We start from the raw sequence: 57,671 nt of genomic DNA on the forward strand, positions 1-57,671 counted from the left end.
GACCAGGTCGATGTCGCCGGCCGCGGCCAGCTCCTCGTAGGAAGGATAGGCGGCAGCGGCGCCGAATTCGGCGGCGAAGGCCTCGGCCTTGTCGCGGCTGCGCGAAGCGACCGCCGCCAGTTGCGCATCGGGCACGTCGCGCAGGGCGGTGGCAAAGGCGCGTGCGATCTTGCCGGTGCCGAGAATGCCCCAGCGAACCTGTTTGGTCATCATTCTTTTACTCTTTTCGGACGGAACACGCTTGTGTCGGCGTAGAAGGCGGCGTCCTGGTGCGGCCACCAGCCCGGCACGCCCAGCACCGGCAGGGGCGTGAAGCCGGAGGTGGTCAGTTCGCTGCCTGCCAGGTCGGCCGCCACCCGTTCGTCGATCCAGGCGCGCTGCCCATCCAGGGGCAGTTCGAAATAGGCGTCATCGGCGAACACCACGCGGGTATGCGCGGTGATCGCCTTGCGCGGTGCGACCAGCTTTTCCATCAGCGCGTGGCCGAACAACCACACGCGGGCGTCGCGGCCGAACATGGCGCGCTTCTCGAACAGGGCGGCGTCCCAGCAGTGGGCGCGCAGTTCGTCGACCAGCGCGCGGCCCGCGCTCGAGGCGCGCACCACCAGCAGGGCCGCGTTTTCGTCGAAGATGGTGGCGGCGTCGCGCGCCGGACCGCGCGACTGCCCTACTCCGCCGGCGGCCTCGATCTGCGCCGCCTGCAGGGCATTCAACTGGCGCTTGATGAGCGGGAAGGTCTGCCACACCAGGCCGTTGAAGAAGTCGTGCAGGTTGTCGCGCGTGGGCACGCCGCCGGTGGCGCTGATGAAGGCCTCGTAGGCCGTCCCCTCGGGCAGCGATTCCTGCGGCACGAAGGTGATGGGTAGATCACGGTGGTTGCGCAGGGCGAGGCTGGCAGCGTTGCGGTTGAAGGCGCCGATGAACGCGTCGCCCTCGAATTGCATGCGCTCGAAGGCGGGACGCACCGCGTCATACCAGGGGCGGGACCAGTCGATCTGCGCAAGCATCGGCCAGCCTTAGACCATCTTCCAGTGGATCTGCTCGCCGGCGTTCAGCGGCACCAGGCGGGCGCTCCCCATCGGCACGGTCTCGGGCAGGGTCCAGGTTTCGCGCGTGAGGGTGATCGTGCCTTCGTTGCGCGGCAGGCCGTAGAAGGCCGGGCCGTTGAAGCTGGCAAATGCTTCCAGTTTGTCGAGCGCGCCGGCGTCGGCAAAGGCTTGGGTGTACAGCTCCATCGCGTGCAGCGCGGTGTAGCAGCCGGCGCAGCCGCAGCTCGATTCCTTGGCGTTGATGGCGTGCGGGGCCGAGTCGGTGCCGAGGAAGAAGCGTTCGTCGCCGCTGGTGGCGGCCGTCACCAGCGCCAGGCGGTGTTCTTCGCGCTTCAGGACCGGCAGGCAGTAGTAATGCGGGCGGATGCCGCCGCGGAAGATCTCGTTGCGGTTGTACAGCAGGTGGTGCGCGGTGATGGTCGCCGCGATCGGGCCTTCGGCCTCGGCCACATACTGGGCCGCGTCCTTGGTGGTGATGTGCTCGAACACGATGTTCAGGGCCGGCAGATCGCGGCGCAGCGGGCGCATCACGCGCTCGATGAAGACGGCCTCGCGGTCGAACAGGTCGATGTCGTTGTCGGTCACTTCGCCGTGCACCAGCAGCGGCATGCCGACTTCCTGCATCACTTCCAGGGTCTTGTAGCACTTTTTCAGGTCGGTGACGCCGGCCGCCGAATTGGTGGTGGCGCCTGCCGGGTAGAGCTTCACGGCGTGGATGAAGCCGGTGTCCTGGGCGCGCCGGATCTCGTCCGGATCGGTGTTGTCGGTCAGGTACAGGGTCATCAGCGGTTCGAACTGCATTCCTTCCGGCAGCGCGGCCAGGATGCGGTCGCGGTAGGCGGCGGCATCTAGAGCGGTGGTGACCGGGGGTTTCAGGTTCGGCATCACGATCGCGCGCGCGAACTGCTGGGCGGTATGCGGCAGCACGCTGGCCAGCGCCGCGCCGTCGCGCAGGTGCAGGTGCCAATCGTCGGGGCGGGTGATGGTGATGGATTGCGGGGTCTCGATGGTGGACATGGCGGCTCTCGAATTGCGGACGGCGTCATTTTACCCGCATAGGGAATGCGCAGCGCGCCCTGCTCCACGCTTGCGCATTCCCGTCCGTTCAATCCCGCCTGACGCCGCGGCGCCGGCCCGGGTTTCTTGCATCATTGGCATCCCGGGCCACTGCCTTACTTCGCGCCGCCCTCCAGCTTCAATGCCCTGGCAATGTCCTCCCAGGCCACGGCCTTGAAGTTCTGCGGCCCGTCCGGCAGGCGCTTGAAGCCGTCCTGCACCACCAGCATGCCGCGCGCATACGGACCGCCGAGATTGGCCGACGTCACTTCCAGGCCATCGGTTTCGGATGCCCCGTCGATGCCGCCTTCCGCATCGATACCGATGCGGAAGGCGCCGCGTACGGCGAACGGCGGCGCCGCATCGAGCACCACGTAGCTGTTGTTGCCCTGGCTCGACACCACCAGGTAGCTCCGCTCGGCGCCATGGTAGATGCCCATGCCTTCGACGTCCGCATGCAGCACCGCGCCCACCGGCAGCACCATCTTCAGCGTCGCCGGCTGGTCGGCGCGGGCCGAGGTCACCCACAGGCCGCGCTTTTCCTCGCCGACGAACAGCAGGCCGCTGCGGTCGTCGGCGACGCAGCCTTCGGGCTGGGTCGCGACGCGGAAGCGGCGCGCCAGGCTGGCCCCGAAACGTCCGCCGCTGCGCGTGATGCGATAGTGCTCGTAGCGTCCGTCCTTGTCGTTGACAAAGGCATCCAGGCCGCCCTCGGGAGTGCGCAGCACGCAGGTGCCGTAGATGTCCTTCAATCCGGTCGGCAGGCGCGCCGCTTCGGCCAGCACGCCTTGCGCGTCGATGGTGAACAGCACCATCGCATTTTCGTCGCGCTGGGTGGCCAGCGCCAGGTCGAAGCGTTCGTCGCCGAAGCGCAGGTCCTGGCGCAGGTCGACGTTGTTCAGGCGGCCCGCTTCCAGCAACTGCGTCTGGCGGCCCTGCAGGTCGTACACCAGCAAGCCCTGCTTCTTGTTGGTGCCCAGGATGCGCGAGCGGCCCGGATCGCCCGGATGGACCCAGATCGCCGGATCGTCGGCGGCGTCGCCCAGGCGTGCGACCGGTGCGGTCTGCATGCGCGGCAGCACGACCGGCAGTTGCGCCGGAGGTGCGCTGCCGGCTTTCCACGCCAGCGCCGGCGCCTGCCAGCCCTTGCCGGTCCGGACCATCAGGCGCGCCGACGACGGCTCGAGCGCGAGCAGCTGTTTCACGCCCAGCGCCCGGGCCGGCAGCGCCTGCCACTTCGCACCGTCGCGGCGCCAGGCGTGCAGCGCCCCCTTGTCGTCGAGCGCGGCCACGCCGCCCGGCAGCACGGCAAGCGCGCCGATCTCGCCATCGAGCTTGCCGAGCGGGGCCCGCAGCCCCACCGCGGCACGCGCCGACGGGCCTTCGGCTTCGGCGCCATACGCCCACAGCCCGAACCCCTCCTCCGCGACGAACAGGGTGGCATGCGCGTCGTCGACGCGGCACAGTTCGACCGCGGTCGGCAGCGCCAGGCGGCGCACCATCCGGTAGCCGCCGTCCAGCAGCCACTGCTGCGCCTGGCCATCCTTGCCGACGACGAATACGTGGTCGAGGTTCTGGACATCGCGGTACATGCAGGCGGCCTCGATGCCGAAGCCGGCTTCCGGCAGGGGCGGCAGCGCGGTCAGTGCGCCCTGGCGCAGGTCGACGCGCACCGGCTGCACGCGCTCGGCGTTGGAATCGATCACCACGGCCAGCGCGCCGCCCTCGCTCAGGCGCAGGTCGAGCTGCTCGGCGCGCATGGCCAGGCTGGCGCGCTCGCGGCCATCGGCGCCGACCAGGCGCAGGGCGTGCTTGTCCAGGGCCAGCCAGGCGCCGCCGGGCAGCGCGGCCAGTTGTTCGGCATCGGCCACGAGGGCCGGTACGGCAGGGGCAGTGAGGGAGGCCGGCGCGGCCAGCGCCGCCGGGGATGCCGGCGCGGCCGGCACGCCAGCGTGCACTGCTGCCAGCAAAGCAAGGAAAAGAGATTTTTTCATCAGAAGATGCTCGCTTTCAGGCCGATCCTGTAGGTGCGGCCATATTGTTCGTATTGCGCGTTGCGCGCCTTGTCGCCCTGGTAGACGTAGTACTTCTCGTTGTTCAGGTTGCTGGCGTCGAAGGTCAGCTGCCAGCGCTTGTCCAGCTTCCACGACATCGAGAAGTCCAGCTGCTTCTGGCTGTCGACGTAGCGGTCCTGGCCGGCGTCGAGCACGTCCTCGCCCAGTTCCAGCAGATAGGGTGACTTGTAGTTCAGCGCCAGGCGCGCGCTGAACGGGCCGGCTTCGTAGCCGACCATCGCGTTGCCGGTGCGCCTGGATTGCCCCGGCATGCGGATGCTGCGCGCGGCGCGGATGCCGCCTCCGGCCGCGCTATCGATGCTGGCGCGCGACTGGGTGAGGCTGCCGTTGATGCCGACCAGCAGGCCGTTCCAGGGCGCCGGCAGCATCCGCAGCGGCTGTTGCCAGGCCAGCTCGATGCCGCGCACCCGGGCCTTGCCGCCGTTGGCGTACGAGACCGCGCTGGAATAATCGGCCCAGGCGCCGCTGCCGGCCAGGTTGGTGGCGTAGGTGAAGTCGCGGATCTCCTTGTTGAACACATAGGCCGACACCACGCCCTCCCTGCCGATGACGCGCTCGAGACCAAAGTCCAGGTTGTGCGAACGCAGCGGCGCCAGCTCCGGGTTGCCGATGGTGGCTTCGTCCTCGCCGTCCAGGCTGATGCCCGGCGCCAGCTGGCTGAAGTTGGCGCGCACCACCGAGTTGCTCCACGCGGCGCGCAGGCTGGTGGCCCTGTCGATGTCGTAGCGCAGGTGCATGCCCGGCAGCCAGTTGGTGTAGGAGCGGCTGGCCGAACGCGGCGTGATCTCGTCTTCCGACACCTGCGAACCCAGGGCCCGGAAGCGCGTGCGCTCGGCACGCACGCCGGCCAGCAGCGACCAGGCGCCGCGGCGCAGGCTGGCCTGCAGGTAGGCGGCATCGATGTCTTCCGCCATGGCGAAATCGTCCAGCGCGGACTCGTCGGCCACGCGCGCCGGATCGCGGGCCAGGCCGGCCAGGCGCGCACGCACCAGGGCGGGATCGATCGCATAACCGATGCTGCCCAGCTTGTAGTCCAGCTGGCGGGGGCCGACGAAGGCGCTCATCGAGGTCGGACCGGCGCCGAAGTAGTCGCCGTCTTCCGGGTCGTCGCTGCCGTACTCCCATGCATCGGTGTCGTTGTCCTTGTCGCGCCGCGTCGCCTTGGCGCCGAACTTGACGGCAGCACCCCAGTCGCCCAGCTCGAAGTCGCGTTGCAGGTCCAGGCGCAACTGGCGGGTGGTGTCGCTGGCGTGGCTGCGTTCCAGCGCCAGCGTGTGCAGCCCGTAGCTGGCCGGATCGAACACGGCGGCCGGCGCGACCAGGCGCGGCTTGCGGCCATTCGTGAAGCCGATCCCCTCGAAGTCGTCCTCGCCGCGAAAACGCGCATCGCTGATCGCATCCGGCGTGTCGTCGGTGGCGCGGCTGTGCGCCGCCTCCAGATGCAGTCGCCAGGCATTCCCGAATCGGTGGTCGAGCGACCCGGTGAGCGAACGGATCTCCTGCGTGTACTTGCGCTGGCGCAGGCGGCGCTCGACGCGCGCGCTGTCGGTGTCGCCCTCGGCGACGTCGTCGCCGTCAAAGTTGCTCACGGTGAGACGGTCGCGCACCTCGTCGTCCGAGAAGCGGCTGACGAAGCCGCGCAGGGCGACGCTGGTCGCCGCGTCCGGACGGTAGTCGAGGTTCACGGCGGCGGCGCGGCGCTCGCGCTGGGGCAGGTAGTCGCGCAGCTCGAAACCGGACAGGCGCCGGCCATCCCAGGCGCCGCCGGTTTCGACGTTGTCGGAGCCGAACTTGCGCTTTTCGCCCGACACCCCGGCCGCGACGCCGAGTTTCCCATCCAGGAAGCGCTGGGCCCAGAGCAGGTTGGCGCTCGGGCTGTTCTGGCCGGTGTTGCTGTCGCGGCTGACGGCCGTGCCGGCGCTGAGCAGGCTGCCCGGGAGGTCAAAGGCGGACAGGGTCTTGACCTCGACGCTGCCGCCCAGCGAGTTCGCATCCTGGTCCGGCGTGAGCGACTTCGACACTTCCAGCGAGCGCACCAGGCCCGCCGGCAGCACGTCGAGCGCCACCGCACGGCGCGTCGCTTCCGGCGAGGGCACCAGCGCGCCGTTGATGGTCACGCTGTTGTAGTCGGCGTCCAGGCCGCGCACCACGACGTAGCGGCCTTCGCCCTGGTCGCGCTGGACCGACACGCCGGGCACCCGCGCCAGCGCTTCGGCGGCGTTCTTGTCGGGCAGGTGGCCGATGTCGTCGCTGCTGACGACGCTGACGATATGGTCGGCCTGTTCCTGGACGGCGATGGCGCGCGCGAGGCTGGCGCGCTGTCCGGTAACGATCACGCTCGCCGGTTCGGCGGCATGGACGCCGGCGGCGGCCAGCAGGCTGGCGGTCACGGCGGGTAGGGCTAGATGGCGCATGGGAGCACAGGGTTGGTTGATGTGGGGCGGATTGTCGTGGGCGAATGTGACGTATCGGTGACCGCTTCCGGTGCCGGCCCGGCCGCAAGCCTTGTAGCGGCGTCGAATGAGCCGAATTGACCCGGCCTCGCCGGGGAACCGCGCGCAAAGCCGGTGCGGCAGGCACGCTGGCGCACGCTGAGGTGAGCCGTTTGGACCCCGGGCCGGGATGCAACGGCTTGTCATCCTGTCATCCTGCGGTCACATGCCTGCGCTATGTTCGGCGATCCGTCTCCTGCCATCGGTTCCTATGCACGCCCTGATCCGCCCTGCCCTCCTGGTCGCCAGCCTGGTTGGCGCCTGTACCTTGCTGTTCGCCGCAACCGGACAAGCCATTCCGGTCGCCCAGTGGAACTGGATGGATATCGCCGGCGAGGGCGGCACCGCCCTGCTGGCGGCCCTGTGGTGCCAGCTCGTCCTGAGCAGCCGGCCGGACGGCCGCGTCACGCGCCTGCTGGCGGGCGGCCTGGCCTGCATCATGCTGGGTTCCTGGGCCGATTGCCTGGACGAGATGATCGATATCGAGCGCGGCGTCCTGTGGGATAACGCGCTGGAATCCCTGCTGCCGCTCGGGATGCTGGTCCTGACCGCAGGACTGGTGTACTGGCGCCATGAGCAGGCCACACTGTCCGACCACATGCGCAAGCGCGAGCGGCTGTTCCGCAGCCATCGCCCTTTCGACGGCATCACCCAGTTGGCCGATGCCGCCTACCTGCGCCAGCAGCTCGCCCTGGAAGCCCGCCGCGAGGACAAGGCCGGCTGCGCGCTGGTGCTGTTCGATATCGATGCCTTCCACCGGATCAACCGCGAGCATGGCCATGCCGAGGGCGACCGCGTACTGCAGGCGGTGGCGCACATGCTCCTGCTGAACCTGCGCAACGAGGACCTGCTGTGCCGCTATGCCGGCGACCGCTTCGCCGTGCTGATGCCGGGCGTCGCCGAGCCCGAGGCGCACGACGCCGCCCGCCACCTGTGCCGCATGGTGTCGGCGATGCGCCACCATGCGGCGGGCGAACGGGTAGCGCTGACGCTGCGTTACGGCTGCGCCCCCGCGCGCGGCGCGCCGGATGCGCTGCTGGCCACCCTGTGCCGCCAGATGGACGCGGTGTGATCGCCTGGCAGCCGGCAGGGGAACCGTCGATCCCGGCGCGCCAGCAGCCGGCGCTGGCGCTCGAATACGGCCGCTCGCGCGAAGCGAGCGATGCCGACCTGCTGCGCAATACCGGCCTGGTTGCGGGCCTCGACGCCGACCAGCTGATCTCCCCTGCCCAGTACCTGCAGCAACTGGCCAATACGCTGCGCATCCTGGACAGCCCGGAAACCAGTTTCATGCTGGGCCAGATGCTGCTGCCGGGCCACGATGGCGCGGCCAGCCATGCGCTGGTGCAGGCGCCGAACCTGCGCGTGCTGCTCCAGACCCTGTGCCGCTTCCACGCGCACCTGACACCGCTGCTGCGCCCACGTTTCGAAACCTGGGGTGAAGTCGCGCTGCTGTACTGGGTCGACGCCTATGGCGCGCCCGGCCTGCGTCCGGCCCTGGTCGAGATGTACATGACTGCCGTGGTTGCGCTGTGCCGCTGGCTGGGCGGAGAACGCCTGCCGTGGCGCTTCTGCTTCAACCGCGGCGCCCCGCGCCACCTCGAGCAGCACCAGGTCCATCTCGGCGCCGAGCTGCGTTTCGGTTGCCAGCTCGACGCCATGCTGCTCCCCGCGTCCTGGCTCGACCGGCCGTGGCCGCGCGCCAGCGAGCTGGCTTCGCGCCTTGCCCGGCAGGCTGCCGAACAGGAAGCACGGCGCGCCCCCGGGCTGCTCGCCGCGCTCTACGATTACCTGCTCGCGCATGTGCGCGCGGGGCCGACGCTGGAGCGCACCGCGAGCGACTTCGGCGTCAGTCCGGCGACCTTCAAGCGTCAGCTGCTGCGCCACCACACCCATTTCCAGGCCGAGCTCGACCAGGTACGCACCCATATGGCGCTGTGGCTGTTCCAGGTCGAGCGCGCCGACAACGAGGAAGTGGCGCGCTACCTGGGCTTTCATGATGCCGCCAACTTCCGGCGCTCGTTCAAGCGCTGGACCGGGCTGACGCCGGCGCCGATCCGCGCCGCGCTGGACGGAGAGCTGAGCTGGTTCGCCGGGCTGCAGGGCCTGTCCGCCAGTGCATGAACGCATGCAGCACGCATACGGCCCGGCCGGCGGCGCCATTCAATGGATGATCTTCGCCAGGAACTCGCGGGCGCGCTCGGATTTGGGCGACGTGAAGAAGGCGTCCTTCGGGGTGTCCTCGACAATGCGGCCGTGGTCCATGAAGACGATGCGGTCGGCGACTTTCCGCGCAAAGCCCATCTCGTGGGTCACCACCATCATGGTCATGCCGTCCTGGGCAAGATTCACCATCACGTCCAGGACTTCGCCGATCATCTCGGGGTCGAGGGCGGAGGTGGGTTCGTCGAACAGCATCGCCACCGGGTCCATTGCCAGCGCGCGGGCGATGGCGACGCGCTGCTGCTGGCCGCCCGAGAGCTGGTTCGGGTACTTGTCCTGGTGCGCCAGCAGGCCGACGCGGTCGAGGTAGGCCAGGCCGCGTTCGACCGCTTCCGCCTTGCTGCGGCCGAGCACCTTGACCTGGGCCAGCGTCAGGTTCTCGCGCACCGACAGGTGGGGAAAGAGCTCGAAGTTCTGGAACACCATGCCGATCTTCGCGCGCAGTTTCGGCAGGTCGGTCTTGCGGTCGGTGACGAGCACGCCGTCGACGCGGATCGCGCCCTGCTGGACGGGCTCGAGGCCGTTGACGGTCTTGATCAGGGTCGACTTGCCCGAGCCCGAGGGGCCGCACACGACCACCACGTCGCCGCGCGCCACATGCGTGCTGCATTCGGCAAGCACCTGGAAGTCGCCATACCACTTGCTGACCTTGTCTATTTCAATCATGTTTACCAATCGTTTCAAGCCCTTGGGCGTGCTTGACAGCACCAACAGTGCCTAGGATACTGCGGAACTTGCCAAGATAATCAGAACGAATCCCGTTCGCACGCAGAACTACCCCATTTTGCCCCAGCCCCGGCGGTACCAGGACCAAGAATCCCGGCGCAGCAGGACAGAACGCAGGTCGACCACAGGACGCACATGAACAATCGAAACCGCCTCACCACTTACATCCTGATCGGCCTCGTGCTCGGCGTCGTCGTCGGCTACGTTGCCAATACCACCATGGACGACGCGAAAGGCTTCGCCGACACGCTGGCGCTGGTGACGACCATGTTCCTCCGCCTGATCAAGATGATCATCGCGCCGCTGGTGTTCTCGACCCTGGTGGTCGGCATCGCCAAGATGGGCGACGCCAAGGAAGTCGGCCGCATCGGCATCAAGGCGCTGGGCTGGTTCGTGATCGCCTCGGTCATCTCGCTGTCGCTGGGCCTGGTCCTGGTGAACCTGTTCCGTCCGGGCGACGCGATGCACCTGGCCGGCATGGCGCCGCCGATGGATGCGAAAACCGACATCGTCACCACCGGCCTGACGCTCAAGGAATTCATCACCCACCTGATCCCGTCCTCGATCGTCGACGGCATGGCCAAGAACGAGATCCTGCAGATCGTCGTGTTCTCGGTCTTCTTCGGCACCGCCGCCGCCGCGGTCGGCGCCCGCGCCACGCCGCTGATCGACGCCGTCGACGGCATCGCCCACATCATGCTGAAGGTCACCGGCTACGTGATGAACTTCGCGCCGATCGCCGTGTTCGCGGCGGTGGCCGGCATCGTCGCCAAGAGCGGCCTGGGCGTGCTGTCCACCTACGGCATCTTCATGGCCGAGTTCTACCTCGGCATCATCCTGCTGTGGGTGGTGCTGATCCTGATCGGCATGGCCTTCCTCGGCCCGCGCGTGCTGCGCCTGATCTCGGAACTGAAGGAACCGACCATCCTCGCCTTCTCGACCGCTTCCTCGGAAGCGGCCTTCCCGAAAACCCTGGAAGGCCTGGAGCGCTTCGGCGTCAAGAACCGCCTGGCCGCCTTCGTGCTGCCGATCGGTTATTCGTTCAACCTGGACGGCTCGATGATGTACTGTACCTTCGCCGCCGTGTTCATCGCCCAGGCCTACGGCATCGAACTGCCGCTGACGACCCAGATCATGATGATGCTGGTGCTGATGCTGACCTCGAAAGGCATGGCCGGCGTGCCGCGCGCCTCGCTGGTGGTGATCGCCGCGACCCTGGCCCAGTTCAACATCCCGGAAGCGGGCCTGCTGCTCCTGCTGGGCATCGACCACTTCCTCGACATGGCCCGCTCGGCCACCAACGTGATCGGCAACGGCATCGCCACCGCCGTGGTGGCGAAGTGGGAAGGCGACCTCGAGAAGCCTGTCCCGCACAAGGACGTCGCGACGTCGCCGCTGCGCTAGTCCCGCATCGAATACTACCGAGGCCTTCCAGCAATGGGAGGCCTTTTTTTATAAAAACGAGATGGAGGAGAACACATGAAACAGCTGGTCGCGGCAGGTTTGCTGCTTTCCCTGAACGGCGCCCACGCCGCCACCCAGACGGTCGATTGCGGCCGCCTGCTCGACGTCAAGAGCGGCGCCTGGCGCGAGCGCGTCAGCATCGTGATCGAGGACGGCACCATCAAGTCGGTCGGACCGATGACACGGGGAGCGGATCACATCGACCTGTCCACGAAATCCTGCCTGCCGGGCCTGATCGACATGCACGTGCACCTCACCAGCGAAACCCAGCCCGTGGTCGATTCCTACCGCGACCGCCTGACCGCCGACCCGGCCGACCTCGCCTTCCGCTCCGTGAAGTACGCCGAGCGCACCCTGCTGGCCGGCTTCACGACCGTGCGCGACCTCGGCGCCCAGGATGGGCTGAACGTGTCGCTGAAACGCGCGATCGCGGCCGGCGCGATTCCCGGCCCGCGCATGTTCACCGCCGGTAAATCGATCGCTACAACGGGCGGCCACGCCGATCCGACCAACAACCTGTCGCACTTCCTGAGCGAGAAGGTCGGCACCCCGGGTCCGGAGGAAGGCGTGATCGACAGCCCGGAAGAAGGCCGCCAGGCCGTGCGCCAGCGCTACAAGGAAGGCGCCGACCTGATCAAGATCACCGCCACCGGCGGCGTGCTGAGCCAGGCTGCCAGCGGCCAGAACTCGCAGTACACCGAGGACGAGCTGAAAGCCATCGTCAGCACCGCCAAGGACTACGGTTTCCGCGTCGCCGCCCACGCCCACGGCGCCGAAGGCATGAAGCGCGCCCTGCGCGCCGGCGTCGACTCGATCGAGCACGGCACCCTGATGGACGACGAGACCGTGGCCCTGTTCAAGAAGACCGGCCACTGGTACGTGCCGACCATCTCGGCCGGCCGCTATGTCGCCGACAAGGCCAAGGACCCGAACTATTATTCGGCCCTGGTGCGTCCAAAAGCGGCGGCGATCGGCCCGCAGCTGCAGGCGACGTTTGCTCGTGCTTATAAAGCCGGCGTGAAGATCGCCTTCGGCACCGATGCCGGCGTGTTCCCGCACGGCGAGAACGCGAAGGAATTCGGCTACATGGTCGAAGCCGGCATGACGCCGATCGACGCGATCCGCGCGGCCACCGTTCACGCCGCCATCCTGCTCGACCAGCCGCAACGCCTGGGGATGATCGCGCCGGGCTACGCGGCCGACATCGTCGCCGTGGACGGCGACCCGCTGCGCGACGTGAAACTGCTCGAGCAAATCCAGTTTGTGATGAAAGAAGGCGTCGTCTACAAGAAGCTGTAATCGGCTTCGGGACGCCACGTTTAAGGAGAAGTAGCATGCTGTTCCAGAAAACCGCCCGCTCGGCCGCCGCGCTGTTCGGGTTCCTGTTCTGTGTTGCCATCGCGGCCCAGGCCCAGACGTCGGTCGCCAACAAGCCGAATGTCACCATCCTCGCCACCGGCGGCACCATTGCCGGCACCGGCGCAACCAGCACCACGACCGTCGGCTACACCGCTGCCACGGTCGGCGTGCAGGCGCTGATCGCGGCGGTTCCGGAAATCACCAAGGTCGCCAACGTCACCGGCGAGCAGGTGTTCCAGATCGCCAGCGAGAACATGGGCAACGAGCACTGGCTGGCGCTGGCCAAGCGCGTCAACACCCTGCTGGCGCAGCAGAACGTGGACGGCATCGTGATCACGCACGGCACCGACACGCTGGAAGAGACGGCTTACTTCCTGAACCTGGTCGTCAAGAGCAGGAAGCCGGTGGTGGTGGTGGGTTCGATGCGCCCGTCCACCGCCCTGTCGGCCGACGGCCCGATCAACCTGTACAACGCGGTGGTGCTGGCCGGCTCGAAGGAAGCTGTCGGGCATGGCGTGCTGGTCGCGATGAACGACCAGATCCAGGCCGCGCGCGACGTCACCAAGACCAACACCACCACGGCCGACACCTTCAAGGCGAGCGACCTGGGCATGCTGGGCTATATCCAGGGCGGCAAGCCCTATTTCTATCGCCAGCCGACGCGCAAGCACACGGTGGAGACCGAGTTCGACGTGATGAATCTGTCGACCCTGCCGCAGGTGGAAGTGGCGTATGCGCACGCGAACGTGGGTCCGGTGGCGGTCGAGGCACTGGTGGCTGCGGGCGCGAAGGGCCTGGTGCATGCAGGCGTGGGCAATGGCTCGCTGCCGGCCAAGGTGCGTCCGGCATTGTCCGCCGCGCGCAAGAAGGGCGTGGTCATCGTGCGTTCGAGCCGCGTCGGCCAGGGCATCGTGGCGAGGAATGGCGAGGCGAATGACGATGAGCTGGACTTCGTGGCGGGAGATAACCTGTCGCCGCAGAAGGCGCGCATCCTGCTGATGCTGGCGCTGACCAAGACGAACAATACCCGCGATATCCAGCGGATGTTCGGCACGTATTGATCGGTGTGTTGGCGGATCGGCGTACAGCCGGTTCGCATCGGTAGTGGCGCTGTTGCGTGATCTGTTCGTGGTGGGTTGAATCCGCGTGGGCTCGAGAGCCCACCCTACGGTCACCGCCAACAGCGAGTTCATACGAAACCCGGATACGCAGCGTGTCCCGTAGGGTGGGCACTCGTGCCCACGCGGATCATGCGAACCGATAGCGGCCCACGCAACAGCGCCACGTCCTCCCGCACGGGACCTACTTCACTCCCTGCAACTCCAACGGCGGCGACGCCAACTCCTCATCCGGCCGCGCCAACTGGCGCTCCCACATCTGCGCATACAAACCGCGCGCCGCCAGCAAACTCTGGTGCGTGCCGCGCTCCACGATCTTCCCGTGGTCGAGCACGATGATCTGCTGCGCATCCGCGATCGTCGATAGCCTGTGCGCAATCACCAGCGTGGTGCGATTGCGGGCAATCTCCTTCAACTGCCCCTGGATCGCCTGTTCCGACTTCGAGTCCAGCGCCGAGGTCGCCTCGTCGAAGATGAGGATCGCCGGATTTTTCAACAAGGTGCGCGCAATCGCCACCCGTTGCTTCTCGCCGCCCGACAGCTTCAGGCCGCGTTCGCCGACCATGGTCGCGTAGCCATCCGGCAGGCTTTCGATGAAGTCGTGGATCGAGGCTGCGCGCGCCGCCGCCACGATGTCCTCGCAGCTTGCGCCCGGCCGGCCATAGGCGATGTTGTACTCGATGGTGTCGTTGAACAGCACCGTGTCCTGGGGCACGATGCCGATGTGGGCGCGCAACGATTCCTGGGTCACGCTGCGGATGTCCTGGCCGTCGATGCTGATCGATCCCTTGTTCACGTCATAGAAACGGAACAGCAGGCGCGACAGGGTCGACTTGCCCGAGCCGCTGTGGCCGACCACGGCTGTGGTGGTCCCGGCGGGAATCGCGAAGTCGACGTCGAACAGGATCTGGCGCTTGGCCTCGTAGCTGAACTCGACATGCGAGAACTCGACGCGCGCGCCTTTCGTCACCAGCGGCTTCGCACCCGGTGAGTCGGCCACCTCGCGGTTCTGGTCGAGCAGGCCGAACAGGCGCTCCATGTCGGCCAGCGCCTGCTTGATCTCGCGGTAGATCACGCCCAGGAAGTTCAGCGGAATGTACAGCTGGATCATGAACGAGTTCACCAGCACCAGGTCGCCCAGGGTCATGGTGCCGGCGATCACGCCCTCCGTCGCGCGCCACAGGATCAGGGTGACGGCGGTGGCGATGATCAAGGACTGCCCGGTGTTCAGCACCGACAGCGAGGTCTGCGAGCGTACCGCCGCGTTCTCGTAGTGCTGCAGGCCCTGGTCGTAGCGCTTGGCTTCGTAGTCCTCGTTGCCGAAGTATTTCACCGTTTCATAGTTCAGCAGCGAGTCGATGGCCTTGGTGTTGGCTTTCGAGTCGAGCTCGTTCATCGTGCGGCGGAAGTGGGTGCGCCATTCGGTCACCACCACCGTGAAGGTGATGTAGGTGACGAGCGCGCCGGCCGTGATGAGGGAGAACCAGATGTCGTAGTTGAGCACCAGGTAGCCGAGCACCAGCGTGATCTCGACGAGGGTCGGCAGCACGTTGAACAGCGAGTAGGAGATGAGCGAATTCACGCCGCGCGTGCCGCGCTCGATATCGCGCGTCATGCCGCCGGTCTGGCGGTTCAAGTGAAAACGCAGCGACAGCGCATGCAGGTGGCGGAACACCTTCAGGGCAATGGTGCGCACCGCGCGCTGGGTGACGCGGGCGAACAGGAATTCGCGCAGTTCGGTGAAGACCGTGGTCGACAGGCGCAGCAGGCCGTAGGCGATCAGCGCGCCGACCGGCAGCACCAGCAAAGCCTGCGGGTGCGCGGGGTCGATGGCGAGCTGGTCGATCAGTTGTTTCAGGACCAGCGGCACGCCGACGTTGGCCATCTTGGCGCCGATCAGGGCGCCGAGCGCGGCAATCACGCGCCATTTGTAGACCCAGAGGTAGGGAAACAGCGTGCGCAGCGTGGCCCAGTCGGTGCGCTGCCGGTCCTTGTTATCGGGCGGCGGGAGGGAACTGGTGGAGGAGCGTCGCATGGCAGGGGTCCGGGATTTATGGTTCAATTCGGGACGATTGTAGCTTTTCACGGAAAAACAAGATGACCACGCCAGAAAACGATGCCGCCCCGACCAACCGCCTGCCTGAAGGGAAGATCCCCCAGCTGCGCGTGATGCCGGGGCCGCCGGACGCCAACGTCTACGGAGACGTCTTCGGCGGCTGGATCATGGCCCAGGTCGACATCGCCGGCTCGCTGCCGGCCACCCGCCGCGCGAATGGCCGCGTGGCCACCATCGCGGTCAACTCCTTCCTGTTCAAGAACCCGGTGTTCGTGGGCGACCTGCTGTCGTTCTACGCCGATATCGTCAAGGTTGGCAACACCTCCATCACGGTCTACGTCGAGGTCTATGCCGAGCGCAACCGCCTGCAGTCGAACATCGTCAAGGTGACCGAGGCGACCCTGACCTATGTCGCCACCGGCCCGGACCGCAAGCCGCGCCAGCTGCCGCCGCTGGAATCGCTGATCTCGCACCAGCAGTAAGGCGCAGCAGTCAGCCCCAACCATGCATGAGGCGCGTCGGACCTTCCTGCTCGACGCGGCGCGCCTCGCCGCTGCGGCTGGAACCGGGCTCGGTTTCACTGCCAGCGCCAGTGCTGCCGGTCCTTCCTATCCGTTCTCTCTCGGGGTCGCTTCCGGTTCGCCGCAGCCCAACGCGGTGATCCTGTGGACGCGCATCCTGCCCGATCCGCTGAACGAGGCGTCGGCGCCGCCGCTCGCCCTGACCGTGCGCTGGGAAGTGGCAGAGGACGAAGCTTTCCGCAAGATCGCCGCGAAAGGCAGCGCCACCGCCTCCCCTGCCTTGGCCCACAGCGTGCACGTCGATGCGACCGGCCTGAAGCCTGATCGCTGGTACTGGTACCGCTTCATGCTGGGCGACGCCGTCAGCCCGGTCGGCCGCACGCGCACCGCGCCCGCGATCGACGTCATGCCGGCCCGGCTCAGGCTGGCGGTCGCCTCCTGCCAGCACTGGGAATTCGGCCACTATGCGGCGCACCGCCACATTGCCGCCGCCGCGCCCGACCTGGTCGCCTTCCTTGGCGACTACATCTATGAATGGGGCCCCTACCAGCTGCGCCATCCGCCGCGCGCGGTGCGCTCGCACGAGTCGTTCACGCTGGCGGACTACCGCGCCCGCTATGCGCAGTACAAGAGCGACCCGGATTTGCAGGCCGCGCACCTCGCCGCGCCCTGGATCGTGACCTGGGACGACCACGAGGTCGCCAACGATTATGCGCGCGACGTCGACGAGCAGCTGGCGCCGGATTTCGCAGCGCGCCGCGCTAGCGCCTACCAGGCCTTCTACGAACACATGCCGCTGCGCCTGCCGGCGCCGCGCAGCTTTGGCGCGCTGCGCATGTTCCAGCGCTATGACTGGGGCCGGCTGGCGCGCTTTCACCTGCTCGACGATCGCCAGTATCGCTCGCCGCTGGCCTGCTCGAAGCCCGGTCGCGGCGGCTCGAACGTGGTGCTGGCGCGCGCCTGCGCCGAGCTGCGCGATCCCGCACGCACGATGCTGGGGCTGGAACAGGAAGCCTGGCTGGCGCAGGGTTTATCGTCCTCGCGGGCGCGCTGGAACATCCTGGCCCAGCAGACCCTGATGGCGCAGTCGAGCGGCGTGCCGGTGCGCTCGCCGGATGACGGCCGCTTCTGGACCGATGGCTGGGACGGCTACCCGGCGGCGCGCCGGCGCCTGCTCGACACCCTGGCGAAAAGCCGCGCCCGCAATCCGCTGGTGCTGTCGGGCGACGTCCACACCTTCTATGCGGCCGAACTGCGGCGCGATTTTGCGCGGCCGGTGTCGAAAGCGAACCCGGTCGTTGCGGCCGAACTCTGCGGCACCTCGGTTACCTCGAGCTCGCGTCCACAGGCGCGCACCCAGGAGAACGTGGAACGCAATCCGCACATCCTGTACGGGCGCAGCGACCGGCGCGGCTACATGCTGCTCGATGTCACGCCGGCCGCAACCCAAGCGCGCTTCATGGCGCTCGACGATGTGCGCGATGCGCAGACGCGCCAGTCGGTACTGGCCGCGTTCGCCGTGCAGGACGGCAGGCCGCGCATCGTCCGCGGCTGAATGCATAGGAGACCTCGACCGTAGGGTGGGCACTCCGTGCCCACGCGTTACGTGCTTGTCCGTAGTCCGTGGCCGCCGCTGTCCGCTCGATGCGCTAACCATCATGGAAACGCTGGCACGACGCATTTGTCGCTGCCGGCGATATGCGCCATTCGCGACAAATCAGCCACCGACGCTGATCACGCTTTCGCGTGGGCACGGAGTGCCCACCCTACGGTCCGTGCAAACAATAAAAAAACGGCATCCCCGATTCAGGCGGAGATGCCGCTTTTTCTCAAAGATGAGGCATCAAGCCGTCTGCTTCTCGTCGCGCAGCTCGCGGCGCAGGATCTTGCCGACGTTGGTCTTCGGCAGCGTGTCGCGGAACTCGATGTGGCGCGGGCGCTTGTAGCCGGTCAGTTCGTCCTTGCAGAAGTGCAGCAGGTCTTCGGCGGTCAGCTTCGGGTCCTTCTTGACCACGTAGAGTTTCACGGCTTCGCCCGAGTGCTTGTCCGGCACGCCGACGCAGGCCACTTCCAGCACGCCCGGATGCGAGGCGACCACGTTCTCGACTTCGTTCGGGTAGACGTTGAAGCCCGAGACGATGATCATGTCCTTCTTGCGGTCGACGATGCGGGTGTAGCCCTTCTCGTCCATGATGCCGATGTCGCCGGTTTTGAGGAAGCCATCGGCGGTCATGACTTTCGCGGTCTCGTCGTCGCGCTTCCAGTAGCCCGCCATCACCTGCGGGCCGCGCACGGCGATCTCGCCGGACTGGCCGAACGGGACCGGGTTGTTCGCCTCATCGAGGATCAGCACTTCGGTCGACGGCAGCGGCAGGCCGATGGTGCCGGTGAAATCGCTGATGTCGCAGCGGTTGGCGGTGACCACCGGCGAGGTCTCGGACAGGCCGTAACCTTCGACGATCGGGGTGCCGGTAAGCTTCAGCCATTTGTCGGCCACGGCCTGCTGCACGGCCATGCCGCCGCCCGGGCAGACCAGGTAAGTGGAGTGGTCCAGGCTGGCGAAGGCCGGCTGGTTGACCAGGCCGTTGTACAGGGTGTTCACGGCCGGGAAGACGTTGATCTTGTACTTGCCCAGTTCCTTGATGAAGCCGTCCATGTCGCGCGGGTTCGGGATCAGGACATTCATCGCGCCCAGGCGCATGCCCAGCAGCGCGCAGACGGTCAGCGCATAGATGTGGTACAGCGGCAGCGCGCACATGAATTCGAGCTGCTTGCCGGCCGGGGCGTTCGACAGCGACGGACCGAACCAGGCTTCGTTCTGCAGCACGTTGGCCAGCACGTTCTTGTGCAGCAGCACGGCGCCCTTCGAGACGCCCGTGGTGCCGCCGGTGTACTGCAGGAAGGCGATGTCGTCGTGGCCCAGCTTGACCGGCTTGAACGTCAGGCGCGCACCCTCGGCCAGCATCTTTTTAAAACCGGTGTGGCCGGGCAACGACCAGGCCGGCACCATCTTCTTGACGTTGCGCACGACGAAGTTGACGATCGCGCCCTTCACGCCGCCCAGCAAATCGCCCATGGTGCCGACCACGACGTGCTTGACCGGGGTATTGGCGATCACCTGCTCGACGGTGTGGGCGAAGTTCTCCAGCACCACCAGCACCTCGGCGCCCGCGTCGTTGAGCTGGTGCTGCAGTTCGCGCGGGGTGTAGAGCGGATTGACGTTGACGATGGTGTAGCCGCCGCGCAGGGCGGCCGCCATCGCGACCGGGTATTGCAGGACGTTCGGCAGCATGATCGCCACGCGCGCGCCCGGCTGCAGGCCGCGGCTTTGCAGCCAGGCCGCCATCTGCTGCGACATGCGGTCCAGGTCGCCGTAGGTGATGACCTTGTCCATGCAGGCGAAGGCCTTCTGGTCAGCGTACTTGCGGAAGGACTCTTCCAGCAAATGGGTCAGGGAGCGGTACTGCGTCGGGTCGATCTCCGCCGGCACGCCTGCCTGGTACGACTTGAGCCAAAACTTGTCCATCTGATGCCTCGCCTTCTAAACTTGGTGTGTTCAATTAAACGCAAAGCCGCCCGGATCACGGGCGGCTTTGCCGGCCGAACTCGCGCCTAAGAGCCTGCGAAAAATCCTCCATGGCTGCGTTGCATCGTCTCGCCGTACCCTCGTACTGTCTTCGACGACGCGTCGGATGGCCGCAACCCTTGCCCTAAAGTCTTTTTCACACCCTCTGGTTCTACATCAGGCTGCCTGCTTCTGCTTCTCTTGCTGCTCGTCGCGCAGGGCCCGGCGCAGAATCTTGCCGACATTGGTCTTCGGCAGTTCGTCGCGGAATTCGATGTACTTCGGTTTCTTGTAGCCGGTGAACTGCGTCTTGCAGTAGTCCATCAGCACCTGTTCGCTCAGGTTCGGGTCCTTGCGCACCACGAACACCTTCACTGCTTCGCCGGAATGCTCGTCCGGCACGCCCACAACCGCGCATTCGAGCACGCCCGGGTGGCTGGCGATCACGCCTTCCAGTTCGTTCGGGTAGACGTTAAAGCCCGACACCAGGATCATGTCCTTCTTGCGGTCGACGATCTTCACGTAGCCGCGCTCGTCCATGATGCCGACGTCGCCCGACCGGAAGAAGCCGTCGGCGGTCATCACCTTGGCGGTCTCGTCCGGACGGTTCCAGTAGCCGGCCATCACCTGCGGACCACGGATGCCAATCTCGCCGGTCTGGCCGACCGGCAGCACATTGCCGTCGTCGTCCAGGATCGCGATGTCGGTCGACGGCACCGGCAGGCCGATGGTGCCGGTGAAGCCCTGCTCATCGGCACGGTTGCAGGTGGCCACCGGCGAAGTTTCCGACAGGCCATAACCCTCAATGATACTCTTGCCAGTTGCTTGTTTCCACTTGTCATTAACCGCCTGTTGCACAGCCATGCCGCCGCCATTCGCGGTCTTCAGGCTGGAAAAATCGAGGCTGGCGAAATCCGGGTGGTTGACCAGTGCGTTGTACAGCGTGTTCACGGCCGGCAGCATGGTGATCTTGTACTTGCCCAGTTCCTTGATGAAGCCCGGGATGTCGCGCGGGTTCGGGATCAGGATGTTCAGGCCGCCGACGCGCATGCCCCACATCGCGCAGGCCGTCAGCGCGAAGATGTGGTACAGCGGCAGCGCGCAGACAATGGTCGGGAACTCGACCACCGGCGGCTGGGTCAGCGCCGGTTGCGCCCATGCCTCGGTCTGCAGCACGTTGGCGATGATGTTGCGATGGGTCAGCGTGGCGCCCTTCGAGACGCCGGTGGTACCGCCGGTGTACTGCAGGAAGGCGATGTCGGAGGAGGTCAGCTCGGGCGCCGTGAACGGCATCTTCGCGCCCTGGGCCAGCGCATCCTTGAAGCGCACCATGTTCGGCAGCGCGAAGTCCGGCACCATCTTCTTGACGTTGCGAACCACGAAATTGACCAGCATGCCCTTGGCGCCGCCGAGCAGCTCGCCCATGCTGGCGACCACGATGTGGCGCACCGGGGTGTTCTTGTAGACCTGTTCGAGCGTGTGCGCGAAGTTCTCGAGCACGATGATCGCTTCGCTACCCGAGTCCTTCAGCTGGTGCTCGAGTTCGCGCGGGGTGTAGAGGGGATTGACGTTGACGACGGTGTAGCCGGCGCGCAGGATCGCGGCGATCGCGATCGGGTACTGCAGGACGTTGGGCATCATCACCGCAACGCGGGCGCCCTTGGCCATGCCGCGGCTTTGCAGCCAGGCAGCCAGCTTCTTCGAGCAGGCGTCGAGTTCGGCGTAGGTCAGGAACTTGTCCATGCAAACATACGCATTGTTGTGTGCGTACTTCTGGAAGGACTCTTCCAGCATGTGGACGAGAGATCGGTATTGATCCGGGTTGATTTCAGCTGGCACGCCAGCCGGATATGACTTCAGCCAAATTTTGTCCATCAGATGCCCCTGTCTCCAATAGTATCGTTGTCGTTAGGTTCACATTGTCAAATAATATTTGCAAACCGAACGTGCGTGCTTATGCCTTTGCTATTGCCGCATATGATGCTATCGGGCAGCGCGCTTGCGCGCAAGCGCTTTTGCCTTAATTGGAACAGGGACTCTACGCGGCGTGTTACGGCATGGCGCTGGTGCTGCGCTGCACCATAACCGGCGCACTCGGCGCAGTGACGTCAAGCACCTTCAGCGCCGCCATCCGATCCGACTTGTCGAGCTTGGCCATCCTGTTGACCTGGCGATAAAAATGACGGAAATCCTTCTCCTTTCGCAGCAGCGCGCGGAAGGCCGGCACGTAGTCGTTGTAGGTCGCGATCGAGGCCAGGTGGGCGTTCGACAGCGGCTCGGCGAAGAAGCGGTCGTAACCGGCATAGCCGCCCCAGTTCGCCTTCAGGACTTGGTACTCGTCCTTCAGCGCCAGGAACAAGCGCGCCTTGGCGATGCGCTTGTCCTCGTCGCCGACCGGCGACGCGTAGGTGCGCTCGAGTTCGCGGCGGTACTTCAGCAGCAGGTTCAGGAAATCCTTGCGCCGCGTGGAGTAGCGTTCATAGGCTTCGCGCATGGCAGGGTTGCCGAACTTCTCCAGCCACATCTCGACGCCGGCCTCTTCCACCGCGCTGGCGAAGGACTCGTTGAAGCGCGAGTCGCCCGGCACATAGACCACCTGGTGCGCCAGCTCGTGGAAGATCAGGCGCGCCAGTTCCGCGTCCGGATAGTTGATGAAGGTGGAAATCAGCGGGTCGCTGAACCAGCCGAGGGTCGAGTAGGCGCTCACGCCGCCGACCTCGACGTCGCGTCCCTGGGCGCGCAATTCGTTCGCGTAGGCCTGGGCGTCGTCCTTGTTGTAGTAGCCGCGGTAGTTCACGCAGCCGGCCACCGGGAAGCACCATTGCAGGGGTTTCAGGGACAGTTCGGGCGTGGCGACCACGTTCCACAACACGTACTTGCGCTTCAGGTCGGCGTAGTTTTTATAACTGCCGTTGTCCGGCAGGCCCATCTTCTGGACCGCGAACAGGCGGATCTGGCGCGCCGTTTCGAGGCGGTGGCGCAGCGAGGTGTTGGTGTTGGGATCGGCCAACCAGTCGTCGATCGGCCTTGCATCGGAGAGGAGTTCAAGCTGGCCTTGCGCCGCCTGGGTGTAGTAATTCAGAGTAGAACAACTGGCAAGCATTCCGGCGGCCGCGCCTGCGATCAGCGCGTGCCGGAAGAATCGGGGAAGTCTAGAGCGTAGTTTCATGTCCGTGCGGAGGCGCGGCCTTTTCGACCTGCACCAGGGTGTCGTAGAAAGTGGGCGCCCTGCCCATGTCGGTCAGGCGCTGGCTGGTAACTTCATTGGCGTTCTTGCCGTCGCTGGCCAGCTTCTTCCACCAGATCGACAAGCCCACCACGAGGCCCGGTCGCGCTTTTTCGGTCACGCGCGCCTTGGCAACGAAAGAGCCGCGGTCGTTGAAAATACGTGCCATGTCACCGTGGGCGATACCGCGCGGAGCGGCATCATTCGGGTGGATGTCGAGGTGCGGCTCGCCCTCAGTTGCACGCAAGCTCTGTACATTGACAAAGGTTGAGTTCAGGAAGTTCCGTGCCGGCGGAGAAATCATCGCCAGCGGATATTTCTTCGCAAGCGTCGGGTTCGACGCCACGGATTCATACGGTGCGATATAGGCCGGCAGTGGATCGAGTCCGTCGGCCGCCATCGCGCTCGAATAAAACTCGCATTTGCCGGACGGGGTCGGGAAGCCGCCCTCGGCGAACGGCGCGTCCGGCATGTTCAGCTTTTGCCATCCTTTGCGCTTGAGCGACTCCCAGTCGAAGTGGATCGCCCGCTCGTGGGTCTTGTCGAACGCCTGGGCCGCCAGCTGCTCGTCGGACTCCTGGAAACAGGGGTCATCGAAACCCATGCGCGCGGCCAGCAGGCGGAAGATTTCCGTGTTCGGCCTGGCTTCGCCCAGCGGCGCGATCGCGGCGTTATTCGCCAGCATGTATAGGTGACCATAGGCCAAGTGGGCGTCGACGTGCTCGAGCTGGGTCGTGGCCGGCAGCAGGATGTCGGCATAGTCGGCGCTGTCGGTGCGGAAGTGTTCCAGCACGACCGTGAACAGGTCTTCGCGTTCGAAGCCCTGCTGCACCTTGCGCGAGTCCGGCGCGATCGCCAGCGGGTTGGCGTTGTAGACGATCACGGCCTCCACTTTCGGGCCGAATTCCGGCGAGGCATCCTTCAGCAGGTCGTCGCCGATGGTGGTCATGTTGATGGTGCGCGGCTTGCGACCGGCCAGCAGGTCGGGACGCTGCAGGCCCACGCGGTTGGCCGGGAAGGAGCCCGAGGTCGACAGCTGGATGCCGCCGGCCGCGTGGCGCCAGGCGCCGACCAGGGCCGGCAGGCAGCTCATGTTACGCACGGCCATGCCGCCGCCCTTTGCCCGCTGCACGCCGTAGTTGCAGCGGATCGCCACCGGCTCGCCGCGCTTCGCGGTTTCGCCGTACAGGCGCGCCAGGTCCACGACTTCCTGGGCCGTGATGCCGCAGGTCTCGGCGGTGCGCTCGGGCGTCCATTCCAGCGCGCGTTCCTTCAGCTCCTCGAAGCCCAGCGTGTAATCGGCGATGTACTCGTGGTCGAGCAGGTCTTCCTTGATGAGCACATGCATCAGGCCCAGCGCCAGCGCGGCGTCGGTGCCCGGCAGGAGGGCGATGTGCTGGTGGCACTTCTCGGCCGTCAGCGAGCGGTAGGGATCGATCGCGATCAGTTTCGCGCCGCGGCGCTTGGCTTCCTGGGCGCGCATCCAGAAATGCAGGTTCGAGGCGATCGGGTTGCCGCCCCAGATGATGATGACCCTGGCGTCCTGGAACTGCTCCATGTCGGTGCCGATCGAGCCGCCGATGGTGTACTTGTAGCCGGTGAAGCCGGCGGTGGCGCAGATGGTGCGGTCGAGCAGCGAGGCGCCCAGCTTGTTGAAGAAGCGCATGGCCATGGCCTCGCCCTGCACCAGGCCCATGGTGCCGCAATAGCTGTACGGCAGGATGGCCTGCGGATTACGAGAAGCGATCTCGCCGAGTCGCGACGCGATCTCGTCGAACGCTTCGTCCCAGCTGATCTGTTCGAACTTTCCTTCACCCTTCTTCCCAACGCGGCGCATCGGGTGCAGCAGGCGGTCCGGCGAATAGGTGCGCTCGACGTAGCGCGACACCTTGGTGCACAGCACGCCGGCGGTGGTCGGATGCTCCGGGTCGCCGCGCACTTCGGTCGCCACGCCATCCTCGACGGTGACGAGCAGGGCGCAGGTATCGGGGCAATCGTGGGGGCAGGCGGCGCGGACTTGGGTGATGCTCATTCTGAATCAGTTCCAGGAAAAAAACGTCGAGAAACCAATACTTTATCCGATTCCGGCTGGCTTCGTTGCGGACCGGCCCGGCGGCTTCCGGCCGGGCTGGATTTCACATGGTGACAAGGGCTACAATAGTTCCGACACTTGCATTGATTGCATGCTGCTAGGGAGAACAAGATGAGACTGGTAGAACCTATCCTCGCTTTCCAGACCGAACTGGAGCAAATCCGGCGCGACATTCACGCCCATCCGGAGCTGTGCTACGAAGAACAGCGCACGTCCGACGTGGTTGCCGCGCGCCTGACCGAATGGGGCATTCCCGTGGTGCGCGGACTCGGCGTGACCGGCGTCGTCGGCATCATCAGGAACGGCACCTCGAACCGCGCGATCGGCCTGCGCGCCGACATGGACGCACTGCCCATGCAGGAGCTCAACACATTTGACCATGCGTCGCGCCACCCCGGCAAGATGCATGCATGCGGCCACGACGGTCATACCGCGATGCTGTTGGGCGCAGCCCACTATTTGTCGCGTCACCGCAACTTCGACGGGACCGTGTACCTGATTTTCCAACCCGCCGAGGAAGGCGGCGCCGGCGCGCGCAAGATGATCGAGGACGGCCTGTTCGAGCAGTTCCCGATGGACGCCGTGTACGGCATGCACAACTGGCCGGGCCTGCCCGCCGGGACCTTCGGCGTGATCCCGGGTCCGATGATGGCTTCCAGTAACGAGTTCCGCGTCGTCGTGAAAGGGAAAGGGGCGCATGCCGCCCAGCCGCACCGCGGCATCGACCCGGTGATGGTGGCGGTGCAGATCGCCCAGAGCTGGCAGACGATCATTTCGCGTGAAAAGAATCCGCTGGAGACGGCGGTGCTGTCGATCACGCAAATCCACGCCGGCAGCGCCACCAACGTGATTCCCGACGAGGCGGTCCTCATCGGCACCGTGCGCACCTTCTCGACCGAGGTGCTCGACCTGATCGAACGGCGCATGGAGGAGATTGCCAAAGGCGTGGCGGCCGGTTTCAACGCCAGCGTCGACTTCGGCTTCAAGCGCAATTATCCGCCGCTGATCAATCATCCCGGGCAGACCGCCTTCGCGGTCGAGGCAATGCGCGCGGTGGTCGGCGAGCAGAACGTCAACACCGCGGTCGAGCCGACCATGGGCGCCGAGGATTTCGCCTTCATGCTACAGGCCAAGCCGGGCTGCTATGTCTTCATCGGCAACGGCGACGGCGAGCACCGCGCCGGCGGCCACGGTTTGGGGCCTTGCCAGCTGCACAATGGGTCGTATGATTTCAACGATCAGTTGCTGCCGATCGGGGCCAGCTTCTGGGCGCGGCTGGTGGAGATGAGTTTGCCGGTGGCGTAATTTGCCGCGCCGGTTTCAATCATTTCGCCGCTTTTCAACCGGTGAGACCGCGTGGGCACAGGTGCCCACCCTACGATTCGCCGCTTTTGTAGGGTGGGCTCTCGAGCCCACGCTGTCGTCCCTATGCGCACCCTGAAGTCTCTCTCGCTGGCGCCGGCCGTGTAACGCGAACCATTCATCGCTCTGCGCTAATGACTGCGGCTGGCTTCGCCGCATTGCAACCGGTGAGACGGCGTGGGCTCAAGAGCCCACCCTACGATTCGCCGCCTTTGTAGGGTGGGCTCTCGAGCCCATGCGGTCGTACCGAGGCGCACCCGACAATATCCTTCATCCGCTCCCGGTGCGTAACATGAACGATTCATCACGCCATGCCACTCACGGCAAGCGATCCTCCCCCTCCCCCAGCCTGATGCCCGGATTGATCCGCTCCAGCGCCAGCAGCGCCGCGGAATGGTCGGCTCCGCCCAGCTCGGCCTCGATCGCCTCGTAGCTGCGTGTCGCCGCCGAGGTCAGCGGCAGCGCCAGTCCGGCCTCGGCTGCTGCTGCCAGGACGTTGCGCATGTCCTTCAGCTGGCTCTTCACCTGCCCGCCGGGCACGAAATTCCGGTCCAGCATGCGCTGCCCGTGCAGCTCGAGGATGCGGCTGCCCGCGAAACCGCCGCGGATCGCCTCGCGCACTGCAGCGGGGTCGGCGCCGGCGGCCTGGGCCAGCAGCAGGGCCTCGGCCACGACATTGATCGTCGCGCCCACGATCAGCTGGTTGCACAACTTCGCCACCTGCCCACTGCCGGCCGGCCCGACCAGCCGCGCACTGCCCAGCACGGCGAACAGCGGCAGGGCGAATTCGAAATCGCGCAAGCTGCCGCCGGCCATGATCGCCAGCGTACCGCCTTGCGCCCCCGGCACGCCGCCCGAGACCGGCGCGTCGAGAAAGCGCATGCCCTGCGCTTCCAGGCGCGCGTGGAAGGCCAGGGCCTCGTCGTGACGGGTCGAGCTCATGTCGATCCAGAGCGTTCCCGGCGCCATCGCCGGCAGCGCCGCGGTGATCGTTTCGTCGACCGCCGGTCCGGCTTCCAGCATCGAAACGACAATCGCGGCGCCTCGCACCGCCTGCTCAACCGAATCGCAGGCGAGCGCGCCATGCTCGGCAATCGTGCGCGCCTTGGCCGTGGTACGGTTCCATGCATGCAGCGCAAAGCCGGCGTCGGCCAGGCGGGCGGCCATGGGTTGTCCCATCAGGCCGATACCCAGGAATGCGATCGTTAAATGATTCATGCGGCTCCTTGACAATTTTTCAGGGGGCTGGCGACGCGCTTTTGTTCGTGCCAGTACAATATTCAGCATTCGCCAGCGTGGACTGGCGCATATTCATGAAAGCAATTATGGTCTCTATCAAAAAAATCGGCAGCGCCCTCGCAGTGCTTGCCCTGATGAGCGCCGGCCAGGCATTCGCGGCAGACAATGGCTGGGTCGACTCGGTCAGCTTCGAAGCCGGCACCGGCTCCAAGGTACGCATGGGCCGCGTTGCCATCCAGTCGAACTGGGACAAACAGTGGTTCGCCTCGAACGGCCGCCACCTGGGCGGTTACTGGGACCTGTCCGCCGCCTACTGGCGCGGCTCGGCCTACCGGAACGTGCCGGGGCAGCACCAGAACATCGGCGTGATCGGCGTCACCCCGGTCCTGCGCTACCAGCGCGACGACAAGCTCGGCTGGTACGTCGAAGGCGGCATCGGCGCCAACCTGATGTCAGAACTGTACAACAATTCCGACAACCGCCTGTCGACCGCCTTCCAGTTCGGCGACCACGTCGGCGTCGGCTACGTCACCCGCGACAAGTGGGACTTCGGCCTGAAGATCCAGCACTACTCGAACGCCAGCATCAAGAAGCCCAACAGCGGCGTCAACTTCCTGGTGGCCCAGGCCCGCTACCAGTTCTGAGCGGCTGGAGGCCCAAGTTCTGTTCAGGAACGCCCGGTTGAAATCGGCGTTTCCTGATTTATGTGACAATTCGGCAAAGCGCACGCACCCGCTGCGCCGGACCGGATGAGGGCCGATTGGATAGTTCCACCGTCAAGAAATACCTGCCGTGGCTTGTCGCTACTGCCCTGTTCATGGAGCAGCTCGACGCCACGGTTGTCAACACCGCCATTCCGAGCATCGCGGCCAGCCTCGGGGTTACCCCGCTGAGCCTGAAGTCGGTCGTCACCAGCTACATCCTGGGCCTGGCCGTCGGCATTCCCGTGAGCGGCTGGATGGCCGACCGCTTCGGCACGCGCCGCGTCTTCCTCATTGCCATCGGCATCTTCACCCTGTCGTCGGTCCTCTGCGGCCTGTCGGTCAATGCCGAGATGATGACCTTCGCCCGCCTGCTGCAGGGCCTGGGCGGGGCGATGATGATGCCGGTCGGGCGCCTGGCCATCGTGCGCACCTTCCCCAAGTCCGAACTGCTGGGGGCGATGAACTTCGTCATCATTCCCGCGCTCATCGGCCCCCTGCTGGGCCCGACCGTCGGCGGCCTGATGGTGCACTGGACGTCCTGGCGCGCCATCTTCTTCATCAACGTGCCCTTCGGGCTGATCGCGATGTACCTGGTGTACCGGCACATGCCGGATTACCACGGCGACGAGCGCCGTCCGCTCGACGTGCCGGGGCTGATCCTGTTCAGCACCGGCACCGCGATCCTGTCCTGGCTGCTGGAAGTCTTCGGCGAACATACCCTCAACGGCACGAGCATGGCGCTGCTGCTGGCGCTGTCGCTGGCCCTGCTCGCCGGCTATGCCTGGCACGCCAGCCGCATCAGGTTTCCGCTGCTGCGCCTGACGCTGTTGAAAGTGCGCACCTTCCGGATTTCCGTGGTTGGCGGCTTCGTGACGCGCCTGGGCGTCGGCGGCCTGCCCTTCCTGCTGCCGCTGCTCTACCAGCTGGGCCTGGGCCTGCCGGCCTGGCAATCGGGTCTCCTGATGATGCCCTCGGCCGCCGCGGCAATGGGAATGAAACTGATCGCACCGAAAGTGCTGGCGCGCTTCGGCTACCGCCAGGTGCTGGTGGCCAATACCCTGTGCATCGGCGTCACCATCTTCCTCTTCGGCCTGGTCGGGCCCGGCACCCCGCTGGCGGCCATCGTCTGCATCAGCCTGATGCAGGGCTTCTTCAATTCGCTGCAGTTCTCCAGCATGAACACGCTGGCCTATGCCGACATCGACACCAGGGATTCGAGCATGGCCAGCACGATCTCCAGCTCCTTCCAGCAGTTGTCGATGAGCTTTGGCCTGGCGGCCGGCTCCCTGGTGACCGCCTGGTTCCTCGGCCGCGTGCCGCAGACCAACCAGGTGCTGGTGACCGGCGCGCTGCACCACGCCTTCGATTTCCTGGCGGCCTTGACCGTTCTGTCGGCGGTGATCTTCTGGCGCCTGCGCCGCGAGGACGGCGACAGCATCAGCCGCGGACGGGAGAAGGCGGCCGAGGCCGAGCCGGTGGCCCAGCAAGCCTGAAGGCTTGCCGGGGCCGGCGGGCCTTTCTCACTCCCTGCTGACCAGCGTGGCCAGCACGCGCTCGCGGTTGTTCATCACGAAGTTCACGAACACAGGCTCCTTCACCGCCAGGCGCAGCAGGCCGGGCAGCAACGGATAGCAGAAGGTGGCGACCTTGCGCACCGCTTCGTCGTTCTGCAGCGCGGCGCGCGCGGCAGTGTCGCTACCACCCAGCAAGGGCCGGATCGCAGTTTCGTGCTTGCCGACGATGGTTTTCACGGGCCCCAGGAGCTTATCGCTCAGTTCAGTTGCGTTCTGCATCACATCCTCCATGGTGAAGTCACCTCGCCATCATGGTGGCCCCGACCTCCTCGGATAATGACAAGGAGCAACTTATTTTGAGAGGCGCATTTTAAGAAACGGTTCCATCAAAGCATGAACAATATGTCACCATAGAATGGCTGGCGTGCGTTGCTCACCGCTTGAAAAGAAGGAACCAATCATGCATACCCGTCTTGCCCTGCTTGAACTCGCAGCGCGCCACCGGCTCGATGCGGCGACATTTGCAAGCTTGCGGCGCCTGGCCGGCCTCGATCGCAAGCCAGCCGTCTCCCTGGAGCTGGTTCGGCGTGCTCTGGCGTATATCGCTGCGCTCCTGGGTGGTCTGGGACTGATTTTCTTTGTCGCCGCGAACTGGAATTCTCTTGGACGTGCCGGGCAATTTGCTTTGCTCCAGGGTTTCACGGCGCTGACCTGTGCGGGGGCGGCGCGACTCGCTCGTGCGCGTGCACCGCTTAGCCTGCTGGGTTTGCTCTCGATTGGCGGCTTGTTCGCCTACTTCGGCCAGACTTACCAGACCGGGGCCGACGCCTGGCAGTTGTTTGCCTTATGGACTGCCCTGGCGCTGCCGCTGGCGCTTGGCGCCCGGTCGGACGTGGTCTGGGCCGCCTGGGTCATCGTGGCGTCGACGGCCATCGCCACCTGGAGTTGGTCGCGGGGTTATCGGTTCCATAGCGAGCCGATCACCGCACTGCTGGCTGCCGGACTAGCCTGCCTGATGAGCAGGCCGCTCCAGCGCTTCAGCGGGGCCGGCCCCGTCAGCTTCAACCTGGCGGTCGTGCTTGCCACGGCGTGGCTGGCGGCCTCTCCCTTCGCCATCCTTCCCCTTCTGATACTGCTGGCCGCCTGTTTCCTGCTGGCGCAGCGCTCCTTTTTTGATGTCGTCGCGCTGAGCACTGTCGCGCTTGGCCTGATCTTTGTCGTGCTCAGCAAGGTGGGCATGAGCCTGTGGTCCGCTTCCTCGGAAATCGGGGCGGTTTTGCTGCTGACCCTGCTCGCCCTGGCGGCACTGGCCGGCGCCGTGCGTGGCATTCTTTTCCTGAACCACAGCTATCGCCAACAGGGAGAAGCGCCATGAGCAAACGAATGAACAGCGTTCTTCAGGAAGCTGTTGCGCAAGGCTTGATCTCGAGTGCCGTCGCGACATCGCAGAACGCGGGCCGCCCCTGGGCAGTCGTGGTCATGACGGCAGTTGCTGCCTGGTTTGCCGCGATACCGCTCTGCATACTCGTCGTGCTCGTACTACTGTCGGGCTCGACGCAGAACGATGGGGCGTTCGTCGCCATGGGAGTCCTGGTGCTCGCTACCGCCCTCACCATGCTTTACCTGGCCGGCAAGTCCCTGTTTGTCGAGCAGTTGGGCGTTGCCAGTCTCATCGTCGGCACGGCCCTGATTGGTTTTGGAAGCTTCGACAGCAAGAGTATTCAGTCGAGCCTGGGCGTGATGGCGTTGCTGACGATATTGCTGGCAGCAGGGGTGCCGCAAAGCTGGCTGCGCGCACTGCTTGCCGCCAGCTTCGTCAGTCTGCTGACCCTGTCGGTCTCCTACCGTGATTTCTATTTCACACTGACGGCACTGCCTGCCGAACATGTCCTGAACTTGATCGCGTTTGCCTGGATCGGCGGACTTGCCATCCTGCGACAAATCGAACACAGGCCTGAAAACGCCAGAATCGCCGGCGCGATGGAATCGATACTCGCCGGCGTGGGCGCAATGACGGTGCTCCTGCTGGCCTTGTGCTCCGGGAAGACCTTCCTGTTGAACGCAGGCCCCCTGTCCAATGCCCTGCCTTTCCAGACCAGTACTGCCGTCGGCGCAACTGCCGCTTCCCTTGTTTCCGTGGCATGCGCGTTGCTGGGTGCTGCCTGGGTGATGCGCCAATGGCCGGCCCTGCGCAGCCTCTGGTTCGCGGCGGTGGCGCTGACGGCTGCCTGCCTGTGCTGGTTTTCGGTCGCGCTCGGTGCGGTGCTGCTGGTCTGCGCGGTTTGCGCGGCGAACGGGCGCAGGAACCTCGCAGTGCTGGCCGCGGCTTCAGCCCTGTGGATCGTCGGCGCCTTCTACTATCAGCTGGCCTGGCCCTTGGGCACGAAGGCGGTAGTGCTCGCAGCCTGCGGCGCCATGCTTGGGGCCATCGCACGCTTCGGGATGCCGGTGGAGGTCCCGGCGGCGGCGCCCCACCCCGCCCCCGTTACCGATCCGCGTTGGCGGCGCCTGCTCATTGGCGGCGCGGGCATGGCCGTGCTCCTCGTGGCGAATGCGGCCATCTGGGAAAAGGAAGAGTTGATCCGCCAGGGTGCCCCCGTGTTTGTCGAACTGGCGCCGGTGGACCCGCGCTCGTTGATGCAGGGTGACTACATGGAATTGAATTATGCGTTTCCGTTGGCGGTCGATCGCTCGGCTGACGATGGCGCGAACCTTGTCGTGCGGCGGGCGCCGAACGGCATTGTGACGCTGCTGCGCATCCACAAAGGTGAGACGCTGGCAGCAGACGAAATGCTCATCGAACTGGTGCGAAAAAAGGGGCACCTGACGATTGCCAGCGACGCCTGGTATTTCGCCGAGGGTGAGGCGGAACGCTGGAGTCGCGCCAGATACGGCGAATTCCGCATCGACGCCGAGGGCAAGGCGCTGCTGGTCGGCTTACGCGGCCCTAAGCTGGAGAAGCTCTAGCATGCAGTAACGCGGGCCAGGATTTGTCGTGTCACGGCCCGCGCTGCTGATGAAATGTTCGCGTACCGTCGCGCTCATCCCTCACAAGAGCGAATCAGGTGCGCTCCCCCAGGCAAACGCCCGAACGGCCACTTCCGAGCGGCACGGGCGCACCGGGTTTGCCGACATGGTAATAAAGCGAAACGATCTGCCAGCCTTCCTCGCTCTGGTAGAGCTGAATACTGTTCACGCCGACGAAATCGGCCTTTGCCGCCTTGGGATCGGTGCGGCTTTCGACCACGCTGTAGACGGTGGCGAAGCGATCGTGCCGCTTCACTTCGCGCGCGACTTCGCATTCGTGGAAGCCGGTCGGGCGCGCCTGGCGCATGCGGGCAAGAAAATCGCTGCCCTTGTCGACCGACAGCGTGGGCGTGTCGCCACGGTAGCGTGCGCCGATCACCACGCTATCCGGGTGGAACAGCCGGCTCAGCGCGCCGGTGTCGGCCGCCACGCCCGGCGGATGGCTGAGACCACGCCACAATGCCGCAGACGCCGCCTCCGGCGTGGCCGCCGCCCAGGCGCTGTTTGCCGCCAGTGCGGCGAACGACAACAACACGAAACGCTTCACGCTGCCTCCTCGGAAAAGCGCCGAGTATAGCAAGCCTGGCAAGCCCCTCAGGCGGCTTCGTCGACGGTATCGCTCTCTTCGAGCAGCGGGCGCAGGCGCCGCAGCGGTTGCCACTGCAGGACCAGAACGAGGGCCAGCACGATGGCGCAGGCGATCCAGGTCGACCACAGCGTATGGGTCAGGAAGTGAGCGCCGCGCAATTGCTGCATCCAGCCGACCGCACCGCCGAAGGCCAGTGCCGCCGCCGCGACGCGCCCCGCCATGCGGGTACGCAGCGGCAGCCAGTAGACGCACAGGGACACCAGCCACAAGGCGCTCGACGCATGTCCCGCCGGCAGGCAGTGGCCGGGCGGCACGCCGAACGGCAGGGCGTCGAACAGGCGCAGGTAGGGCTCGGTGCCGCCGTAGCGGGCCAGGTCCCAGGGACAATGCGCGATGCTGGTCTGCTTCAGCGCGCTGATCACGAGCGGCACCAGCAGCGCCGACAGCGCGACCACGCGCAGGCGCAGGCGCGCCAGCAGATTGTGCGGCTCATGCGTGTCGCGCATTCTGCGCGCGCGCCAGGCGTCGAGCAGGGCCGCCAGGATGACGCCGGCTGCGGCCGCGCTCAGCAGGCCCTTCAGGATCACATGATTGAAGGTGTCGGTCAGCCAGGCATGCCGCCAGGGAAAGGCGTGTATGCCCGGATCGTAGAGGGCGTCGGCCAGCATCAGGTCGATGTCGGTGCAGCGGCCCAGCCAGACGATGAAGCCGGCAGTAACGAGCAGCACGGCGGCGACGCGCCAGGCCTGCCGCGCCCCGATCAGGACCGGCGCGGCCCGTGTTGGAAGCGCGCGCATCAGTTGCTCCGCATGCAGGAATGGAACAGGTCGAGCTTGGGATTGAGCACGGCGGTGTTCACGTCGAGCAGGCCCAGCACCGAATGGAACACGTTGTCGTGCGACAGCGGCTGTGCGCGGCGCGCCATCAGGCAGTTGCGGTCGATACGGAAGCGCTCGCTGAAGTGGTCCGACATCCACAGCATCATCGGTACCCTGGTCTGTTCGGCCGGCGCGAACATGTAGGGCGCGCCGTGCAGGTAGAGGTTGTTTTCGCCGAGCGACTCGCCGTGATCCGAGAAATACAGCATCGCCGTATCGACGCCTTCGTTTGCCGCGGTGGCGCGCAGCAAATCGATCGTCTTGCTGAGGAAATAATCGGTGTACAGGATCGTGTTGTCGTAGGCGGCGACGATGGAATCGGGCGAACACTTCTCGAACTCGTTCGAATCGCACACCGGGCTAAAGCGGCCGAAGCCCTTCGGGTAGCGCTTGGCATAGGCCGGACCGTGGCTGCCCTTCTGGTGCAGCACGATGACGAGGTCCTTGCTGCTGTTCCGGATCAATTCGGGCAAGCCATCAAGCAGGCGTTCATCGTGGCATTCGCCGCCTTCGCAGAAGCGGCTGTTGGTTCCCGCCTTCGACAGGTCCTCGTAGGCGACACGGGCGCACACGCCCTTGCAGCCGGAATTATTGTCGCGCCACAAAACACTGAAGCCGGCATGGGACAACACGTCGAGCAAGCCTTCCTGGCTGCTGGCCTTGGCCTCGGAATAATTCTCGCGTCCAAACGCCGAGAAGACGCAGGGAACCGAGACGGCGGTCGCCGTACCGCAGGACGATACGTTGGAAAAATTGATCAGCCCCTCCTGGCGTGCCAGCAGCGGGTTGGTGTCGCGCCGGTAGCCGTTGAGCGAAAAATTCATGGCGCGCGCGGTCTCGCCGACCACGATCACGGTCACCGTGCGGCGCGTCTGGCCGTGCCAGGCCGCGCCCTTCATGGCGTCGCGCCCCAGCGGCGCCACCACGACCGGCGTGCTCCACTTGCTGCGCAGGTAGCTATGCATGGCCTGGATGGTATTGGTCGGCGTCAGCAGCAGGCGCAGTTCGCGGTGCTCGCGCAGGGCCGGCGCCAGGCTTTTAAAGAAAATCATCAGGAGCAGGCCGGCCAGCAGCAGCGAGCCGCCGGCGATCCCCGCCCTGGCGAGCAGGCCGCGCACGCCTTGCGGAAAATGGACCCGGGCGCGCGCGATGAAGTACGAAGGCAGCAGCCCGAGCACGCTGACCGTCAGCACGAGGTTCCAGCTGAACAGTTCCGCCGCCTCGCTGACGTCGGTTTCGAACACGTTCTGGATCATCGCGCGGTCGATCACGATGCCGTAGGCGGCGATGAAGTAGCTGGCGGCCGAGGCGGTCAGCACGAGCAGGATCAGCACCGGCTTGGCGACGTAGCGGAAACTCGCCAGCGTCAGGCAGGCGTTGAAGAACAGGACCACGATGAGGAAGGCGCCGATCAGCAGCGGCAGGCGCGCGAGCGACAGGCCGCCCGCGGCGGCGGTCAGGGTCGACCAGAATTTGATGTTGCTGGCGGTGGCGAGCAAGGTCGCGACCGCCAGGGTAAGGAGGGGTGCGCTGATGCGCCGTGCGAAGAACTTGTCCAAACTCGTATCCGTGAGAACCGGATGGCCGGGATCGGCCACCAGTGTTCAAGGATAGGAAACACGGCGTCAGGCGCTGGTCAGCGCGGCGTTAAGATTGCGTGAAATCGCGCGGAAAAACGATGGTGAAGCGGCTGCCGCCGCCGGCGCGGTCCTCGTGCAGGAGCGTGGCGCCGAGGTATTCGCAGATGCGGTACACGAGCGACAAGCCGAGTCCGGTGCCCGCGGAGCCCGTCGAAGGCACGCCGTTCGGCGCGGCGCCCGGCTGGCGCAGGGTGGCGCGCACGGCAGGCGGCAGGCCCGGTCCGGTGTCCTCGACGATCACGCGGCGCTCGCCCAGCGTCACGCTGACTTCGCCCTGCTCGGTGTACTGGCAGGCATTGCGCACCAGGTTCCCGATCGCCGCGGCGCACAGCTCGCCTGGCGCCTGCACGGCGAACGGCGGGCCGTCCTGGTAATGCAGCGCGACCGGCTTGTGCGCGACCAGGGCGCGGTAGCGCTCGGCCTCGCGCGCGGCGATCGCATCGACCTGGACCGGCGGCAAGCGGCCGAGCTCGGGCGCACGCGCGAGCAGCAGCAGGACCGTCACGCACTCGGCGGCCTCGTGCGCCGCGCGGTAGATGCGTTCGGCCGGCGCGCGCGTGGCCTCGCTGCCGGCATTCGTCATCAGGATCTCGGCGGCGCCCATGATCACGGTGAGCGGGCTGCGCAGCTCATGGCTGACGTCGCCCGTAAAAAAGCGTTCGCGGTCGAGAAAGGCGCGCAGTTCGGCCGTATGCGCCTGCAGGGCGCGCGCGAGAATGCCGAGTTCGTCGGCGCGCCCGGTGAGCGGCAGCGCCGCCTGGCCCTGCGTGACGGCATCGGCCAGTTCGCTGATCGGGTTGACGATGCGCTTGGCCAGGAAGCGGCCCAGCAGCGCGGCCAGCAAGACAATGCCGAGAAGTGCCGCGGCGAACATCGAATACACGACCAGCTCGACCTTCTCGTAGTCGCTTTCGTGGTCGACCATCACATACGGCCCGGCCGCGTCGGCGCCGGTCAGCACATGCAGCCCGACGCCGTCGACGTCGACCTCGGACACGCCCCGGGGCAGGTTGCGCAGCGACTGTGGAATGTCGCTGCCGCGATGGAAGCGCAGGCCGGCCGGCATCTCGGTGGGCAGACCGGCCGCCTCGCGCGGCGACGCCCAGCGCGCCGCTTCGGCGAGCCGGTTGTCGACCAGGTGCACCTCGATGCCCTCGACCGCGAGGGCCGCGACGCCGGCAATGAACAGCGACAGTACGACGCCGAACGAGACCAGGGCGACGACGATGCGCCGGTGCAGGGATTCAGACGGCAGCATCGGGCAGCACGAGACGGTAACCGACGCCGGCGACAGTGCGCAGCATGGCGTGGTCGAAAGGTTTGTCGATGGCCTGGCGCAACGCGTGGATGTGGGTGCGCAGCGCGTCGCTGTCGGGACGGTCCTCGCCCCAGAGCGCATGCTCGAGCGTTTCGCGCGGCACGATGCGCGGCGCCGCCGACATCAGGGCGCGCAAGAGCGTGTAGCCGGTCTTGGTCAATGCGATCCGTACGCCCTGGCGCGTCGCCTCCTGGGTATCGGGATCGAATTCCAGGTCGCCGAAGCGCAGCTTGTGGCTGACGGCCTGCATGCCCTCCGAGCGCCGCACCAGGGCCTTCAGGCGGATGTCGAGCTCGACCAGGGAGAAGGGTTTGACCAGGTAGTCGTCGGCGCCGCTGTCGAAACCGGCTACCTTGTCGCTCAGGCTATCGCGCGCGGTCAGCATCAGCACCGGCGTGCGGATAGCCAAATCCCCGCGCAGCTTCTGGCACAGCTCGATACCGTTCAGCCCGGGCAGGCCGATGTCGAGCACGATCACGTCGTAGTCGTTTTCCGAGGCCAGTGCCAGCCCCGCATAACCATTGCGCGCGGAGTCGAGCACATGGCCTTTCGGCTCCAGGAAGCCATACAGGTTGGCGAGGATATCGGGATGGTCTTCGACGATGAGGATACGCATGGGCTTATTGTACGGCTTGCGTTCGCAGGCTGCTGAACCGCCCTTCGGCCACACCCTGGTTTTCTAGGATGGGCTCTCGAGCCCACGCGGTCTCACCGGCCGATATGTCTGCGGCTTGAAGCCATGTAGGGTGGGCGCGGCCGGCGTAGGCACCTGTGTCCACGCTGTCTCACCGGTCGACATGCCCGATGCCGGAAGAGAAAGGAAAACGACGAAAACTGAGCGTGCAAACGCAAAAAACCCCGCCGAGTATCGACTCGACGGGGTTTTTTGCTTACTGCTAATTAACTAGCCTGACGATAACCTACTTTCACACTGGTTGCAGCACTATCATCGGCGCAAAGTCGTTTCACGGTCCTGTTCGGGATGGGAAGGGGTGGGACCGACTTGCTATGGTCATCAGGCATGACTTGTACGAGTTTCGCTCACTCATGTGAGCGCCACTCTGAATCTGGAAGAAGTATTGGGTAGCGACTGTATCAACAAACAGCGCTGTATCCTGACCTATACCTGCTAAGGTTATAGGGACAAGCCGTACGGGCAATTAGTACTGGTTAGCTTAATGCATTACTGCACTTCCACACCCAGCCTATCAACGTCCTGGTCTCGAACGACCCTTCAAGGAGCTCAAGGCTCCGGGAAATCTCATCTCAAGGCAAGTTTCCCGCTTAGATGCTTTCAGCGGTTATCTCTTCCGAACTTAGCTACCCGGCAATGCCACTGGCGTGACAACCGGTACACCAGAGGTTCGTCCACTCCGGTCCTCTCGTACTAGGAGCAGCCCCCTTCAAATTTCCAACGCCCACGGCAGATAGGGACCAAACTGTCTCACGACGTTTTAAACCCAGCTCACGTACCACTTTAAATGGCGAACAGCCATACCCTTGGGACCGGCTACAGCCCCAGGATGTGATGAGCCGACATCGAGGTGCCAAACTCCCCCGTCGATATGAACTCTTGGGAGGAATCAGCCTGTTATCCCCAGAGTACCTTTTATCCGTTGAGCGATGGCCCTTCCATACAGAACCACCGGATCACTATGTCCTACTTTCGTACCTGCTCGACTTGTCGGTCTCGCAGTTAAGCACGCTTATGCCATTGCACTATTAGCACGATGTCCGACCGTACCTAGCGTACCTTCGAACTCCTCCGTTACACTTTAGGAGGAGACCGCCCCAGTCAAACTGCCTACCATGCACTGTCCCCGATCCGGATAACGGACCAAGGTTAGAACCTCAAACAAACCAGGGTGGTATTTCAAGGATGGCTCCACGGGAACTGGCGTCCCCGCTTCAAAGCCTCCCACCTATCCTACACAGATTGGTTCAAAGTCCAATGCAAAGCTACAGTAAAGGTTCATGGGGTCTTTCCGTCTAGCCGCGGGTAGATTGCATCATCACAAACATTTCAACTTCGCTGAGTCTCGGGAGGAGACAGTGTGGCCATCGTTACGCCATTCGTGCAGGTCGGAACTTACCCGACAAGGAATTTCGCTACCTTAGGACCGTTATAGTTACGGCCGCCGTTTACTGGGACTTCAATCAAGAGCTTGCACCCCATCATTTAATCTTCCAGCACCGGGCAGGCGTCACACCCTATACGTCCACTTTCGTGTTTGCAGAGTGCTGTGTTTTTATTAAACAGTCGCAGCCACCAGTTTATTGCAACCCTTTCGCCCTCACACAGTAAAGTGATCAAGCTACCGGGGCGTACCTTTTCCCGAAGTTACGGTACCAATTTGCCGAGTTCCTTCTCCCGAGTTCTCTCAAGCGCCTTAGAATACTCATCTCGCCCACCTGTGTCGGTTTGCGGTACGGTCTCGTATGACTGAAGCTTAGAGGCTTTTCTTGGAACCACTTCCGATTGCTTCGTGGCGCATGGCCACCCGTCTCGACCCCTTGAATTCCGCGCCCGGATTTGCCTAAGCGCCTTCTATGAGTCAAGAACCAGCTATTCCAACAGCTGGACAACCTTCCGCGATCCGTCCCCCCATCGCATCATACGACGGTGCAGGAATATTAACCTGCTTCCCATCAGCTACGCATCTCTGCCTCGCCTTAGGGGCCGACTCACCCTGCTCCGATGAACGTTGAACAGGAAACCTTGGGCTTACGGCGTGCGGGCTTTTCACCCGCATTATCGCTACTCATGTCAGCATTCGCACTTCTGATACCTCCAGCATCCTTTACAAGACACCTTCGCAGGCTTACAGAACGCTCTCCTACCATATAGATCAAGTGATAAATCACGAGAAATATATCCGCAGCTTCGGTGACTGGCTTAGCCCCGTTACATCTTCCGCGCAGGACGACTCGATCAGTGAGCTATTACGCTTTCTTTAAATGGTGGCTGCTTCTAAGCCAACATCCTGACTGTTTTAGCCTTCCCACTTCGTTTTCCACTTAGCCAATCTTTGGGACCTTAGCTGGCGGTCTGGGTTGTTTCCCTCTTGACGCCGGACGTTAGCACCCGACGTCTGTCTCCCAAGCTCGCACTCATCGGTATTCGGAGTTTGCAATGGTTTGGTAAGTCGCAATGACCCCCTAGCCATAACAGTGCTCTACCCCCGATGGTGATACTTGAGGCACTACCTAAATAGTTTTCGGAGAGAACCAGCTATTTCCAGGTTTGTTTAGCCTTTCACCCCTACCCACAGCTCATCCCCTAATTTTTCAACATTAGTGGGTTCGGACCTCCAGGGCGTGTTACCGCACCTTCATCCTGGCCATGGGTAGATCACCTGGTTTCGGGTCTACACCCAGCGACTGTCGCCCTGTTCGGACTCGATTTCTCTACGGCTCCCCTATTCGGTTAACCTCGCCACTGAATGTAAGTCGCTGACCCATTATACAAAAGGTACGCCGTCACGGATCAAGTCCGCTCCGACTGTTTGTATGCACACGGTTTCAGGATCTATTTCACTCCCCTCCCGGGGTTCTTTTCGCCTTTCCCTCACGGTACTGGTTCACTATCGGTCGATTACGAGTATTTAGCCTTGGAGGATGGTCCCCCCATGTTCAGACAGGATTTCTCGTGTCCCGCCCTACTTGTCGTACGCTTAGTACCACCGTCCGGATTTCGTGTACGGGGCTATCACCCGCTATGGCCAGAGTTTCCAATCTGTTCCACTATCCGATCGACTATCACGTACAGGCTCTTCCCATTTCGCTCGCCACTACTTTGGGAATCTCGGTTGATTTCTTTTCCTGCAGCTACTTAGATGTTTCAGTTCGCCGCGTTCGCTTTGCATGCCTATGTATTCAGCATGCAATGACCCAAAGGGCCGGGTTTCCCCATTCGGAAATCTGCGGATCAAAGTGTGTTTGCTCACTCCCCGCAGCTTATCGCAAGCTACTACGTCCTTCATCGCCTGTAATCGCCAAGGCATCCACCATGTGCACTTATTCGCTTGTCCCTATAACGTTAGCCCCTGCTGACAACAGGGAACGCTACAGGATCAAGAGTACAGCGTTATTGCATGTTTGTTGATACTTTGATTACTACCCTAAGTGTGCTCGCTCATCATTTCTGATTCGCTTACACGCTTAAAAAAACTTTACTTCTTCCAGATTGTTAAAGAACGAAAAAACAGTGATCTCGAAAAGATCAAACCTAAACACACGCCGTTGCGCCGCTTACGTTTGTATTCTCAAGAAAGTGGTGGAGGATGACGGGATCGAACCGACGACCCCCTGCTTGCAAAGCAGGTGCTCTCCCAGCTGAGCTAATCCCCCTATGTGGTGGGTCTGGTTGGATTCGAACCAACGACCCCCGCGTTATCAACACGGTGCTCTAACCGACTGAGCTACAGACCCAAACTGTTCTCGTTATTTATTCAACAGTCGATAAGCGTAGGCGCTTGATGCCGAGACTTTCGTCTCCGGTGCTACTCTAGAAAGGAGGTGATCCAGCCGCACCTTCCGATACGGCTACCTTGTTACGACTTCACCCCAGTCACGAATCCTACCGTGGTAAGCGCCCTCCTTGCGGTTAAGCTACCTACTTCTGGTAAAACCCGCTCCCATGGTGTGACGGGCGGTGTGTACAAGACCCGGGAACGTATTCACCGCGGCATGCTGATCCGCGATTACTAGCGATTCCAACTTCACGCAGTCGAGTTGCAGACTGCGATCCGGACTACGATACACTTTCTGGGATTAGCTCCCCCTCGCGGGTTGGCGGCCCTCTGTATGTACCATTGTATGACGTGTGAAGCCCTACCCATAAGGGCCATGAGGACTTGACGTCATCCCCACCTTCCTCCGGTTTGTCACCGGCAGTCTCATTAGAGTGCTCTTGCGTAGCAACTAATGACAAGGGTTGCGCTCGTTGCGGGACTTAACCCAACATCTCACGACACGAGCTGACGACAGCCATGCAGCACCTGTGTTCAGGTTCCCTTTCGGGCACTCCCCGATCTCTCGAGGATTCCTGACATGTCAAGGGTAGGTAAGGTTTTTCGCGTTGCATCGAATTAATCCACATCATCCACCGCTTGTGCGGGTCCCCGTCAATTCCTTTGAGTTTTAATCTTGCGACCGTACTCCCCAGGCGGTCTACTTCACGCGTTAGCTGCGTTACCAAGTTAATTAAAACCCGACAACTAGTAGACATCGTTTAGGGCGTGGACTACCAGGGTATCTAATCCTGTTTGCTCCCCACGCTTTCGTGCATGAGCGTCAGTCTTGACCCAGGGGGCTGCCTTCGCCATCGGTGTTCCTCCACATCTCTACGCATTTCACTGCTACACGTGGAATTCTACCCCCCTCTGCCAGACTCCAGCCTTGCAGTCTCCAACGCAATTCCCAGGTTGAGCCCGGGGATTTCACGTCAGACTTACAAAACCGCCTGCGCACGCTTTACGCCCAGTAATTCCGATTAACGCTTGCACCCTACGTATTACCGCGGCTGCTGGCACGTAGTTAGCCGGTGCTTATTCTTCAGGTACCGTCATTAGCAAGAGATATTAGCTCCTACCGTTTCTTCCCTGACAAAAGAGCTTTACAACCCGAAGGCCTTCTTCACTCACGCGGCATTGCTGGATCAGGCTTGCGCCCATTGTCCAAAATTCCCCACTGCTGCCTCCCGTAGGAGTCTGGACCGTGTCTCAGTTCCAGTGTGGCTGGTCGTCCTCTCAGACCAGCTACTGATCGTCGCCTTGGTGAGCCTTTACCTCACCAACTAGCTAATCAGACATCGGCCGCTCCAAAAGCATGAGGTCTTGCGATCCCCCACTTTCTTCCGTAGAACGTATGCGGTATTAGCGTAACTTTCGCTACGTTATCCCCCACTTCTGGGTACGTTCCGATGTATTACTCACCCGTTCGCCACTCGCCACCAGGCCGAAGCCCGTGCTGCCGTTCGACTTGCATGTGTAAAGCATGCCGCCAGCGTTCAATCTGAGCCAGGATCAAACTCTTCAGTTCAATCTCTGTTTGTTGACTCTTTCGAGTCATCCGCTATCGCTAGCGGAGTCGCTCACTCAAAATACTGACCGTCATCCCATTGCTGAGACAACGTTTAATACTTTGTGCGAACATTTGATATTTTAAGTAATCAGCTGAACAAGTCAGCTGGCACCTTCATCAAACGCCCACACTTATCGACTGTTAATTGTTAAAGAACCGTTGTTCTGTACTACCTTGCTGCGCTTGCGAATCGTTTTGTTCGTCAGCAGCAGAGAAGTGAGATTATGCAGTGTTTCGCTTGCTTCGTCAACCCCTCTTTTTCTTCAGCGCCAGAGGTGTTATCAACACATACGGTTCAACTACTTGATTTCGCTGAACTTTTCTTGCACTGCAGAAGCAGGAACAGAACTATAGCAAACCGGCGCTTGGTCGCGCAAGGGCCTGTTTCCTGAATGTGCGGCGCGGGTGCAACAAGCTCAGCAGCGCCGTGACCGGCTGGCCCCGGCCACGGCGCGCCCTTTCCGCTCATCGAATGTTTGTCCTGCCTCACGGGCGGTGCTACATTAGTCAGCAGTCGACTTCCATCACACAGAGCCGCGACACAGGGCCAACCAGGAGACATGGATGACGTATTGCCATACTGCGCCCTTGCGCGATGCCTCGGCCCGCCTGCCGGACCTGGCGGCGATGATCACCACTTCGCATCGCCGCTCCGAGCAATATGGCTTGCATCCTGACAGCCGTCCGGATTTCAGCCCGCTTTGCCGCGCCGAACTGTCCTCGCTACTCGACGGCAACCGTCTGCTCTACAACCATGCCTTGCCGGTCATGGAAACGCTGTACCAGCAGATCGTCGACACCCATCATATGGTCCTGCTGACCGATGCCCAAGGCGTCATCGTGCATGCGCTGGGCGACGCCGACTTCCTCGAGAAGGCCAACCGTGTCGCGTTGACGCCGGGCGTGACCTGGTCCGAAGCGAGCAAAGGAACCAATGCGATAGGCACAACGATTGCCGAACAGGCGCCGGCCACGGTGCACGCAGACCAGCACTACCTGGCGGCAAACCATTTCCTGACTTGTTCGGCCGCGCCGATTCTCGACCATCGCGGGCAGGTAGTGGGCGTACTCGACGTGAGCGGCGACCGGCGCAGCTTCCACCAGCACACCATGGCCCTGGTGCGCATGTCGGCCTTGATGGTCGAGAACCAATTATTTTCTGCGGCCTTCGAGGACGCGATCACCCTGCACTTCCATGCGCGTCCGGAATTCATCGGCACGCTGATGGAGGGGATTGCTTCGTTCACGCCGGGAGGACGCTTTTTGGCGGCCAACCGCGCCGCACAATTCCAGCTCGGCTTGTCGGCCAATGCCCTGCAGGCGCACAGCTTCAGCTCGCTGTTCGACCTGCCCCTGTCGGCACTGTACGACCACTATCGTGCGGCCGCACCCGGCTTGCTTGACCTGTGCATGCACAACGGTGTGCGTGTCCGCGGGCGCGCCGAGTTGAAGCTGGCACGCGGCGCGCACCTGCTGTCTACAGAGGCCGCATTGATGGTGCGACAGCAAGTCAAGCCGGCGCCCGATCGCTCCTCACGCCTGCGGCAACTGGACACCGGGGACCCGGCACTCGCCCGCGCGCTCGACAAAGTGAGCAAGGTGCTGGGCCGCGACGTGCCGATCCTTATCACGGGAGAGACCGGCACCGGCAAGGAATTGCTGGCCCGCGCCATCCATGCCGATTCGCCGCGCGCAACTGCGCCTTTTGTCGCCGTCAACTGCGCGGCGATTCCGGAAGCCCTGATCGAGTCCGAACTGTTCGGCTACGAGGAAGGCGCATTTACGGGCGCGCGCCGGAAAGGCGCGGCCGGGCGCATCCAGCAGGCGCACGGCGGCACCCTCTTCCTCGACGAAATTGGCGACATGCCGATGCCGCTCCAGGCGCGCCTGCTGCGCGTGTTGCAGGAAAGGGTGGTCACTCCGCTTGGCGGAGGCCGGAGCGTGCCGGTGGATCTGCAACTCGTCTGCGCGACGAACCAGGACCTGCGCCGGCGCATTGCGGCCGGCCTGTTCCGCGAGGATCTCTACTACCGGCTCAACGGCCTGGTCGTCAAACTGCCGCCGCTGCGCGATCGCACCGACCTCGAGACCGTGGCGCATCAACTCCTTGCGGCCGAAGCGAAGGCCGCAGATTACCGCATTGCCGACGAGGTCATGCGGCTGTTCCGGCGACATCGCTGGCCCGGCAATCTGCGGCAGCTCGCCAGTGTGCTGCGTACCGCGGCGATCATGGCCGGCGGCGCACCGGAAATCGGCTTCGAACATTTGCCCGACGATTTCATCGACGAGCTCGATATGGCCGACGCTATGTCTCCCGACTCCATTGCCTCCCCGGCGGGCGCGGCAGGTCTCAAGCTCGGCGAAGTCGAGAAGGCAGCGATGCTGCAGGCGCTCGCGGCCAACGACGGGAACGTCGCGGCGACAGCGCGGGCCTTGGGCATATCTCGCAATACGCTCTACCGCAAGCTGCCACACCTGAAGCACTGCACGCGCTGATCGACGCCATAGCCCCGCTGCCGCGCGGCGACACTCAGGCGACCATATCGCCGTGACGCCGTGGCGGTTGCGCTTCCAGGAGTGCCCATTCCTCGTCGCTGAACAGGCGCGAGCGCGTCAGGAAGCGTCGTCCGGTACCGTTATCGAGCGAAAACATCCCGCCGTTGCCGGCGACGACGTCGATGATCAACTGGGTATGCTCCCAGTAGGCGAATTGCTCGCTTCCGATATAGAAAGGGGAGCCGTCCAGTTCGCCCAGGCAGACATCGTTGTCGCCCAGGTTGAATTCGCCCATCGCCCAGCACATCGGTGCGCTGCCGTCGCAGCAGCCGCCCGACTGGAAAAACATCAGCGGTCCGTGGCGCGCGCGCAGTTCGCCAATGAAGGCGAGCGCGGCCGGCGTCGCGGTCACGCGTTCGACGGTGTTCGTCATCCCATGCTCCTTGAACAGGAGGCGCCGCCCGGGCGCCTCCCAGCCTCAGGTCAAGCTTAGAAGAAGCCCAGTGCCTTCGGGCTGTAGCTCACCAGGAGGTTCTTGGTCTGCTGGTAGTGGTCGAGCATCATCTTGTGGTTCTCGCGCCCGATGCCCGATTGCTTGTAGCCGCCGAAGGCCGCGTGCGCGGGATACAGGTGGTAGCAGTTGGTCCACACCCGTCCGGCCTGGATTGCGCGGCCGACGCGGAAGGCGCGGCTGCCGTCGCGCGTCCACAGACCGGCGCCCAACCCGTACAGCGTGTCGTTGGCGATGCGCAGCGCGTCGGCTTCGTCCTTGAAGGTGGTCACCGAGACCACCGGTCCGAAGATCTCTTCCTGGAAGATGCGCATGCTGTTCTCGCCCTTGAACACCGTCGGGCGCACATAGTAGCCGCCGGCCAGGTCGCCGTCGTGGCTGGCGCGCTCGCCGCCGGCGAGCACCTGCGCGCCTTCCTGGCGACCGATGTCGAGATAGGACAGGATCTTTTCGAGCTGCTCCTGCGAAGCCTGGGCGCCGATCATCGTCGACTCGTCGAGCGGATTGCCGGCCTTGATCTTCGCCACGCGATCGAGCGCGCGCTCGATGAAGCGCTCGTAGATCGACTCCTGTACCAGCACGCGAGACGGACAGGTGCAGACTTCGCCCTGGTTCAGCGCGAACATCGCGAAACCCTCGAGGCACTTGTCGAAGAATTCGTCGTCGGCATCCATTACGTCCGCGAAGAAGATGTTGGGCGACTTCCCGCCCAGCTCGAGGGTGACGGGAATCAGGTTCTGCGCCGCGTATTGCATGATCAGGCGGCCGGTCCCGGTCTCGCCGGTAAAGGCGATCTTGGCGATGCGCTTGTTGGAAGCGAGCGGCTTGCCGGCTTCGAGGCCGTAGCCGTTGACGATATTGACGACGCCTTCTGGCAGCAGGTCGGCGATCAGCTCGATGAGCACCATGATCGAGGCCGGCGTCTGCTCCGCCGGCTTCAACACAACGCAGTTGCCGGCTGCGAGGGCCGGCGCGAGCTTCCAGACGGCCATGAGGATCGGAAAGTTCCAGGGAATGATCTGGCCGACGACGCCGAGCGGTTCGTGGAAGTGATAGGCATAGGTCTCGTTGTCGATCGTCGAGATCGCGCCTTCCTGGGTGCGGATGCAGCTGGCGAAATAGCGGAAGTGGTCGATGGCCAGCGGCAGGTCGGCGGCCATGGTTTCGCGGATCGGCTTGCCGTTGTCGATGGTCTCGGCAGTGGCCAGCATTTTCAGGTTCTGCTCCATGCGGTCGGCAATCCGGTTCAGGATGTTCGCGCGCTCCGCGGGCGAGGTCTTGCCCCACGCGTCCTTGGCGGCGTGCGCCGCATCGAGGGCCAGCTCGATGTCCTCCGCGGTCGAGCGGGCCACCTCGCAGAAGGGCTGGCCGGTAACGGGAGTCACGTTGGCAAAATATTCGCCCTTGACCGGCGGGACGAAGCGGCCGCCGATGTAATTGTCGTAGCGCTGGCGGAAGGGATTGGCGACGCCGAGTTTGCTGATGTCCGCGAGATTCATGTCGTCCTCTTTCTCTGGTTGATTTGTGACCGGCGCTGTGCCGGCGTGCTTTTGCGAGCACATCACCAGTTTGCAAGTGCCGTGCCAGCCCGCTTCAGCGACGCTTGCCGGGCAAGCCGGCGGCACTGGGGGAAAAGCGATGTCGCAGCCTGAAACAGATGTCCCTAATTGGAACACCTGGTGTGACATTGGTTTGGCCTTGGGATCGGAGGACCCGCCACCTTGCCTGCGCCAAGTGCCCGTTTACGCAACCATGCGAGCAAGCGCAGAGAAAGGTCGAAGACATGGAACCGCTGCGTTATCGCGGTGTCGTACGTGAGCAAGCGCATGGCATCGCTGTGCACGAACACGTTCGGACTGGGCGGCACTTGTTCACCCGAGGTTTCTTTAATCGGGGGGAAACATGACGGTGACAAGTGTTTGCCCAGCCGTAATGAGGAGATGGAGACACGCAGGCTGCCGGAATAACAGCTGTCAAACAACGGCGATGAAGCAAGATGAGCACGTAAAAGAAAAGGGAGCGTTGACGCTCCCTTTTTGCTTTCGTAGGGTGGACATTCGTCGTGCCGGCATGTAGCCGGCCCTACTGTCCACGCGGTCTCACCGGTTGATCGGCTTGCAGCCCGGAGAGAAACGGGCAGCCGAAAACGACAGCTCAAAACAAAAAACCCCACCGAGATCACTCGGTGGGGTTTTTCCTATAACTAGCCTGACGATAACCTACTTTCACACTGGTTGCAGCACTATCATCGGCGCAAAGTCGTTTCACGGTCCTGTTCGGGATGGGAAGGGGTGGGACCGACTTGCTATGGTCATCAGGCATGACTTGTACGAGTTTCGCTCACCCATGCGAGCGCCACTCTGAATCTGGAAGAAGTATTGGGTAGCAACTGTATCAACAAACAGCGCTGTATCCTGACCTGTACCTGCTAAGGTTATAGGGACAAGCCGTACGGGCAATTAGTACTGGTTAGCTTAATGCATTACTGCACTTCCACACCCAGCCTATCAACGTCCTGGTCTCGAACGACCCTTCAAGGAGCTCAAGGCTCCGGGAAATCTCATCTCAAGGCAAGTTTCCCGCTTAGATGCTTTCAGCGGTTATCTCTTCCGAACTTAGCTACCCGGCAATGCCACTGGCGTGACAACCGGTACACCAGAGGTTCGTCCACTCCGGTCCTCTCGTACTAGGAGCAGCCCCCTTCAAATTTCCAACGCCCACGGCAGATAGGGACCAAACTGTCTCACGACGTTTTAAACCCAGCTCACGTACCACTTTAAATGGCGAACAGCCATACCCTTGGGACCGGCTACAGCCCCAGGATGTGATGAGCCGACATCGAGGTGCCAAACTCCCCCGTCGATATGAACTCTTGGGAGGAATCAGCCTGTTATCCCCAGAGTACCTTTTATCCGTTGAGCGATGGCCCTTCCATACAGAACCACCGGATCACTATGTCCTACTTTCGTACCTGCTCGACTTGTCGGTCTCGCAGTTAAGCACGCTTATGCCATTGCACTATTAGCACGATGTCCGACCGTACCTAGCGTACCTTCGAACTCCTCCGTTACACTTTAGGAGGAGACCGCCCCAGTCAAACTGCCTACCATGCACTGTCCCCGATCCGGATAACGGACCAAGGTTAGAACCTCAAACAAACCAGGGTGGTATTTCAAGGATGGCTCCACGGGAACTGGCGTCCCCGCTTCAAAGCCTCCCACCTATCCTACACAGATTGGTTCAAAGTCCAATGCAAAGCTACAGTAAAGGTTCATGGGGTCTTTCCGTCTAGCCGCGGGTAGATTGCATCATCACAAACATTTCAACTTCGCTGAGTCTCGGGAGGAGACAGTGTGGCCATCGTTACGCCATTCGTGCAGGTCGGAACTTACCCGACAAGGAATTTCGCTACCTTAGGACCGTTATAGTTACGGCCGCCGTTTACTGGGACTTCAATCAAGAGCTTGCACCCCATCATTTAATCTTCCAGCACCGGGCAGGCGTCACACCCTATACGTCCACTTTCGTGTTTGCAGAGTGCTGTGTTTTTATTAAACAGTCGCAGCCACCAGTTTATTGCAACCCTTTCGCCCTCACACAGTAAAGTGATCAAGCTACCGGGGCGTACCTTTTCCCGAAGTTACGGTACCAATTTGCCGAGTTCCTTCTCCCGAGTTCTCTCAAGCGCCTTAGAATACTCATCTCGCCCACCTGTGTCGGTTTGCGGTACGGTCTCGTATGACTGAAGCTTAGAGGCTTTTCTTGGAACCACTTCCGATTGCTTCGTGGCGCATGGCCACCCGTCTCGACCCCTTGAATTCCGCGCCCGGATTTGCCTAAGCGCCTTCTATGAGTCAAGAACCAGCTATTCCAACAGCTGGACAACCTTCCGCGATCCGTCCCCCCATCGCATCATACGACGGTGCAGGAATATTAACCTGCTTCCCATCAGCTACGCATCTCTGCCTCGCCTTAGGGGCCGACTCACCCTGCTCCGATGAACGTTGAACAGGAAACCTTGGGCTTACGGCGTGCGGGCTTTTCACCCGCATTATCGCTACTCATGTCAGCATTCGCACTTCTGATACCTCCAGCATCCTTTACAAGACACCTTCGCAGGCTTACAGAACGCTCTCCTACCATATAGATCAAGTGATAAATCACGAGAAATATATCCGCAGCTTCGGTGACTGGCTTAGCCCCGTTACATCTTCCGCGCAGGACGACTCGATCAGTGAGCTATTACGCTTTCTTTAAATGGTGGCTGCTTCTAAGCCAACATCCTGACTGTTTTAGCCTTCCCACTTCGTTTTCCACTTAGCCAATCTTTGGGACCTTAGCTGGCGGTCTGGGTTGTTTCCCTCTTGACGCCGGACGTTAGCACCCGACGTCTGTCTCCCAAGCTCGCACTCATCGGTATTCGGAGTTTGCAATGGTTTGGTAAGTCGCAATGACCCCCTAGCCATAACAGTGCTCTACCCCCGATGGTGATACTTGAGGCACTACCTAAATAGTTTTCGGAGAGAACCAGCTATTTCCAGGTTTGTTTAGCCTTTCACCCCTACCCACAGCTCATCCCCTAATTTTTCAACATTAGTGGGTTCGGACCTCCAGGGCGTGTTACCGCACCTTCATCCTGGCCATGGGTAGATCACCTGGTTTCGGGTCTACACCCAGCGACTGTCGCCCTGTTCGGACTCGATTTCTCTACGGCTCCCCTATTCGGTTAACCTCGCCACTGAATGTAAGTCGCTGACCCATTATACAAAAGGTACGCCGTCACGGATCAAGTCCGCTCCGACTGTTTGTATGCACACGGTTTCAGGATCTATTTCACTCCCCTCCCGGGGTTCTTTTCGCCTTTCCCTCACGGTACTGGTTCACTATCGGTCGATTACGAGTATTTAGCCTTGGAGGATGGTCCCCCCATGTTCAGACAGGATTTCTCGTGTCCCGCCCTACTTGTCGTACGCTTAGTACCACCGTCCGGATTTCGTGTACGGGGCTATCACCCGCTATGGCCAGAGTTTCCAATCTGTTCCACTATCCGATCGACTATCACGTACAGGCTCTTCCCATTTCGCTCGCCACTACTTTGGGAATCTCGGTTGATTTCTTTTCCTGCAGCTACTTAGATGTTTCAGTTCGCCGCGTTCGCTTTGCATGCCTATGTATTCAGCATGCAATGACCCAAAGGGCCGGGTTTCCCCATTCGGAAATCTGCGGATCAAAGTGTGTTTGCTCACTCCCCGCAGCTTATCGCAAGCTACTACGTCCTTCATCGCCTGTAATCGCCAAGGCATCCACCATGTGCACTTATTCGCTTGTCCCTATAACGTTAGCCCCTGCTGACAACAGGGAACGCTACAGGATCAAGAGTACAGCGTTATTGCATGTTTGTTGATACTTTGATTACTACCCTAAGTGTGCTCGCTCATCATTTCTGATTCGCTTACACGCTTAAAAAAACTTTACTTCTTCCAGATTGTTAAAGAACGAAAAAACAGTGATCTCGAAAAGATCAAACCTAAACACACGCCGTTGCGCCGCTTACGTTTGTATTCTCAAGAAAGTGGTGGAGGATGACGGGATCGAACCGACGACCCCCTGCTTGCAAAGCAGGTGCTCTCCCAGCTGAGCTAATCCCCCTATGTGGTGGGTCTGGTTGGATTCGAACCAACGACCCCCGCGTTATCAACACGGTGCTCTAACCGACTGAGCTACAGACCCAAACTGTTCTCGTTATTTATTCAACAGTCGATAAGCGTAGGCGCTTGATGCCGAGACTTTCGTCTCCGGTGCTACTCTAGAAAGGAGGTGATCCAGCCGCACCTTCCGATACGGCTACCTTGTTACGACTTCACCCCAGTCACGAATCCTACCGTGGTAAGCGCCCTCCTTGCGGTTAAGCTACCTACTTCTGGTAAAACCCGCTCCCATGGTGTGACGGGCGGTGTGTACAAGACCCGGGAACGTATTCACCGCGGCATGCTGATCCGCGATTACTAGCGATTCCAACTTCACGCAGTCGAGTTGCAGACTGCGATCCGGACTACGATACACTTTCTGGGATTAGCTCCCCCTCGCGGGTTGGCGGCCCTCTGTATGTACCATTGTATGACGTGTGAAGCCCTACCCATAAGGGCCATGAGGACTTGACGTCATCCCCACCTTCCTCCGGTTTGTCACCGGCAGTCTCATTAGAGTGCTCTTGCGTAGCAACTAATGACAAGGGTTGCGCTCGTTGCGGGACTTAACCCAACATCTCACGACACGAGCTGACGACAGCCATGCAGCACCTGTGTTCAGGTTCCCTTTCGGGCACTCCCCGATCTCTCGAGGATTCCTGACATGTCAAGGGTAGGTAAGGTTTTTCGCGTTGCATCGAATTAATCCACATCATCCACCGCTTGTGCGGGTCCCCGTCAATTCCTTTGAGTTTTAATCTTGCGACCGTACTCCCCAGGCGGTCTACTTCACGCGTTAGCTGCGTTACCAAGTTAATTAAAACCCGACAACTAGTAGACATCGTTTAGGGCGTGGACTACCAGGGTATCTAATCCTGTTTGCTCCCCACGCTTTCGTGCATGAGCGTCAGTCTTGACCCAGGGGGCTGCCTTCGCCATCGGTGTTCCTCCACATCTCTACGCATTTCACTGCTACACGTGGAATTCTACCCCCCTCTGCCAGACTCCAGCCTTGCAGTCTCCAACGCAATTCCCAGGTTGAGCCCGGGGATTTCACGTCAGACTTACAAAACCGCCTGCGCACGCTTTACGCCCAGTAATTCCGATTAACGCTTGCACCCTACGTATTACCGCGGCTGCTGGCACGTAGTTAGCCGGTGCTTATTCTTCAGGTACCGTCATTAGCAAGAGATATTAGCTCCTACCGTTTCTTCCCTGACAAAAGAGCTTTACAACCCGAAGGCCTTCTTCACTCACGCGGCATTGCTGGATCAGGCTTGCGCCCATTGTCCAAAATTCCCCACTGCTGCCTCCCGTAGGAGTCTGGACCGTGTCTCAGTTCCAGTGTGGCTGGTCGTCCTCTCAGACCAGCTACTGATCGTCGCCTTGGTGAGCCTTTACCTCACCAACTAGCTAATCAGACATCGGCCGCTCCAAAAGCATGAGGTCTTGCGATCCCCCACTTTCTTCCGTAGAACGTATGCGGTATTAGCGTAACTTTCGCTACGTTATCCCCCACTTCTGGGTACGTTCCGATGTATTACTCACCCGTTCGCCACTCGCCACCAGACCGAAGCCCGTGCTGCCGTTCGACTTGCATGTGTAAAGCATGCCGCCAGCGTTCAATCTGAGCCAGGATCAAACTCTTCAGTTCAATCTCTGTTTGTTGACTCTTTCGAGTCATCCGCTATCGCTAGCGGAGTCGCTCACTCAAAATACTGACCGTCATCCCATTGCTGAGACAACGTTTAATACTTTGTGCGAACATTTGATATTTTAAGTAATCAGCTGAACAAGTCAGCTGGCACCTTCATCAAACGCCCACACTTATCGACTGTTAATTGTTAAAGAACCGTTGTTCTGTACTACCTTGCTGCGCTTGCGAATCGTTTTGTTCGTCAGCAGCAGAGAAGTGAGATTATGCAGTGTTTCGCGATGCTCGTCAACTTCTTTTTTACAACACCGCGTTGTATCGCGGCTCCCTCTGTTCCTTCAACTACTTGATTTCGTTGCCGTTTTCAGCGGGAACAGGACTATAGCAAAGCAGCTGTCCGGTTGCAAGCGGGTTTTGCCGCGCCGCGGCATCAGGCGACGCGCTTTTGCCACGCGTACTATCATTGCAGCTCGTTAACATGTACATGAGCTGTAATGCCTATCTGTCCTCCCCGTCTGAAACTCGTCCCAGCACTGCTCGCATCCCTTTCCTCCGCGGCCTTTGCGCAAGTGCCGGCCCAGCCGCAAAACCCGCTGCAAGTTGTGGTCGTCACCGGCAGCCGTGCGGAACAAGCCAGCTTCGACCTGCCGGCCGCGATCGATGTCGTCGATGCCGTGCGCATCCGCGACACCCAGCCGCGCGTCAACCTGTCGGAGGCGCTCGTCGCCGTTCCCGGAATCGTGGTCCAGAACCGGCAGAACTATGCGCAGGACCTGCAAATCTCTTCGCGCGGCTTCGGCGCCCGCTCGGCCTTCGGCGTGCGCGGCGTGCGCCTGATTACGGACGGCATTCCGGCGACCATGCCCGACGGCCAGGGACAGGCCGCCACCTTCAACCTCGACATGGCTGAACGCATCGAGGTGCTGCGCGGCCCCTTCTCCGCCCTGTATGGCAATCACTCGGGCGGTGTCGTCCAGCTCTTTACGCGCGAAGGCAAGGGAGCGCCGGAAATCGAATTCAGCGCCGCCGCCGGCAGCGACGGCATGCGCAAACTGGACCTGAACGCCGCCGGCCAGGCCGGACAGATCGGCTACGTGGTCGATGCGTCGCGTTTCGAGACCGACGGCTACCGCGCCCACAGCGCCGCCACGCGCGAGCAGGGCTATGCGAAGCTGACCGTGCCGACTTCCGGCGACGGCAAGGTGACGATCGTCGCCAACTCCCTGCACCAGCGCGACACCCAGGACCCGCTCGGCATCACCTGGGCCACCTTCCAGCGCGATCCACGCGCCGGCGAGATCGACACCAGCGACCCGCAAACGCCGCAGCGCACCTTCGCCGAACGCTACGACACGCGCAAGAGCATCGACAACCAGCAGATTGGCCTGCAATGGCAGCAGCGCTTCGGCGCCAACCGCCTGCAGCTGACCGCCTACGGCGGCAACCGCCAGGTCGTCCAGTACCAGTCCTTCTCGCGCGGCTTCCAGCAACCGGCCTCGCATTCCGGCGGCGTGGTCGACTTCGATCGCGACTTCTACGGCATCGACCTGAACTGGCGCGATGTACGCGAGCTGGCCGGTGGCACCCTGCGCACCACCTTCGGCATGGAATACGCAAGCTCGAAGGATGCGCGCCAGGGCTTCGAGAACTTCGTCGGTGACCAGTTCGGCCTGCGCGGCAAGCTGCGCCGCGACGAACAGAACGAGCTGTCCAGCCTGGATCCCTACGTACAGACGGAATGGGAACGTGGTCAGTGGGTCCTGACGGCCGGGCTGCGCCGCACCTCGCTGGACGTCGAGGTAAGCGACCGCTACTTAAGCAACGGCAACGACAGCGGCGGCGCCGACTACAGCGGCACCGCGCCGGTGCTCGGCGCGCTCTATAAACTGACGCCCAGCCTGAACCTGTACGCCAGCGCCGCGCGCGGCTTCGAGACCCCGACCCTGAACGAGCTGTTCTATTCCAGCACCGGCCCCGGCGTGAACTTCGGACTGCAGCCGAGCCGCAGCACCCACCTCGAGGCCGGCGTCAAGAAGATGCTCGGCGCCGATACGCGCCTGGATCTCGCCCTGTTCCAGGTCCGTACCAGCAACGAAGTGGTGGTCGACGCTTCCAGCGGCGGCCGCACCAGCTACCGCAACGCCGGCGAAACCCTGCGCCGCGGCGTCGAACTCTCCTTCGACTCCCGCTTCGGCCCTGGCCTGAATGCGCGCGTGGCCGCCAACGTGCTGCGCGCCGTGTACGAAGACGGATTCGGCAGCATCCCGGCCGGCAATCGCCTGCCGGGCGTGCCGCGCGCCAGCCTGTATGGCGAACTCGGCTGGACCGCGACCGACGGCAAGCTCGGGGCGGCGCTGGAGACCATCGCCACCAGCAAAGTGCATCCGGACGACGCCAACCTCGCCACGCCGGCGCCGGGTTACGGCATCGTCAACCTGCGCATGCAGGCGCGCCAGGAAACGGGGCAATGGCGGTTCAAGGAATTCGCCCGCCTGAACAACCTGTTCGACCGTGACTATGTCGGCTCGGTGATCGTGGGCGACAGCAACCGCCGCTATTACGAACCGGCGCCGGGACGCAACTGGGTGCTGGGGGTCAGCGCGCAGTACCAGTTCCGCTAACCGGGTCAGGTCTCGGCTCCGCCTCGACCAGTTTGAAGCCGGGATACAGCTTGCCGAGGGTGGCATCAAGCACCCGTTTGACAAGCGCATTGACCGGCTCCAGCGCCGCCTCGAGGTTCGGTGCGGCACGGACGGTGCGCCACAGCGCCGGCAGATCGCCGCCGTGCGCCGCCAGGGCCTGTTCGACCTCCGCCTGCCAGAAGGCCGGCGCCTCGCTCTCCACATAGTTGCCGCGCCCGCGTCCGAAGTGGGCGACGGCGAGGTAGCGCAGCATGGCGCCGACCAGCAGCGTTTGCAGGAAAGCGTCGGCAAACTGTACCGCCGCTTCGTTGCGGTCGGCGCGCTGATTGAAACCCCAGGCGGCGCCGGCCGCCGTCAGGCCGCCGACGATTGCGCCCAGCAATGCCCCGCCGCCCAGCGTCAGGCCGCCGGCCATCAGGTCGGCCGACAGTCCGGTGGCCGCGCCCGACACCACGGCGCCAAGCAGCCCAGCTTGCGCCTTGTCGATCGGCGCGCGCACGGCAAAATTCTCGCGCACGCGTGCGTTGATCGTCACCGCTTCGCCCGGATCGACCTTGTGCAGCACCAGCATGCGCATCGTCGTCTTGTTGATCTCCCCGTTCAGGCGCTCGACCAGCGCCGCCATCGCCGCTTCCTGCCGCTTCTGCTCATCCTTGCCCAGGCCCACGGCTTTCAGCGCCGTGCGCACCATGCTGCGTCCTTCGTCGGGAACCGCCTCGCTGTCGCGCGCGGCGGCCACGACCTGCTCGGCCGTCATGCGCAGGGCGCTGGCGTAGCGCTGGCGGTTGTTCGCTTCCCAGGCCGCGCGCAGGCGCTCGTAACCGGCCTGCTTTTCCGGCGCGACCAGCGGCGCCACGGCTTCGTAGAACACGTGCTCGTGCACCCAGCAGCGCGCAAAGGCATCGAGCGCCAGCACTTCGCGCACGACCGGGAAGCGCGCCAGGTGCGTCTTCCATTGCTGCTGCTCGCCCCCCTCCTGCGCGCCGGGCCGCGGCGGCCCCATCTGGTTGAGCAGCACGATTACCGGTTTGCCCAGCCATTCGAGGATATTCATCTCTGCCGGCAAATAGCCTGCGTCGCCCGGCGGTTCCGCCGAATTGACCAGGTAAAGCACGACATCGGCCTCTTCCTTGGCCGCGCGCAAGGCCTGCTGGCTGAGCCAGAACGGACGGTCGCGGTAGCGGTCGAACACCTCGCGCAGGAACCAGCCGATCGGGTTGCCCGCCAGAGACAAGCGCTTGAGCAGGCGTACCGAGTCGCCGAAGCCGGGGGTGTCCCACAGCAGCAGGCTGTCGCCGGCCGGG

General features: G+C 63.2%; 35 protein-coding genes, 4 tRNA genes and 6 rRNA genes (2 of these 45 cut by a window edge). 14 read left to right on the forward strand and 31 right to left on the reverse strand.

Annotated features, from left to right (window positions below):
* The 5 genes from ACSUZJ_RS23540 to ACSUZJ_RS23560 all read right to left on the reverse strand — a co-directional run.
* Positions 1-210: the 5' portion of a Gfo/Idh/MocA family protein gene (locus tag ACSUZJ_RS23540; protein ID WP_499416651.1), read on the reverse strand. The gene continues 783 nt to the left of window position 1, outside the view; the window shows 210 of its 993 coding nt (coding positions 1-210); the start codon lies at positions 208-210; its stop codon lies off the left edge, out of view.
* Positions 210-1,007, reverse strand: coding sequence for a DUF3025 domain-containing protein (locus ACSUZJ_RS23545; protein WP_499412081.1), 798 nt, complete (start codon positions 1,005-1,007; stop codon positions 210-212). The genes ACSUZJ_RS23540 and ACSUZJ_RS23545 overlap by 1 nt, the downstream gene beginning before the upstream one ends.
* 9 nt (positions 1,008-1,016) lie before the next feature.
* On the reverse strand, positions 1,017-2,066 hold the full coding sequence (pyrC, locus tag ACSUZJ_RS23550; protein WP_499412082.1) for a dihydroorotase: 1,050 nt from the start codon (positions 2,064-2,066) through the stop codon (positions 1,017-1,019).
* Positions 2,067-2,221: 155 nt separating this feature from the next.
* Positions 2,222-4,099, reverse strand: a complete 1,878-nt coding sequence (locus tag ACSUZJ_RS23555) for a phytase (RefSeq protein ID WP_499412084.1) — start codon at positions 4,097-4,099, stop codon at positions 2,222-2,224.
* A complete protein-coding gene (locus ACSUZJ_RS23560; protein WP_499412085.1) occupies positions 4,099-6,594 on the reverse strand; it encodes a TonB-dependent receptor in 2,496 nt (831 codons plus the stop codon). Before ACSUZJ_RS23560 ends, ACSUZJ_RS23555 begins: the two co-directional genes overlap by 1 nt.
* Before the next feature lie 289 nt (positions 6,595-6,883).
* Here ACSUZJ_RS23560 and ACSUZJ_RS23565 point away from each other — a divergent pair, with 289 nt between their 5' ends.
* Together ACSUZJ_RS23565 and ACSUZJ_RS23570 are read left to right on the forward strand one after the other, a co-directional pair.
* Entirely contained in the window at positions 6,884-7,744 is an 861-nt protein-coding gene (locus ACSUZJ_RS23565) for a GGDEF domain-containing protein (RefSeq protein ID WP_499412086.1), read from the forward strand.
* Complete coding sequence (locus ACSUZJ_RS23570; protein WP_499412087.1) at positions 7,741-8,796, forward strand: AraC family transcriptional regulator; 1,056 nt, start codon at positions 7,741-7,743, stop codon at positions 8,794-8,796. The genes ACSUZJ_RS23565 and ACSUZJ_RS23570 overlap by 4 nt, the downstream gene beginning before the upstream one ends.
* A 39-nt stretch (positions 8,797-8,835) precedes the next feature.
* On the opposite strand, the gene ACSUZJ_RS23575 is transcribed toward ACSUZJ_RS23570, so the two are convergent.
* Positions 8,836-9,561, reverse strand: a complete 726-nt coding sequence (locus tag ACSUZJ_RS23575; protein WP_499412089.1) for an amino acid ABC transporter ATP-binding protein — start codon at positions 9,559-9,561, stop codon at positions 8,836-8,838.
* A 195-nt stretch (positions 9,562-9,756) separates the two neighbouring features.
* On the opposite strand from ACSUZJ_RS23575, the gene ACSUZJ_RS23580 reads away from it, so the two are divergent.
* The 3 genes from ACSUZJ_RS23580 (at position 9,757) to ACSUZJ_RS23590 (ending at position 13,505) form a co-directional block, all read left to right on the forward strand.
* Entirely contained in the window at positions 9,757-11,025 is a 1,269-nt protein-coding gene (locus tag ACSUZJ_RS23580) for a dicarboxylate/amino acid:cation symporter (protein WP_499412091.1), read from the forward strand.
* Between the two features lie 75 nt (positions 11,026-11,100).
* Positions 11,101-12,384 (forward strand): metal-dependent hydrolase family protein, encoded by a 1,284-nt coding sequence (locus ACSUZJ_RS23585; RefSeq protein ID WP_499412093.1) that lies wholly within the window; start codon positions 11,101-11,103, stop codon positions 12,382-12,384.
* A 35-nt stretch (positions 12,385-12,419) separates the two neighbouring features.
* Complete coding sequence (locus ACSUZJ_RS23590; RefSeq protein ID WP_499412094.1) at positions 12,420-13,505, forward strand: type II asparaginase; 1,086 nt, start codon at positions 12,420-12,422, stop codon at positions 13,503-13,505.
* Positions 13,506-13,746: 241 nt separating this feature from the next.
* Here the strand turns inward: ACSUZJ_RS23590 and ACSUZJ_RS23595 are convergent, their stop codons facing one another.
* Positions 13,747-15,597, reverse strand: a complete 1,851-nt coding sequence (locus ACSUZJ_RS23595) for an ABCB family ABC transporter ATP-binding protein/permease (protein ID WP_499412095.1) — start codon at positions 15,595-15,597, stop codon at positions 13,747-13,749.
* A 62-nt stretch (positions 15,598-15,659) separates the two neighbouring features.
* Between ACSUZJ_RS23595 and ACSUZJ_RS23600 the strand changes: the two genes are divergently transcribed.
* Both ACSUZJ_RS23600 and ACSUZJ_RS23605 read left to right on the forward strand, forming a co-directional pair.
* On the forward strand, positions 15,660-16,100 hold the full coding sequence (locus ACSUZJ_RS23600) for an acyl-CoA thioesterase (protein ID WP_499412097.1): 441 nt from the start codon (positions 15,660-15,662) through the stop codon (positions 16,098-16,100).
* 22 nt (positions 16,101-16,122) lie between these two features.
* The gene (locus tag ACSUZJ_RS23605) at positions 16,123-17,694 is read left to right on the forward strand and encodes an alkaline phosphatase D family protein (protein WP_499412098.1); all 1,572 of its coding nucleotides are present in this window, start codon (positions 16,123-16,125) and stop codon (positions 17,692-17,694) included.
* A gap of 288 nt (positions 17,695-17,982) precedes the next feature.
* Here ACSUZJ_RS23605 and ACSUZJ_RS23610 read toward each other — a convergent pair whose 3' ends face one another.
* From ACSUZJ_RS23610 to ACSUZJ_RS23625, 4 genes are all read right to left on the reverse strand, one after another.
* Positions 17,983-19,665, reverse strand: a complete 1,683-nt coding sequence (locus ACSUZJ_RS23610) for a long-chain-fatty-acid--CoA ligase (RefSeq protein ID WP_499412099.1) — start codon at positions 19,663-19,665, stop codon at positions 17,983-17,985.
* A 216-nt stretch (positions 19,666-19,881) separates the two neighbouring features.
* Positions 19,882-21,579 carry a long-chain fatty acid--CoA ligase gene (locus ACSUZJ_RS23615; protein ID WP_499412100.1) on the reverse strand — a complete coding sequence of 566 codons (1,698 nt, stop codon included), beginning with the start codon at positions 21,577-21,579 and terminating at the stop codon, positions 19,882-19,884.
* Between the two features lie 175 nt (positions 21,580-21,754).
* Positions 21,755-22,807: an aminopeptidase gene (locus ACSUZJ_RS23620; protein WP_499412102.1), complete on the reverse strand. Its 1,053-nt coding sequence runs from the start codon at positions 22,805-22,807 to the stop codon at positions 21,755-21,757.
* Positions 22,808-22,856: 49 nt separating this feature from the next.
* Positions 22,857-24,962, reverse strand: coding sequence for a molybdopterin-containing oxidoreductase family protein (locus tag ACSUZJ_RS23625; protein WP_499412103.1), 2,106 nt, complete (start codon positions 24,960-24,962; stop codon positions 22,857-22,859).
* Positions 24,963-25,133: 171 nt separating this feature from the next.
* Between ACSUZJ_RS23625 and ACSUZJ_RS23630 the strand changes: the two genes are divergently transcribed.
* Entirely contained in the window at positions 25,134-26,327 is a 1,194-nt protein-coding gene (locus ACSUZJ_RS23630; protein ID WP_499412104.1) for a M20 aminoacylase family protein, read from the forward strand.
* 375 nt (positions 26,328-26,702) lie between these two features.
* Here ACSUZJ_RS23630 and ACSUZJ_RS23635 read toward each other — a convergent pair whose 3' ends face one another.
* Complete coding sequence (locus ACSUZJ_RS23635; protein WP_499412106.1) at positions 26,703-27,602, reverse strand: NAD(P)-dependent oxidoreductase; 900 nt, start codon at positions 27,600-27,602, stop codon at positions 26,703-26,705.
* Positions 27,603-27,709: 107 nt separating this feature from the next.
* On the opposite strand from ACSUZJ_RS23635, the gene ACSUZJ_RS23640 reads away from it, so the two are divergent.
* Both ACSUZJ_RS23640 and ACSUZJ_RS23645 read left to right on the forward strand, forming a co-directional pair.
* Positions 27,710-28,267, forward strand: a complete 558-nt coding sequence (locus tag ACSUZJ_RS23640; RefSeq protein WP_499412107.1) for an acyloxyacyl hydrolase — start codon at positions 27,710-27,712, stop codon at positions 28,265-28,267.
* A gap of 173 nt (positions 28,268-28,440) precedes the next feature.
* Positions 28,441-29,820 carry a DHA2 family efflux MFS transporter permease subunit gene (locus ACSUZJ_RS23645; RefSeq protein ID WP_499416653.1) on the forward strand — a complete coding sequence of 460 codons (1,380 nt, stop codon included), beginning with the start codon at positions 28,441-28,443 and terminating at the stop codon, positions 29,818-29,820.
* A 27-nt stretch (positions 29,821-29,847) separates the two neighbouring features.
* On the opposite strand, the gene ACSUZJ_RS23650 is transcribed toward ACSUZJ_RS23645, so the two are convergent.
* Positions 29,848-30,120: a hypothetical protein gene (locus ACSUZJ_RS23650; RefSeq protein WP_499412109.1), complete on the reverse strand. Its 273-nt coding sequence runs from the start codon at positions 30,118-30,120 to the stop codon at positions 29,848-29,850.
* Between the two features lie 181 nt (positions 30,121-30,301).
* Between ACSUZJ_RS23650 and ACSUZJ_RS23655 the strand changes: the two genes are divergently transcribed.
* Positions 30,302-31,216, forward strand: coding sequence for a DUF2157 domain-containing protein (locus ACSUZJ_RS23655; protein ID WP_499412110.1), 915 nt, complete (start codon positions 30,302-30,304; stop codon positions 31,214-31,216).
* Positions 31,213-32,808, forward strand: a complete 1,596-nt coding sequence (locus ACSUZJ_RS23660; protein ID WP_499412111.1) for a GDYXXLXY domain-containing protein — start codon at positions 31,213-31,215, stop codon at positions 32,806-32,808. The genes ACSUZJ_RS23655 and ACSUZJ_RS23660 overlap by 4 nt, the downstream gene beginning before the upstream one ends.
* A gap of 94 nt (positions 32,809-32,902) precedes the next feature.
* On the opposite strand, the gene ACSUZJ_RS23665 is transcribed toward ACSUZJ_RS23660, so the two are convergent.
* The 10 genes from ACSUZJ_RS23665 to ACSUZJ_RS23710 form a co-directional block, all read right to left on the reverse strand.
* Positions 32,903-33,415, reverse strand: a complete 513-nt coding sequence (locus tag ACSUZJ_RS23665) for a hypothetical protein (RefSeq protein WP_499412113.1) — start codon at positions 33,413-33,415, stop codon at positions 32,903-32,905.
* A 47-nt stretch (positions 33,416-33,462) separates the two neighbouring features.
* Positions 33,463-34,254 carry a phosphatase PAP2 family protein gene (locus tag ACSUZJ_RS23670; protein WP_499412114.1) on the reverse strand — a complete coding sequence of 264 codons (792 nt, stop codon included), beginning with the start codon at positions 34,252-34,254 and terminating at the stop codon, positions 33,463-33,465.
* On the reverse strand, positions 34,254-35,894 hold the full coding sequence (locus tag ACSUZJ_RS23675) for a phosphoethanolamine transferase (protein ID WP_499412115.1): 1,641 nt from the start codon (positions 35,892-35,894) through the stop codon (positions 34,254-34,256). The genes ACSUZJ_RS23670 and ACSUZJ_RS23675 overlap by 1 nt, the downstream gene beginning before the upstream one ends.
* An 88-nt stretch (positions 35,895-35,982) precedes the next feature.
* Positions 35,983-37,233, reverse strand: coding sequence for a sensor histidine kinase (locus tag ACSUZJ_RS23680; protein WP_499412117.1), 1,251 nt, complete (start codon positions 37,231-37,233; stop codon positions 35,983-35,985).
* On the reverse strand, positions 37,220-37,909 hold the full coding sequence (locus ACSUZJ_RS23685) for a response regulator transcription factor (RefSeq protein WP_499412118.1): 690 nt from the start codon (positions 37,907-37,909) through the stop codon (positions 37,220-37,222). Before ACSUZJ_RS23685 ends, ACSUZJ_RS23680 begins: the two co-directional genes overlap by 14 nt.
* 291 nt (positions 37,910-38,200) lie before the next feature.
* Positions 38,201-38,313, reverse strand: a 5S ribosomal RNA gene (gene rrf, locus ACSUZJ_RS23690).
* Positions 38,314-38,432: 119 nt separating this feature from the next.
* Positions 38,433-41,324 (reverse strand): 23S ribosomal RNA (locus ACSUZJ_RS23695).
* A gap of 243 nt (positions 41,325-41,567) precedes the next feature.
* Positions 41,568-41,643 (reverse strand) — tRNA-Ala (locus tag ACSUZJ_RS23700).
* Positions 41,644-41,647: 4 nt separating this feature from the next.
* A tRNA-Ile gene (locus ACSUZJ_RS23705) sits at positions 41,648-41,724 on the reverse strand.
* A gap of 80 nt (positions 41,725-41,804) precedes the next feature.
* Positions 41,805-43,335 (reverse strand): 16S ribosomal RNA (locus ACSUZJ_RS23710).
* Together the 16S, 23S and 5S rRNA genes with 2 tRNA genes alongside form the textbook arrangement of a ribosomal RNA operon.
* Positions 43,336-43,941: 606 nt before the next feature.
* On the opposite strand from ACSUZJ_RS23710, the gene ACSUZJ_RS23715 reads away from it, so the two are divergent.
* Entirely contained in the window at positions 43,942-45,873 is a 1,932-nt protein-coding gene (locus ACSUZJ_RS23715; protein ID WP_499412119.1) for a sigma-54-dependent Fis family transcriptional regulator, read from the forward strand.
* 34 nt (positions 45,874-45,907) lie between these two features.
* Here ACSUZJ_RS23715 and ACSUZJ_RS23720 read toward each other — a convergent pair whose 3' ends face one another.
* The 7 genes from ACSUZJ_RS23720 to ACSUZJ_RS23750 all read right to left on the reverse strand — a co-directional run bounded on the left by ACSUZJ_RS23720 (position 45,908) and on the right by ACSUZJ_RS23750 (position 53,725).
* Positions 45,908-46,306 (reverse strand): DUF779 domain-containing protein, encoded by a 399-nt coding sequence (locus ACSUZJ_RS23720; protein WP_499412120.1) that lies wholly within the window; start codon positions 46,304-46,306, stop codon positions 45,908-45,910.
* 56 nt (positions 46,307-46,362) lie between these two features.
* Positions 46,363-47,883, reverse strand: a complete 1,521-nt coding sequence (gene adh, locus ACSUZJ_RS23725; RefSeq protein WP_499412121.1) for an aldehyde dehydrogenase — start codon at positions 47,881-47,883, stop codon at positions 46,363-46,365.
* Positions 47,884-48,590: 707 nt separating this feature from the next.
* Positions 48,591-48,703, reverse strand: a 5S ribosomal RNA gene (gene rrf / locus ACSUZJ_RS23730).
* 119 nt (positions 48,704-48,822) lie between these two features.
* Positions 48,823-51,714 (reverse strand): 23S ribosomal RNA (locus ACSUZJ_RS23735).
* Positions 51,715-51,957: 243 nt separating this feature from the next.
* Positions 51,958-52,033, reverse strand: a tRNA-Ala gene (locus tag ACSUZJ_RS23740).
* A 4-nt stretch (positions 52,034-52,037) separates the two neighbouring features.
* Positions 52,038-52,114 (reverse strand) — tRNA-Ile (locus ACSUZJ_RS23745).
* 80 nt (positions 52,115-52,194) lie between these two features.
* Positions 52,195-53,725: ribosomal RNA gene (locus ACSUZJ_RS23750) — 16S ribosomal RNA — on the reverse strand.
* A gap of 494 nt (positions 53,726-54,219) precedes the next feature.
* On the opposite strand from ACSUZJ_RS23750, the gene ACSUZJ_RS23755 reads away from it, so the two are divergent.
* On the forward strand, positions 54,220-56,346 hold the full coding sequence (locus tag ACSUZJ_RS23755) for a TonB-dependent receptor family protein (protein ID WP_499412123.1): 2,127 nt from the start codon (positions 54,220-54,222) through the stop codon (positions 56,344-56,346).
* On the opposite strand, the gene ACSUZJ_RS23760 is transcribed toward ACSUZJ_RS23755, so the two are convergent.
* Positions 56,321-57,671, reverse strand: the 3' portion of a protein-coding gene (locus ACSUZJ_RS23760) for a DUF3482 domain-containing protein (protein ID WP_499412124.1). It continues 158 nt past the right edge of the window; the window shows 1,351 of its 1,509 coding nt (coding positions 159-1,509); its start codon lies off the right edge, out of view; it ends in the stop codon at positions 56,321-56,323. The genes ACSUZJ_RS23755 and ACSUZJ_RS23760 overlap by 26 nt on opposite strands.

The sequence above is a fragment of the Telluria sp. B2 genome (assembly GCF_051789535.1).
Taxonomy (GTDB): domain Bacteria; phylum Pseudomonadota; class Gammaproteobacteria; order Burkholderiales; family Burkholderiaceae_D; genus Telluria.

Excerpts from the sequence above, each read along its gene's own strand:
- ACSUZJ_RS23545 (WP_499412081.1), bottom strand. The coding sequence starts at position 1,007 with ATGCTTGCGCAGATCGACTGGTCCCGCCCCTGGTATGACGCGGTGCGT.
- pyrC (WP_499412082.1), bottom strand. The coding sequence starts at position 2,066 with ATGTCCACCATCGAGACCCCGCAATCCATCACCATCACCCGCCCCGAC.
- ACSUZJ_RS23555 (WP_499412084.1), bottom strand. The coding sequence starts at position 4,099 with ATGAAAAAATCTCTTTTCCTTGCTTTGCTGGCAGCAGTGCACGCTGGC.
- ACSUZJ_RS23560 (WP_499412085.1), bottom strand. The coding sequence starts at position 6,594 with ATGCGCCATCTAGCCCTACCCGCCGTGACCGCCAGCCTGCTGGCCGCC.
- ACSUZJ_RS23565 (WP_499412086.1), top strand. The coding sequence starts at position 6,884 with ATGCACGCCCTGATCCGCCCTGCCCTCCTGGTCGCCAGCCTGGTTGGC.
- ACSUZJ_RS23575 (WP_499412089.1), bottom strand. The coding sequence starts at position 9,561 with ATGATTGAAATAGACAAGGTCAGCAAGTGGTATGGCGACTTCCAGGTG.
- ACSUZJ_RS23580 (WP_499412091.1), top strand. The coding sequence starts at position 9,757 with ATGAACAATCGAAACCGCCTCACCACTTACATCCTGATCGGCCTCGTG.
- ACSUZJ_RS23585 (WP_499412093.1), top strand. The coding sequence starts at position 11,101 with ATGAAACAGCTGGTCGCGGCAGGTTTGCTGCTTTCCCTGAACGGCGCC.
- ACSUZJ_RS23590 (WP_499412094.1), top strand. The coding sequence starts at position 12,420 with ATGCTGTTCCAGAAAACCGCCCGCTCGGCCGCCGCGCTGTTCGGGTTC.
- ACSUZJ_RS23595 (WP_499412095.1), bottom strand. The coding sequence starts at position 15,597 with ATGCGACGCTCCTCCACCAGTTCCCTCCCGCCGCCCGATAACAAGGAC.
- ACSUZJ_RS23600 (WP_499412097.1), top strand. The coding sequence starts at position 15,660 with ATGACCACGCCAGAAAACGATGCCGCCCCGACCAACCGCCTGCCTGAA.
- ACSUZJ_RS23605 (WP_499412098.1), top strand. The coding sequence starts at position 16,123 with ATGCATGAGGCGCGTCGGACCTTCCTGCTCGACGCGGCGCGCCTCGCC.
- ACSUZJ_RS23610 (WP_499412099.1), bottom strand. The coding sequence starts at position 19,665 with ATGGACAAGTTTTGGCTCAAGTCGTACCAGGCAGGCGTGCCGGCGGAG.
- ACSUZJ_RS23615 (WP_499412100.1), bottom strand. The coding sequence starts at position 21,579 with ATGGACAAAATTTGGCTGAAGTCATATCCGGCTGGCGTGCCAGCTGAA.
- ACSUZJ_RS23620 (WP_499412102.1), bottom strand. The coding sequence starts at position 22,807 with ATGCTTGCCAGTTGTTCTACTCTGAATTACTACACCCAGGCGGCGCAA.
- ACSUZJ_RS23625 (WP_499412103.1), bottom strand. The coding sequence starts at position 24,962 with ATGAGCATCACCCAAGTCCGCGCCGCCTGCCCCCACGATTGCCCCGAT.
- ACSUZJ_RS23630 (WP_499412104.1), top strand. The coding sequence starts at position 25,134 with ATGAGACTGGTAGAACCTATCCTCGCTTTCCAGACCGAACTGGAGCAA.
- ACSUZJ_RS23635 (WP_499412106.1), bottom strand. The coding sequence starts at position 27,602 with ATGAATCATTTAACGATCGCATTCCTGGGTATCGGCCTGATGGGACAA.
- ACSUZJ_RS23640 (WP_499412107.1), top strand. The coding sequence starts at position 27,710 with ATGGTCTCTATCAAAAAAATCGGCAGCGCCCTCGCAGTGCTTGCCCTG.
- ACSUZJ_RS23645 (WP_499416653.1), top strand. The coding sequence starts at position 28,441 with ATGGAGCAGCTCGACGCCACGGTTGTCAACACCGCCATTCCGAGCATC.
- ACSUZJ_RS23650 (WP_499412109.1), bottom strand. The coding sequence starts at position 30,120 with ATGCAGAACGCAACTGAACTGAGCGATAAGCTCCTGGGGCCCGTGAAA.
- ACSUZJ_RS23655 (WP_499412110.1), top strand. The coding sequence starts at position 30,302 with ATGCATACCCGTCTTGCCCTGCTTGAACTCGCAGCGCGCCACCGGCTC.
- ACSUZJ_RS23660 (WP_499412111.1), top strand. The coding sequence starts at position 31,213 with ATGAGCAAACGAATGAACAGCGTTCTTCAGGAAGCTGTTGCGCAAGGC.
- ACSUZJ_RS23670 (WP_499412114.1), bottom strand. The coding sequence starts at position 34,254 with ATGCGCGCGCTTCCAACACGGGCCGCGCCGGTCCTGATCGGGGCGCGG.
- ACSUZJ_RS23680 (WP_499412117.1), bottom strand. The coding sequence starts at position 37,233 with ATGCTGCCGTCTGAATCCCTGCACCGGCGCATCGTCGTCGCCCTGGTC.
- ACSUZJ_RS23685 (WP_499412118.1), bottom strand. The coding sequence starts at position 37,909 with ATGCGTATCCTCATCGTCGAAGACCATCCCGATATCCTCGCCAACCTG.
- ACSUZJ_RS23715 (WP_499412119.1), top strand. The coding sequence starts at position 43,942 with ATGACGTATTGCCATACTGCGCCCTTGCGCGATGCCTCGGCCCGCCTG.
- ACSUZJ_RS23720 (WP_499412120.1), bottom strand. The coding sequence starts at position 46,306 with ATGACGAACACCGTCGAACGCGTGACCGCGACGCCGGCCGCGCTCGCC.
- adh (WP_499412121.1), bottom strand. The coding sequence starts at position 47,883 with ATGAATCTCGCGGACATCAGCAAACTCGGCGTCGCCAATCCCTTCCGC.
- ACSUZJ_RS23755 (WP_499412123.1), top strand. The coding sequence starts at position 54,220 with ATGCCTATCTGTCCTCCCCGTCTGAAACTCGTCCCAGCACTGCTCGCA.